The following is a 57,671-nucleotide window of genomic DNA, read 5'->3' on the forward strand; positions in this document are numbered from 1 at the left end:
ATGCCTGTAACTGTTGCCTTGATCTCCAGCTTCTCTGTAAGCCAGAGGCGTAATTGACTTATTCGCACCTTCCCTAAGCTTGCCCGCCTGCCTCATCGGCTAAGCTGGGGGCTTGTTCGAGCAAGCTATCGGTCAGAATTGAGAGCTTTTCTTGCACTAAGTCATAGGTCTTATCGATATTGCTAGCGATATCACCATCGAGTACTTGTAAGCCATCGAGAATATCACGAGCTTCACTAAAGCCTTGATCAATCCCCCCACCAATTACATCAACAAAGTGGGTCACCTGATCTTGATAATTCATCTCTGGGTGCTGTGCTTGATAGCTACTGAAAAAACCAGCGCTGAGGGACACAATGCGTTCAGCCGTGGCATCAGGAGAGACATCTAAGCCCGAGTCATAGGCCTTTTGGATTGATGATTCGCCGAGATCGGTTTCGAGCACTTTGTTGAGTTCAGTGACTGCCGAGCGGTACAGCAGGGTCAGGGAGTCATTACCTGACGAGATACTGACCTCTAATGCGGCTTGTAATATCGCCTGATTGTGGGCGGTTTTATTCTCTTGAGCCTGAGTCGCTGCTGTCGTGCCAGAAAAAGTATCAGTGCCTGTTGTTTTACTCTGCTCTGTTGCCGCTTGAGGGCTGATAGACGTGATCTCCATCTCATCTCCTATAGCTGAGTTAGGTGAGTTGCAGGGAAGCTGTGGTAGCGATTCCCAGTATTGCGTAGGTTATCGGCAGGCAGGGGCTTTTCTGTTATGAAAGTTTTTCATAAATCAGCGCTTTTGTTGAGCGTGTTAGCTATCCGGTGGTGTCGATTAGTTAACCGTATCAAATTGAGTTTAGCGCATCAGTATAAAAAATGCCGCGTTCGGCGGCATTTTACCCGTTTGTGGGGTTAGCGTTGAGCTCTTGTGGAGTCGATCTATTTTAAGAGGCTTTCTTAAACCCAAGCACTGAGGCTATGGTGAAAGCAGGGCACCAACCGGTGAAGGCGGACTGCACTAAGCTAACCCCAGCAACGGCGGTTATATATAACAACCATGGTGGTGCTGCAAAAAGAAGATAAGCCCCCACGGTGGCCAGAACCAGAGATCCTGCAATAATATGAACACCTTGGTGTATGCTCATTCCTGTGCTACAGGTTTGTTCTTTTAACTTGAGTAGTCGAAACAGTGTCATCGCGGGGCACCAGCCTGTAAAGGCTGATTGGAGTAAATTAAGGCCGACAAAGCCGGTGAGGTAATACCAAACGGGATTGATATAAGTACCGAGTGCGAGACTGATAAGAATAACCGATCCCGCTAATAGGCGAAGCGCAGCGTTAAGCGTCATAAGAGTTAACCTCGTGGTGAGTGAAGGTATGAATGCCGATGCCCGAAGGCTTAGCGATCATTCTATATTAGAATGATCTAATATTGAAATTAATTTCTGCTCGCTGGATTTCTAAGCTTAGGGAGGGTGCGAATCAGTCCGTTATGTTCTCCCTTCGGGGCTTTCAGAGAAGCAGGATCTCCGCGTTAACATTTTTCGACATACAACCAGTATGCCTGTAACTGTTGCCTTGAACTCCCGGTTCTCTGTAAGCCAGAGGCGTAATTGACTTATTCACACCTTCCTTAGCTATGCTTAAGGTTGTTTTGTTTGTGTTATGTCAATGATTAGAGTTGGCAAACTAAGCGGTCTGACGCATGCTAGAAATATAACCACTCAGGAGATTTTACCGTGGATATCAGCAAAATTTTGGTGAACATTGAGCAGGGCGCTGATGCTGAACTGTTATTGGAAAAAGCCCTTCGTCTGGCGGAGGGTAGTGGTGCCAAGGTCGAGTTATTTTGTTGCTGTTATAACGCTGCATTGCGGCAAAGTTATCTGTTTGATCAAGCCTCGCTCAGTAAAGCAGAACAGGCCTATCAACGTCATGTGGAAGCTGAGTTAGAGCCGTTAACCTTGCCATTTAAGCAACTCAATATCGATATCGATATGGATGTTTGTTGGCAACGTCATCCGGCCGAAGCGGTGGTGCGCAAAGCGCTACGTTTTGCTCCTGATATTGTATTGCATCAGATTAAACAGCATAGCCGCTTGGGTCACTATCTATTCGATCAATCGGATTGGCAGTTGATTCGGGAGTGCCCCGTACCGTTGTTATTAGTCAAACAGAAGGTATGGTCCGATGGTGGGCATGTCGCGGCGGCGGTGGATCCCTTGCATGAGTGTGACCGTGCGGCGGCGTTAGATCACCGAATATTGGCATGGGCGCGGCGGATGGTGCATGCCTTAGAGGGCGATCTGAAAGTGATGCATAGCTACAGCGTCTTGCCGCATTCGGTTATTTTTGATGAGCACCTAGTACTCGATTTCGAGCAGATGCAGCATACCGTTAGAACGATGCATATCGAAGCGTTATCGAAACTACTCAAACCTTATGGTTTAACCACGGATAATCCCGCCGTCACGGTGAAAGAAAAAGAAGCCCATCGGGCAATACTTGAATATGTCGATGAGGCACATATTGATATTCTCGTTGTCGGCGGGGTGACCCGTGGACTGATTGATAGAATCTTGGTGGGCAGCACTATTGAGCGGATTTTAGATGAACTGCAGGCCGATTTAATGGTGGTTAAACCGCCAGGTTTCGTCAGTAGTATCGAGGAAAACTAAAATAGCCTGCTACATGATACGGTTAATTATGCGTGATGCGAGAGTAACACTCATTGAGCGAATCGATAGCAGGCGCCAGAGGCTCCTGCTGGGTATTGATGGCATAAAAACCGTCGATATCGTGCTTTCCAAGCAACATCTACCGATAGCATGGTTTTAATTAGCGATTAGCGTAGATAGTTTTGACTAAACTCTCTAAATTGATCGGTGCCTGATGTTTGAATCCATTCGAAGCCAACCATCTCTTTAGTGACGATGTGGATACCACAGTGGCGCATCCGTTCCAGTGCCATCGCTTTATCGGCAGGATTACGCGATGATACAGCATCGGCAACCACATACACCTCTCGTGCTTGCTGTTTAATTTGAATGGCGGTTTGCAAAACACAGACGTGCGCTTCCATCCCTACAATAATCACCTGATTAGGTTTTAGGCCGTTAATCTTCTCGTTACAGTTTGGCTCTGCCATACAAGAGAAATGCATTTTCTCCATAAAACCTTCCTGCGGCAACACATCACGGAGTTGTTCAACCGTGGGGCCTAGTCCTTTTGGATATTGCTCGGTGGTGAGTATTGGCACACTGGCTAGTTTGGCGACTTCAGCAAGCCAGCGAACATTGGCGATTACAGCCTCTCCTTCATCGATCGCTGGGGCGAGTTTTTCTTGAATATCAACGACTAGCAAACAGGATGAATTGGGGTAGATCAACATAGAGATACTCCGCATAACAGAGGCCGTAAGCCTCACTTAAACGCCGGGTATAAGTGCTTTATTTTCAGCTGAAAGCAACGCCGGCAACAAGGTAAACGCTGATAAGGATATACCCTAGTATGTGGTTTGGCTATGGTCACTATCGCTAAGTTGCTGCTTGAGTGTTGCCGCATGAAGCGCAGGTGAATCCTGATATTAAATCCGACTTTCGCCTGAACGAATGCGCGGGGTATAAATAGCACGGGACTAGCAAAGCCGTAGAGAAAAACTGACAGGGGTATCTGTCCTGGGTGCCGTTTTGGTGTTTATCAATCAGCACCGGCTAGGGTATTGGTTTGATGTCGCTTGCGGTCTAATAGTCGTCACGCAGTGACATGTTAATGAGATCACTTAAATAATTAGCATAAGGGTATTCCTGTATTTTTGAATGCGTTAGAATAGCCTTTATACCGATATTCAATTAGAAAATGGATCTTATATTATGAAAGTCTATTCTATCGATGGAATTACGCCGGTGATCGATCCGACTGCGTTTGTACATCCAACAGCGGTACTGATTGGCGATGTGATTGTTGGCCCCGGTTGCTATGTTGGCCCAGGCGCTTGCTTGCGAGGTGATTTTGGTCGGTTGGAATTAAAGCAGGGAGCCAATTTGCAGGATACCTGCGTTATGCACGGCTTTCCGGGCACCGATACTGTGGTTGAAGAGGATGGTCATATTGGTCACGGGGCCGTCTTACATGGTTGTGTGATCGGTAAAAATGCATTGGTGGGTATGAACTCTGTGATTATGGATGGAGCGACCATCGGAGAGTCGTCAATTGTCGCGGCGATGTCATTTGTGAAAGCGAAAATGGAGGTGCCCGCTCGGACGTTAGTGGCGGGTTCGCCTGCGCGTATTATTAAAGAATTAACCGATAAAGAGATTGATTGGAAGTCCGCGGGCACCCGTCAATATCAGGATTTGACACTGCGTTGTATGAATACCATGCAGGAAACAGAGGCATTGACGGCCGTTGAGGCCGACCGCCCTCGGTTAGAGGTGGGTATTGAAGGGGCGATACCCAAATATAAAAGTTGAGTTTGTGGTTGCAGGCGCTGACTCGTCTGCAGCCTAACTCGTATGCTGTTTGGGGTTTGGGAAGGTAAGAAGTAGAGGTCTTCCTGAATCGCTGTTTTATCGCGGGTGTTGTGGACGATGTTCGTACAGCCTGTCAGTTCAACCTATCAGTTTAGCGCATCATCAGTCTGTCAGTTCAACCTATCAGTTCAGCGTATCAATTCAGTCTATCAGTTCAGTCTGTCAGTTCAGCACATCAATTCAGTCTATCAGTTCAGCACATCAATTCAGTCTATCTATTCAGCTCTGCAATACAGCCCACTCATTCAGTCTATCAATTTCACTGCTGAGTTAGTTTGATTACTGTTTCATCCGCCGGTTTAAGGTAAGGAAGGTGCGAATAAGTCGTTATGTTCTCTGCGAACATTAGAATGGCCAGATACGCGAAAGCCAGAGGCGTAATTGACTTATTCGCACCTTCCCTAAGTCAGTTCATTGAGGTTTATTGATGCTTGACAGAGTAGAGTGTTCATTCTACTCTATAGGTAGATTAAACATTCTACCTGTGAGGATTTATGCTTAAAGAACAGATTGCAGCGAGTCTCGAACAGGCATTCAGTCAGTATGGATTTGCTGAACCTAGCGTGGCGCAGTTAAAAACGGCGTGTCATGTCAGCCTGCGAACGTTGTATAAACATTATCCCTCTAAAGAAGCCATGGTGGTTGCAGCGCTGGAGCATCGTCATCAGCGCTATCTGTCTTTTCTACTGCAAGATGCGCCAGGCAAAGGGATTGAATCAGTAGTTCATATTTTTGATCGGCTGGAAGAGTGGATGTCGGCATATGCGCCACATGGCTGTTTATCGGTGAATGCGATGGCGGCTTTTCCTGATAACGCAGCGATAAGCTGTATTGTGCAGCAACATAAAGCGGCTGTGCGTGTGTTCTTGGGCGAACAGAGTTTGCGAGACGATCTAGCGACCCCCATCTTTATCTTACACGAAGGTATCGCGAGTGCTTGGCCAATGTTGGGGCGAGAAGCCATTACCGCCGCTCAACAAATACTACTAACACTGCAAAAAGGATAGCCCTCATGAAGACTACATTAACCAACGAAACGATTCCTGAAACTATGCGCGCAGTGCAATTAATCGGTCATGGTGGACCTGAAATGTTGCAATACAGTGAGACACTAGCGGTGCCAACACCATCGGCTAATGACGTGTTGATTCGTGTTGCTGCCGCAGGGGTTAACAATACCGATATCAATACTCGCATCGGTTGGTACTCAAAACAAAGCAGTGCGGAAGACGATGATAAAAGTGCCGATGCCAGCTGGACAGGTAATGCTTTACGTTTGCCTTTGATTCAGGGCGCAGATGTTTGTGGCTATATTGTGGCGGTGGGCGAAAATGTGTCATCAGCACGTCTTGGTGAGCGTGTGTTGATTGAGCCTTGTTTACGCGAGATCGACGGTCAGCTATTAAGTACACCTGGGTATTATGGTTCTGAATGCGATGGCGGCTTTGCCGACTATACGGTGGTTGCTGCTCGACATGCTCATGCTGTGAATAGCCCGCTAACCGATATTGAATTAGCGTCGTTTCCGTGTTCATACTCCACCGCTGAAAATATGCTCAGTCGAACGCACGTTGGCCCACAGGATCGAGTGTTGATCTCCGGTGCATCTGGTGGAGTAGGATCGGCCGCGGTGCAGTTGGCAAAGGCCCGCGGGGCCTATGTCATTGCAATAACCAGCCCGAGTAAATATCAGTCGTTGCTAGCATTGGGTGCCGATCAGGTGATTCCTCGGGATGCGGATCTACTTGAGGTGTTGTCGGACAACAGTGTTGATGTCGTGATTGATCTCGTGGCAGGGCCGCAGTGGTCCCAATTTCTACAGGTATTAAAACCCGGTAGCCGATATGCGGTATCGGGAGCGATTGGGGGGCCGATAGTCGAGCTGGATATCAGAACTTTGTATCTCAAAGATCTTAGCTTTTTTGGTTGTACCGTATTAGGCACCGAGGTTTTTCAGAATTTAATTCGCTGTATTGAGCAAGAAAAAGTTCAGCCGATGGTGGCGCAGACGTTTCCATTAGCGGATATCGCGGCGGCACAAGCACAATTTTTGGCAAAGGAACATGTGGGTAAAATTGTATTGACGTTAGCGGCATGAGGTTTTGTTTTTCGTAAAGAGGGTGTAAGCATACATGCTATTGCCTTGATGGACTATCGATCTCGCCGAAGCGTTGTTTTGGACGGCTGAATCAGTTGTTCTGTTGCACGCTTCTTCGCCGCACACTTAAGTGTCAGGGGTTTGATGGCGCTGCTATCGATGTCGACTACTTCTCTTCGGTGAAGCGATGCTTCAATGGCGTTGAATATCGTTGAACGCTATGCAGTCGTTGCAACAGACGATCAATCGGGTAAAATCGGCGCACATATCGCGAATCAGTGGGTATCATTCGATTCGTATTTACCAATATTGAGGAGTCGCTTGTGGAACTCGCATGTCTTGACCTAGAAGGTGTATTGATCCCTGAGATTTGGATCGCTTTTGCCGAAGAAACCGGAATAGAAGAACTTAAAGCGACAACCCGTGATATTCCCGATTATGATGTGCTGATGAAGCAACGACTGCGTATCCTCGACGAGCATGGCTTAACCTTGCCACAGATTCAAGCCACTATCGATCGTCTGTCTCCTTTGGAAGGTGCGCGGGAATTTATCGATTGGTTGCGTGAACGTTTTCAAGTGGTGATTCTGTCGGATACCTTTTACGAATTTGCCGCACCATTGATGAAGCAGCTCGGTTATCCAACCTTGCTGTGTCACAAGTTGGAAGTGGATGAAACGGGGCGGATTACCGATTATACCTTGCGGCAAAAAGACCCTAAGCGTCAGTCAGTGCGGGCATTTCAGTTGTTAAACTATCGGGTTATTGCCGCCGGTGATTCCTACAACGACACGACCATGCTTAGTCAAGCGGAAGCGGGTGTGCTTTTTCATGCGCCTGCGAATGTGATCGATGAGTTCCCTCAGTTTCCCGCGGTACACACCTTTGATGACCTGAAAAAAGAGTTTATCAAGGCCAGTCAGCGTGATTTGACGCTGTAATCTTATAGATCTGTATCGCCGAGATCGCGGTTATTAATTTCCACTAAAGAGTGCTGCGGCGCTCTTTTTTTGTTTATGATGACCCATACAAAACAGGTCAGTCAGCATTGATGTTATGCGTTTAGATAAATTTATCTGTAAAAGCAGCGATTATGCTTTAGCTGATGTGGTTGCCTTGATTAAAGCGCAACGAGTCAAGGTTAATGGTCAACTGGCTTCATGTGCGACGCAACAAGTGCATATCAATAATAGCGTGACGCTCGATGGTGGCGTCTTAACGCCCAGACCTTTTCGCTATTATCTATTAAATAAGCCGGCTGAGATGATCTGTTCGAATATTGATGAACACTATCCCTCTGCACTTAACCTCTTAGGGGTGGAGCGTATCGAAGAACTGCACATCGCTGGGCGTTTGGATGCTGATACTACCGGACTGGTGTTAGTAACCGATGATGGACATTGGTCTTATCGGCTCACTTCCCCTAACTACCGCTGTGAGAAAGTGTATGAAGTGGTGCTATCTCGGCCAATTAAGCCGGAAGCGGTACAACGCTTTCAGGCTGGCATACGACTGCAAGGCGAAACACAATTAACACGCCCCGCGGCTTTAGTGATTATCGATCCTTATCATGTGCGTTTAACCCTGACGGAGGGACGCTTTCATCAGGTCAAGCGTATGTTTGCCGCGATGGGTAATCGGGTTAAGGCCTTACATCGTCAGCAAATTGGTTGCTTATGTTTAGATGTCGATCTCGGTGACTGGCGTTGCTTAACGGCCGCAGAAGTTAACGCTCTGTCAGGCAATGATGAGCGATATCAAGCGCTTGATATTGAAGCCGTTAATCCCCTTAAAAGACCTTATTCGTAGAGTGATAAACCGATACCATGACAAGAAAAACATTAAGTTTAAAGGTTAAAAGAGATAAGCCTGCGAATCAGTTAAGCGATAGTCCGCTTGAAACTGATCCACAAAAGCGTTTTTTAAATGGGGTGGCTATTCATCCGAGCCCCTGTATTCGACTCGAAGCGGGATCTTCTCAGCTATCCATGCGAGCGATGGATTTAATTAGCCCGATTGGTATGGGGCAGAGAGGCTTGGTGGTGGCACCGCCGGGGTCGGGTAAATCAACCTTGCTAAAGCATGTTTGTCAGTCGGTCGCTAGCGCTTATCCCGCGATCAAACTGTATGCGTTACTGATTGATGAACGGCCGGAAGAGGTGACCGACTTTAAGCGCAGTGTGACCGCCGAAGTGCATGCCTCATCGTCGGATGAAAGTTATGCTCAGCATGTGCGCGTGGCGAATGAGTTGCTGAATAAGGCGCGTCGGGAAGCCGGTGAGGGTCATGACGTGATGATCGTCATTGACTCACTCACCCGGCTGTCTCGGGTTCATAATGCCGAGCAAAAAAGTAGTGGTCGCACGATGTCGGGCGGCGTCGATGCGCGCGCATTAGAAATACCGCGTAAGCTATTCGGTGCCGCGAGAAAAATCGAAAACGGTGGTTCACTGACGATTTTGGCAACCATCCTCGTGGATACCGGTAGTCGTATGGATCAGGTGATCTACGAGGAGTTCAAAGGTACCGGTAATATGGAAGTTGTGCTATCACGAGAGACGGCCAGTCGGCGTATTTTCCCCGCCTTGGATATCGCTAAAAGTAGCACTCGGCGGGAAGAGCTATTATTAGATGCTAAAGATATCGCTAACATTCGCACGTTACGCCGCTCATTGACCAACCTCAAACCGATAGAAGGAGCCCGTCGTTTGGTTGAATTATTAGAGACATATCCCAGCAACGGGGAGCTGTTGAAGGCGATGGCGAATGAGTAAGCGCGTGGGCGACATTCGCTGATAGAAAAGCCCAAAGCCATTTCCCTTTTTGTTGTTTGCGTGAATGGCTGAATCATTATTTGCTCGAGGCCGAAAACGAGGCTCATCGCCTGGATGTAAAATGAAAAAAGTCCGCTTTCGACACAAAGCGGACATTAACGCCTCAGTTAAAGACCTGAAAAGATGCAGTTTTTAAGGCCTCAGTTAGGGAAGGTGCGAATAAGTCCGTTATGTTCTCTGCGGACATTAGAATGGCCAGATACGCGAAAGCCAGTGCAGCGAAAGTATTTGAACTTGTTATACCCAGCGTATTGATTATTTACTAATTAAATAAGTTAAGACCAAGTGCACGCTTAACGTTATTTAACACTTGATTTGATTCCTCTTGCGACTTTTGGCTACCCATTCGAAGAATATCTATTAATTGAGCTTTATCTGACATAAAAACATCTCTACGTTCTCTAATTGGTTTTAATGTATTTTGTAAGCACTCTTCAAGAATTTTTTTGGTTGTACCATCGCCTAAACCACCGTTTTGATACCTCACCTTTAACTCATCAATAAACGTTGAATCTGGGTGGAATGCATCTAAATATGTGAAAACAACATTACCACTAACTTGTCCGGGATCTTCAATTTTTAGATGATTAGGATCTGTATACATAGACTTTACAGCCTTTGAAATGTCTTTGTCAGTCGCGCTCAAGAGAATACAGTTGCCCATAGATTTTGACATTTTACATTTACCATCGGTACTTGGTAGGCGAGGCATTTTACTTAGCAATGGTCGACACTCCACGAGAATATCATCCTGTGCAATATGATTGAGTTTTCTTACGATCTCATTGGTTTGCTCAATCATAGGTAATTGATCATCACCAACAGGAATTAAAGTTGCTCTAAATGCAGTAATATCTGCGGCTTGGCTAATTGGGTATGTTAAAAAGCCCGTTGGAATTGAACGACCAAATGATTTAGCTGAAATTTCATTTTTTACAGTTGGATTTCTCTGTAACCTAGCAACAGAGACTAGATTTGAGTAATACATTGTTAATTCAGCTAGAGCGGGAATAGCTGACTGCAAACAAATAGTTGTTTTTAGCGGATCAATACCCACAGCCAAATAATCAGCGACTACATTCAAAATATTTGACGATACTTTATGAGGGTTATGACCGTTATCAGTTAAGCCTTGTAAATCAGCAACTAAAACTGTTTGTTCATACTCATGTTGTAATTTTACTCGTTGCTGAAGCGAACCAACAAAATGTCCTAGGTGTAGCTGTCCTGTTGCTCTATCCCCGGTTAATATTTTTTCTTGTGTGATGATTTTTTTTTGATTGTGCATAATATGGCTCCTAAATTGTACCGTCGGAGACATAAATAATGTTATTCATAAGCGTCTTCCGACGGCTTTGAATAAATATGATTCAGCGCCGCTCTATAAAATAGAACGCCACCATGAGACTGAGATTAAATAATAACTATGATTTGTTTGCATGGATTAAGGCTACCATTCATCAAAAAGTGATTCAATTAAATTTAGCTTAGTGGGTATCGCTTGGCTTTGCGGCGTGCCGAAACGCAGCGTAGGTACGTCCGCCAACAGCCGCTGGATATGTGATGGTGGCTCAATCTGGCAGCCCCTCGAACTCTGGCACTTCCCCTAACTCCCCATTCCAATCTGCTTTGCTGGATGAAAAAATCTGCGCTGTTGGCAACATAGAGATTTCAGTGTCCAGACACCCTGCGGGTACGATGAGTAAGCCTGCGACCTGAGTACTTGGCAGTGCTGAACCACAGAGCTTACAAAAACTTTTATTGTGACGAGTATCAGGAAGCGTAAAGGAAGTCACTGCATCAGAGCCCGACTGCCAGACCAATTTGGCGGACTGTGAGAATAGGTTTGCCGAATGAGCCGACCCAGTATCCTTTTGGCAGTGATGACAGTGGCAGAAATAAAAACTGTCAAACTCTCCTTTTATCGTAAAGCTCACGGTTCCACACAGACAAGAACCTAAATGAACAGTCATCGAACTCCCTCCATTGCCTGTGGTTTAAAGACATATAGCGCCTAACTCACCAGAAAAATTATTCTTTCCGGTGAAGCTACTTGTGTACGCCCAGCATGGGCATGAACTAATGAGGTGAAAGTCCTCTGTAGGAAGGTCACCATCCATAGCGATTTAAGTCGTTATTAAATGTTAACGACTAGCGAATGGCAAGGGCTTCGCAGTAAAGGAGTCAAAGCCTGTGGTATCCCCACGAATTTAAGACGCTATACTCGATGGCCTGAGTAGCTGCTCTGCAAAGTCCTGAATACCTTCTCGTCATTGTCGATGCTTTGTCAGGGGAGGGTAAGAAAACGTTAATGATTGACCTCAATCTAATTCTCCTGAAAAGTTGGAGGGTCGATCATGACGAAATGCGCAAATTGAAAAGAGTGATGCCTTAAACATCAGTCTTTTTTCTTCATGCAGCTAAGAGCCGTTTATGCTCTTTGGCTTTTGTAACTGTTTGTCGATTCTAGGGAAGGTGCGAATAAGTCCGCTATGTTCTCTGCGGACATTAGAATGGCCAGATACGCGAAAGCCAGAGGCGTAATTGATTTATTCGCACCTTCCTTACTTAACCCCAGATATGTTTGTTGGGTCTGTTTTCGTCTTTATCGCTAGATGATTTTTTATTGGGTGCTTTAGCCCGAGTCCTCGAAGGTTTATTCGATGGCGTTTTAGGCATGGGTGGCTTGCTTGTGCGAACAAAATTTAAGACAGAAATAGGTACCGTTTTTCTCACGGGAAAACCGTCAATCTGTTTTCGTTCGATCAGATGATCTAAGCGGCTTTCGATGGCGCAAAGGTTTTTAAAATCACCGAAGGCGACAAAAGAGATCGCTTCGCCCGTGGCGCCCGCACGGCCGGTTCGGCCGATACGATGAATATAATCTTCCGGTTTAAACGGTAGATCGTAATTCACCACGCGACTCAACTCGCCAATATCTAAGCCGCGTGCCGCAACCCCAGTGGCGACTAAGTATTTAAGTTTTCCTGATTTGAAATCCGCTAAAATCTTTTCCCGCATCGCTTGGCTGCGATCGCCATGAATCGCTTCTGCCACAATGCCGCGTTTAGCAAGCTGAACAACCAGTTTAGCTGCCGCGTGCTTTTTTTCGATGAAGATGAGCGCCTGATCCCATTGCTCAGTCTTGATTAGATGACTCAACAAGGCCGACTTGGTGTCCTTATCGACGCTGATTAACCACTGTTGGATGGTCGTAGCGGCTTGCGTTTTGGGCGACACCGATATCTCAACCGCGGGAGTGGCTACTTGGCTATCAGCAAAATTCTCAGCAAGCTCGCGAACCTTATCGCTCATGGTGGCTGAAAATAGCAGGTTTTGTCGCACGCTGGGTAAACGCTCAATGATCTTATTGATATCATCAACAAACCCCATATCCACCATCCGATCTGCTTCATCTAACACCAATACTTCTAGCGCATCAAAATGTAGCGCACGCTGATGGGCCAGATCGAGGAGTCGTCCCGGTGTCGCCACTAAAATATCAATGCCTTCGATGAGGCGTTGTTTTTGTGGCTCAGCATCAACGCCGCCATAAACCGCCATTGATGTAATATTTAGATGTTGACTATAAGCGGCAACGTTATCCGCCACTTGTATGGCGAGCTCCCGTGTCGGGGTGAGCACCAATGCTCGGATGCGTTTGCCGCGTAAGTTACCTGCTTGATTGAAGCGTTCGAGGATCGGCAGGATAAATGCCCCAGTCTTACCGGTGCCGGTTTGCGCGGTAGCAATGAGATCTTTACCCGACAAAATAAGAGGCATTGCTTGTTGCTGAATAGGCGTAGGGGCGGTATACCCCAATGTTTGCAGCGCTTGGCAGATTGGATCGGATAATCCAAGGTTTGAAAATGGCATAGGGGCTCGGGCCGCTCGTCAAAGGAGAGAAGGGCGCAGTATAGCTTAAAAGCCGTGCTGAGTGGTTAGCTGTGAATGCGTGTCAGACTCGAATATGGCTATCTTGGTGATAGGCTCTCCACTTTTATACTGAGTGAGAGCTGGTTTCGCTAGGCTCATTGGTCGTGCTAAGCCTATTCATCCAACGTCGACAGTGAATGAATCGACTATGGACAAGGGGACGAGCATCATCTAGGCCGTCTGCAATCACACTTTGAGTTCGGTGAGTTGTTTCAGTAATAGGGTGAGCTGTGCCATTTTTTCTTCGCCATAGCGCTTGGTAAATGCTTGATACTGTTCTTCAATATGCGGGCTTAATCGTTCAAACAGGTTGAGTGCTTTATCAGTAAGGCTCAGGAGTGTACGACGTTGATCTTCATCAGACTTCTTTCGCTTGATATAGCCTTGCTGTTCCAAGCGCTTGATGATGCCGGTGAGGCTTGGACTTAGAATGCAGCAGTGTTCGGCGAGTTGTTTGGATTCTAACTCGTGATACGCCTTGAGTGCCCTGAGTACACGCCATTGCTGCTCGGTGACATTGTTTTCCTGCAGTAACGGACGAAAAAGAGCCATGGTGGTTTCACGGGCTTTCAATAGCTGTAGAGGTAAAGAGTCTTCAAATTCACGCATATATTTTAATTCTTAATATCTAAACTAGTATTGGGTTCATTCTTACTATTCAGGACGTTTGATGCAAATGTTTTTTTTAGCGTATGGCTATCGATACATTAGCGAAGGTGCGAATAAGTCCGTTATGTTCTCCCTTCGGGGCTTTCAGAGAAGCAAGATCTCAGCGTTAACATTTTTCGACATACAACCAGAATGCCTGTAACTGTTGCCTTGATCTCCAGCTTCTCTGTCAGCCAGAGGCGTAATTGACTTATTCGCACCTTCCTTAGCGTCGCCACTGAAGATAGCCGTGAATGAGTAGCGTGGTAATGACTAATCCGCCGCCTTCTAAGGCGGCGCGGCTGGGAACTTCGTTCAAAAACAACCAGACGAGCAGCGGTCCACAAGCGGTTTCGAGTAGCATGAGCATACCGACTTCCGCGGCGGATATCCGCGTTGGTCCTATAGTGATGAGTACGAAGGCAATGGGAACGATAACGATACACAGCAGTAACATCCAACCCCAATCGGAGCCAGAAAGTGCCAACGGCGAGGCATTAAACAGACTGATCAGACTGACTAACAACCCCGATGTAATGAGGGCTGGGGTCATATCCCGATGTTTGACGGAGCGATCATTGACAAATTTAGCCGCCAGCATGATGCCGCATAAAAGCGCCATCAGATCGCCTTGTAAGTTTGGGCTCGACCATGAATCTTTCATCACCCAGCCAATACCTAACATCGAAATAGCGATTGCCAGCCAGGTGATAGGCGCCGAACGTTCGCCAATAAACAGGCGAGCGATAATCGCGGCAAACAGGGGTTGCGCACTGATAATGACGAGTACGTTGGCTACCGTGGTATGGTGAATCGCGGTGACAAATAGGATCGAGCTGATACTGAAAAAGAGCATTGAGCGTAGGCTCGCCCAATCACGATAAAAGAGTGGCTTGCCGGGATAGCGGTAGCGGCACCATAGTGCCACCATAACGCTCATTAGTAGCCCACGCCAGAATAACAGGCTGAATGATTCTACTTCAATTAATCGAATCAGTAGAGCATCAAAACTCAGGATCAACACGCCTAGGGAGGTCAGTAAAAATCCTTTTAGATAATCCGTATTCATTTGATCTCTTTAGCCGCGTTGTTAGTTATTGTCTTGGCAGGGTGCCTGACGGTCTTGAGCCGTCACTGTGAGCGCATTGTATCGATATTATGCCTAAACTGCAGCGCTATCATGAGGTAAAACGGTACTGAAGTATCATACAGCGCTGGGGTCAGGCTTCTAAACTGAACAATAAAGAGAGGAGTCTGTGATGCACAAGTTATTTTTCTGTTTAATCGTGTCAGCGATGTTGTTTTATCCAGCGGCCTCGGGGTGGGCCTCAAGCTTGAGTCAGGGGGAAAAAGGGATTTATTTACAACAGATTGATGGCACCGAAAAACGTATCGGGGGTGTTGTTTTTCACGCGCTTGACGATGATCAGTTTGCTTATCAAATAACCTTAGATGAGCATCTGTTTAAAGATTACTTTCTTTCCATGAAAGAGATGAAGTGTCTCGAAGGACCCGAATTATGGTGCTTTATTCCCTATCCTTATGCTCAGCCTAGAATCATCAGCGACAATGATTTTCGTTGGTTAGAACATGATCTCCTGTTTATGTTTAAACGACCTGAAGCGTTTGGCGCCAATTTTTGGCATGGTATCTACTATAAACTGCAACTAACCGATAATCGCCTAAGCGGTATTGCTCAGGCGCTCGACCTGAATTTGTTGGCTGCTCCGCCGGCAGATCTCAGTGTGCCGCCTATCGGTGAATTTGATATTGAGACGGCCGATCTGAGCAAACGCTGGTTGCCTTATCTGGAGATTCGTTAAAAGCGGGCTATTGGCTTGATTTAGGCCACCTCATCTTGCTTCACTTAGGATACAATGCTCTGTTTTCACCGCAGGGTTCTTTTTATGATGGTTAAATCACCGCGTCATGGGCAGCAGCGGCCCGCCGCTCAGCTACATCCTCGCAATCCGCATCAGGGGCGCTATGACTTTGACGCCCTCTGTCAGCTGTGTGCTGAATTAAAACCCTGTGTGGTGGTTAGCCGTCGAGGCGATCAGACCATCGATTTTCATGATCCCGTAGCGGTTAAAGCATTGAATAAAGCCCTGTTAATGCAGCACTATGGGATACAGTTTTGGGATATCCCCGCCGGTTATCTGTGTCCGCCAATTCCAGGGCGAGCTGACTATATTCATTATTTAGCGGATGAACTGGCGGCGGATAACGGCGGTGTCGTTCCTGAAGGCCGAATGATTCAAGGCTTGGATATCGGTGTTGGAGCCAACTGTATCTATCCGCTGATTGGTAATCGTACTTATGGTTGGCAATTTGTCGGTACCGATATTGATCCGGTATCGGTGAACACCGCAAACCTGATTGCCGAGGCCAATACTGCACTCAAAGGGCAGCTCACTTGCCGTTTACAGGCGGATGCTAAACTTATTTTCAAGGGTGTGATTAAACCATCAGATCGATTTGATTTTACCCTGTGCAATCCGCCTTTTCATGGCTCGGCGCAAGAGACTGAAGCGGCTAACCGTCGTAAATTACGTCATCTGGGGCAGCCCGCCGATAGCGTTAAACTCAATTTTGGCGGTCAGAGTAATGAACTTTGGTGTCCCGGTGGGGAGTTAGCCTTTATTAAGAGAATCATAACGCAGAGCAAAGATGTCGCCGCTCAGTGTTATCTATTTAGCTGTCTGGTGTCGAAAGAAACGCATATCCCTCAATTAAAAGGGGCTTTAAAAAATGCAGGCGCTAGACGCGTTAAGGTAGTAGCGATGACGCAAGGACAAAAGCAGAGTCGCCTGTTACTGTGGACCTTTCAGTCTGATAACGCACGCCTGCAGTGGCGTGAGACTTACTGGGGCGATAAATCATTATCGCCGCAGTAGTTTGAGATTGGCATGAGCGAGGGTTTGTGCCTTCATGACGATAACCTAACGCGGCTTTTAAGCGATGCCTAGGTTAATGTCGTTGTTGTAGCAATTTGGCTGTGTTCTCGAGTTCTTCCATGTAATTGAGTAAATCGTCAGTCATTATATCTGGGTGAGCATTAAGCAGGTTTTTGAGTGTTTCTAAGGGGGCTGGCGAACCCTGTTGCATGTTGCTGGTTATGGCGAGTAGCAGTGAGGTCAGTACCTCGAGGCTTTTGACGCGTGATTCCAGATTATATCCATCCACATTTAAATCCCCTTTGATTGTCGTGATAAACACACAGTCTGTTGCTTAACAGACTGTCTTTTTGACATATCAATGAGTGTAGTCAAAAAAACATCTCTGTGGGGTAAATATCATGAGATGTTTTCATGTGGGGCTTGCCTTATAAGGCGCTGATACTTCCCTGAGGCAAGCTCCGTAGCGCTGAGTAATAGCGCATCCGATAGCATCTTTTTACACAGTTGGCCTAAGGTTGTAATTGCTTTTTCCATGGCAGGATGAACACGGCAGCCGAAATCTACCATCACGCATTCATAATCGAGTATCCGACAGTGGGCATTTCGACTAAGTTCTGACACGCAACCGTGTTAACGGCTTTAGCGTTGCTACTTGAGTGTCTGGCAGTGCGAATCTGAGCTTGGTGGCTGCCTGATTACCATACTCGTTGATCATGTACTGCAGCTTCTGCCATTGTGCAACCACCAGCGGTTGAGAGGCTGGATTACTTGTCGTAGGTCATTCGGGCGGTGCCTGCCGTAGTCGCACGTAATAGCCCGATTTAGGCCGTGATTCGATAGTGCCATTACCAATCAATAAGGGAAGGTGCGAATAAGTCTGTTATGTTCTCTGCGGACATTAGAATGGTCATCTACTTTGTCAGCCAGAGGCGTAATTGACTTATTCGCACCTTCCTTAAAACAATACCGGCAAACCTATATCAGCAGGCGCTGATTAAGTCAGCGGAATACGCTGGCGCCGAAAGATATCGGCTCGACGCGTAGCGAAGCGCTTAAAGAGGCAAGCGGGCCGTTCTGGGATAACCCTGCAGGCTTGAATGTGTCAGCTGATTATCGACTCTCGTTGCTTGCTATGGCGGTTTTGGTGCTGATGTCGAGTCGGACTGTTAATGATTAAAGGATTAAAAAACTGGCAGTTAAGTGACAAACCGCACTATGCTGTAGGCATATTATAAAAATAAAACTGGAGATGCCTGTGTTTGAAGAATTCTATCCGTTACGTTTGCAGGACAATTGTGACATCCAGCATTTACTCACCCCTGAACATAAACAAAAGACATTCAGCGTGAATAATCCAGCCATTGAGGTGATCACTGACTTTAGTCAAGTGATGCCGGTGATGGTGACCGAAGGTGTGTCGGTCGATCATGCTTTAGAGCGCATGAAGAGCGAACATGTGCGAATGCTCTTTGTTACGACCCCAGCAGGTAAATTTGTCGGTGTGATTAGTGCGCAAGATATTGCCGGTCATAAAGTTGTTGTCTATATGCAAAACCATGGTGTGACGCGGGATGAGGTATTAGTCAGCCATATTATGTTGCATAAAGAATATTTGCGTTCGCTGACATTTGATCAGATTAGTCATTCACGGGTTGGGGATATTATGTTGACCTTGAAAAACATCGGCGATCAGCATTTGTTGGTGGTGGATGAGTCTGAGTTAGGGGTTAAACGTATTCGAGGCATTATCTCTGCGAGTGATGTTTCACGTAAGTTGAAGGTTGGATTTGATGTCATGGCCGAGGCGAAATCCTTTGCTGAGATCGAAAAAATTATAACGCAGGGTCGCGATCTGATCATTTGATTCTAAGGCAGAAATTAATTTGATTTGACGCTTAAAATTAGCTTTACAGCGTGTTGGTTTAAACTATACTCCGCGTTTTCTCATGGAGTTAGATGGCTCCACTTTTTTGCCGGAAAAACCGGCAGGAGTATAGGTAAAAATAGTGATGAAATTGCCGGATCATATCTCTGCTGAAAAATGGGCTCGCTTGAAAAAAGTGGCCGATCAGCATCAGACGCCATTTCAGTTAATTGATTTGCAAACCATTGCAGAAAAATATCATGAATTGAAAAATGGATTTGATTTTGCCTCTATCTATTACGCGGTGAAGGCGAATCCGCACCCACAAATAGTGGGATTGTTGGCTGAACTAGGCTCAAGCTTTGATATCGCTTCTATTTATGAACTCGATCAAGTGCTATCACACAACGTAACGCCTGACCGCATCAGCTATGGCAACACGATTAAGAAACGTGAAGATATTCGTTACTTTTATGAGAAGGGTGTGCGTTTGTTCGCCACCGATTCTGAAGAAGACCTGAAAAATATTGCTGAGTATGCCCCAGGCTCTCGGGTGTATATTCGTATTCAAACAGAGGGCGCCGAAGGTGCGGACTGGCCATTATCACGTAAGTTCGGCTGTAACCCGGATATGGCGATTGATCTGGCTGTATTGGCTAAGAAACTAAAGCTTGAGCCTTACGGTATTTCTTTTCATGTTGGCTCGCAGCAGCGGCTAATTGATGTTTGGGATGCGGCTATTGCGAAAGTTAAAGTTATCTTCGAGCGGCTGCGCAGTGAATATGCCATTCAGCTACGCTTGATCAATATGGGTGGCGGTTTTCCAGCTCAATACCTGACCAAAGCCAACGATTTTTCTGTTTATTGTGAAGAGATTACTCGTTACCTGAAGGAAGACTTTGGCGATAATCCGCCGCAGATTATTCTTGAACCGGGGCGCTCTTTGGTGGGTGATAGCGGCTTGCTGGTGAGTGAGGTCGTGCTGATTTCGCGTAAGTCTCATACTGCGTTAAATCGTTGGGTTTATACTGATGTCGGGCTGTTTAATGGACTGATCGAAACCTTGGGTGAGGCGATTAAGTTCCCCTTGGAAACCGAGCGTGAGGGCGAGGGCGAAGAGGTTGTCTTGGCCGGCCCTACCTGTGACAGTATGGATATTATGTACGAAAACTTTAAGTATGAGATGCCGTTATCGTTGCAAATTGGTGATCGGCTTTACTGGTTTTCAACCGGCGCGTATACCACAAGTTATAGCTCTGTTGAGTTTAATGGCTTTCCTCCATTGAAATGCTACTGTATCTGATCATCAATGGCTGATGATTGATTTCTGCATTTGAAAAACCCGCTTCGGCGGGTTTTTTGCTTATTGAATATTGATTTATATAGCAATAATAGGCCGCTTCCCTTTAGATCAAATGCTTGACTATGCTATAAGTTAACCTTTACACAGTTTGTCAGTGGAGTTGTGCATGAATAGAAATCAAATTCTTCAAGCCCGCATTGATGCATTGCTCAATGTATTGTCTGAAGATGTGCTGATTTTGAGCCAGCAAGGAAAAATCATTTTCTCTTCGCATACGGGTTCCGTGTTATCGAGAGGCGGGAGTGAGGCCTTGATCGATAAAAGCTTGAGCGATATTTTTCCGCAGTCCTTGGCATCGTTATTACAAGGAATGATTGAGCAGTCTCTCAGTTTGAATCAGTTGGTTGTTAAAGAAGTCTTATTTGACCCAAAAGAGATTAGCTATCTACAACAACAGGGCATGGTAAATAGCTGTTGGGTTGAAGTTCGCATGGCTCCTTCCGCCGGTGATGAGCCGAGTGTGGTGTGTCGAATAGAAGATATTAGCCGCCGTAAAGAGGTGCAGCGAGTTAACCCACAGGTTCAGCGAGACTTACTGACGGGTATGTATAATCGTCGAGCGCTTATGCCGGTGTTGGCGCAATCGATAGCGCAAGCGGTGCGTTATGATTGGACCTGTAGTTTGATGCTGGTCAAGATTGATCAACTGCAGCGCATTAATAAAGAGCAGGGCTGGGACGCCGGTGATCAGTTGCTGCAACGGCTAGCGGAGACGCTCAACAGTCTCAAGCGCACGGCGGATTTTTTGGCGCGGGTGGGGGAAGACTGCTTCGCTATCTTGTTACCCGAAACCAATGCGGAACAAGGTATATTAACGGCTGAGCGGGTGCGTAACCGTGTGACAGATCTGTCAGAACAGCATTTAGGTAGTGATGTGAACTTTACGGTGAGTATCGGCGTGGCCACGTTGATAGGCGAAGAGGATAGCGCTGAAGCGATGTTCGAACGAACGGAGAGCAATTTACAACGAGCGATTCAGAAAGGGGGCAGTAATATTGCAGGTAGTGAGACTGAGTAACACGCGCCTAAGTCATCGCTTGCACGCCTGATAAGTGAATACAGGGAACATTAACGACGGGCTTGAGCAACAATGGCGAAAAAAGCAGCCATAGTTAGCTGCTTTTTTCTGCATTTGAAACCCTGAAAATTAGATATTAGGGTGTTGCTTGAGCGTTTCTATCAGGCTGTTCATCTCAGCAAATGTGCCGATAGTGATGCGTAAGAAGTTATCGATGCCGGGCTTACTGAAGTGCCTCACTAGCAGATTGTTATGCCGCAAGTACTGCATCAGTTCTGCGCCACTGAGTGAGCGGTGGCGGGTAAACACGAAGTTTGTTTTTGATGGAATGACTTCAAATCCAAGCTGCTCAAGTGCATGACTACTCCATTCGCGGCACTCGATTATTTTTTGCGTGGTTTTTTCGAAGTATTCGATATCTTCCAAGGCAGCCACCGCGCCAGCAATGGCAATACTGTCTAATGGGTATGAATTAAATGAGTTTTTGACCCGTTCAAGTCCCGCGATTAAATCTTCATGACCGAGAGCAAAGCCAATTCTCAAGCCGGCTAGGCTGCGAGATTTTGAGAAGGTCTGAATAATCAGTACATTGTCATATCGACGTGTTAATTCGACCGCAGATGTGCCGCCAAAATCGATATAGGCTTCATCGACAATAACCAGTGATTCGGTATTTTTCTGCAGTAATGCCTCGATGGTCTCTAACGGGGTTAATCGACCGGTAGGAGCATTCGGGTTGGCAAAGATGATACCGCCGTTGGCTTGTTCATAGGCGGAGAAATCAATTTCAAACTGCTCGGTCAGTGGAATTTGACGGTAGTCGATGTCGTATAGGTTGCAATAGACATCGTAAAAACTATAGGTCGTTTCTGGCAGCAGTAGAGGTTTGTCTTGACGGAAAAACGCCATAAAAGCTAAAGCGAGTACTTCATCAGAGCCATTACCAACAAAAATATTCTGGTAGTTTAACTGGAAATGATCGGCTAGGGACTGTTTCAGTGCCGTGGCATCGGGATCGCAGTATAAGCGGAGGCGATCTTTGGGGTAGTTATTGATCGCCTCGGCCACCTTCGGTGATGGTGGATAAGGGTTTTCATTGGTATTTAGCTTTATCAGGTTATCAACTTTTGGCTGCTCTCCCGGAACATAGGGGGTCAGTTGATTGATAGCCGGGCTCCAGTATTTGCTCATGATTAAGGATAGATCGCTATATAGGGTGTTGGCATGAAGTGAACGGCGGGACGAGCGTTTCAAACAGCTCTATGCCGCGCGGTGATGCTTAGCATAGCAAATAGAGGATCATTGTTGCTATACCGTTACGCGATCTCTGCTTAGATTCTCTGTTGAGACAAGGAAAAGCGGCGATAAAAAAAACTGCCCGGTGGGAAGGGGGTCCACCGGGCAGTTCGGGTGCTGCATATTATGTTGATGTAACGATATAGAGAGCAATGTTCAGATAAAGTTCAGCCTAAAGTCATTTATTTTAGCGCTGCGGGGAAAAGTTTATCGGTCATCTGTAGCGATCACTTACAGCCCAAAAAAAACTGCTCGGCGGGAAGGGGTTCCGTCGAGCAGTTCGGGTGTAACCAATCATGTTGATGTATTAATTTAGAGACGCTTCCGCGAGTAAAGTTCATAAAAAAATAATTTTTTCTGAAAGTTTTTCTAAAAAATATCTATCTACTTGAATTTTAATGGTTTTATTGCTGCTTCTCACAGGTCTGAGTCTCAAGTTTTAGTTAACGAGCGCTTGTATTGATAGCCGGCTCCACGCGATCAGTGCCGATAGTTGTCTTGCTTAGGCGACATTTTAGCCTGTAGAGGGTGGATGTCAGTTCATCAGTATCGCGGTGATGTTGAAGAAATGACTTAACAGCGTTGAGCCCAAAGCTAAGATCCAGAGTAAAGCTTAGCGTTAAATCGAGTTATCTATAACGCGGTTGTTAGATCTTTTTTGTGCTAGCTATGTTGGCGTCAGTCAGTTGATTATCGGGCCTGAATGGTGGCGAGATGATGGCTAACTGATTAAGCCGTATGGGACTATTGTCGCTTAGTTAGATGTGCTGCATTGCGATAGGATAGCCCACAATTAATGCAACATCACTTTTAAGCTAGTAATCAAAGGAATCGTCATGGGCAATATGTCTAACTCCACACATGACCAACGATCAGTGCCACCCAATAATGAAAATGAACTGAATTATGAGCAGCAGCATCGGCCGAGTTCAGCGTTCAATACACGAGAAGAGTATTTAGAGCACGAATTGCAGATCATGGCGCCGAAGCGCTGGCGGCCTAATCTGCCTTTTAAAGATTATCGGTTTGAGTTAGAAGACAGTATCCCCGCAATGGCGGGTACCATTGGTAAAGTGGTGATGGTGGGTGCTATTGCCGCCACCTTTGCCGCACCACTTGGGTTGGATGAAAGTTTTATATTAGAAAACGTGCGCTATGAATTACTCATCGCGGCGTTCTTTATTATTATTTTTTCGGGCTTTCTCCTGCCCACGGCTAACTTAGCGGGTACGCATGGCCCGTTGATTCCTTTGATTCCTATCGTGGTGGCGGCAGGCGGTCACCCGATGGCATTTGGACTGCTCATCGGGGCATTTGGTTTGATGCTGGCCATCAGTAAAGGCGGGAGCATGCTGGCAAACCTAACGAGTAAAGGGGTTTGCGGTGGATTATTACTCTATCTTGGGTTCGTCGGCACCATGTCGCAGATTAAAAAGCTGCTTGCTTGGGGTGACGATATTGGCATGACGCACATTCCTTTCGTCGTCATTCTATGTACGATTCTATTGTATGCGTTGCTAGAGCATTGGCGAAAGCGTTGGTTAGCCGTACCGCTGAGTTGTTTACTGGGTGGTACCTTAGCTTTTGCGATGGGGGCGCCTTTTGAGTTTAAAACCGGTCCAGGCTTACCTAATCTAAATCCTATGTATTGGTGGGGTGAAAATTCAGGTTGGATGCTGGGTCTGCCAACCGTAGAAAGTTTTGTCGTCGTGCTGCCTTTCGCTATTTTAGCGGTGGCAATGTGGTCTCCGGATTTCTTAGGGCATCAAGTCTTTCAAAAAATTAGTTATCCGGAGCGCACGGAAAAGGTACAAATGAATATTGACGATACCATGACCAGTGCGTCGATTCGTCAAACCTTTGGTTCTTTGCTGGGTGGCGCTAACTTTGCTTCGTCATGGGGGACTTATATCGTACCGGCGGCGATCGCTAAGCGTCCGATTCCGGCCGGTGCTTTATTAACCGCACTGTTTTGTATCGTGGCGGGTCTATGGGGCTACCCAATGGACTTGGCGATCTGGCAACCCGTGCTGTGCGTTGCGTTAGTCGTAGGGGTGTTTATTCCGTTACTCGAAGCGGGTATGGAGATGACCCGTGAAGGTAAAACAACACAATCAGCCGCCATCGTCGTATTCGCATCGGCACTGGTTAACCCTGCTTTTGGTTGGTCGCTGACGATGCTGATTGATAACCTTGGTTTAGTTGGCTGTAAAGAGCGTAGTGCTGATCTCACCAAGATGACGCGCTGGATTATACCGGGCTGTATGTTTATTCTGCTAACAACCGTTATGGCGGCAGTCGGTATGTTACCGGGTATACCTGCGTTAATTCCTAGCTTTCAACATTAAACTCCAGAGGCTAAGCCTTATCGGCTTAGCCTAGCTTTATCACACGGCTTATTTTCTCAACTAGCTGACGCGGCTCATCAGTGATGTCTGTTGGTACGGGCAACTGTCGACATAGGCTATCTGCGACAGAGATAGTGCGATGCCGGCAACGCTGTGCTGGTGGGTCTCTGCAGTCAGCGTGATTATAATGGTGATCAATAGGGCTCTATGTCAATAAGCGTTCTATGTTGATAGGTCTGTGTTAATAAGGCTCTGTGTTAATAGGGCCTATGATGACGCAATAGCGCTGTGTGGCTAAAATCGTGGATGGCTATCCAATGCGCGCTAATGCTACCGCTCGTGAATGACTCAGAGGGTGTTAAGGGGCTTACTGATCGATGCTGATAAGGTAAAGCCGGCGGTTTGACCGGCTTTATGCTGCCGATCAGTTAATTAGTGAGAGAAACTCGCTACGGGTGGGTTGATTCTGACGAAATGAGCCAAGCATCATCGAGGTCTTCATACTGCTATTCTGCTTTTCGACGCCGCGCATCATCATGCACATATGTCGTGCTTCAACGACTACGCCAACACCCTCGGCGCCGGTGGCTTGCATGATGGCATCGGCGATCTGTTTGGTCATGTTTTCTTGAATTTGCAGACGGCGAGCAAACATATCGACGATACGGGCAATTTTAGAGAGACCGATAACTTGTCCCTTTGGGATGTAGCCGACATGGCATTTGCCGATGAACGGCAGCATATGGTGTTCACACATGGAATACAGCTCGATATCTTTAACGATAACCATTTCGCTGTTTTCAGTCGGGAAGAGTGCGCCATTAATCACTTCATCGAGGCTTTGCTCATAGCCTTGGGTGAGAAATTTCATCGCTTTAGCGGCGCGTTTAGGAGTATCGATCAAACCTTCTCGAGTGATATCTTCACCCAGTTGCTCGATAATGCTGGCAAATTCTTTTTCCATTACAGTGTGTAATCCTGTTTTGGGCTGTCTGATCTCTGTCAAACACCTAATCACACCATCGCTGGAGCGGTCATTATGACAGGGCCGTTAAAAAGTGTGCTAACTTACGTGAATAGTGCTCAGAGGTAAAGACTCTCGCCACTATTTACATGTAATTATGGCTTATTTGGCGCGTTTGAGTAACACATAAAGCGCACCGGTACCGCCATCTTTCGGCTGAGCGGATGTAAACGCGATGACCGGATGCATCTGTCGCAGCCAGTCGTTAACATAGGATTTCATCAAGGCGTGCTGACCCTCAACGCTGTTTGATTTACCGTGAATGACTTTGACACAGCGAAGTTGACGAATACTGCATTCACGAATAAAGCTGCCGAGCTCTGTGCGAGCGTCATCCAAGGTAAAGCCATGTAGGTCGAGTCCTGCGTCCCAAGGAATATGTCCCTGCTTGAGTCGTTTCATCAGTTTGAGTTGTACGCCGGGGGAGGCAAAAATCAGCTCATCATCGGTTTCAACGAGTTGCGTGACTTCTGAATTCAGGCCATCGACCACGAGTTCTTCATCGCGCACCGCCATCTGCCGTTTATAGCGACTGGTTTCATCATCCGCGAGTTTTAGCTTTTTTGGTGAGCCGCGTAGATCGGCGCGATCACTTTTTATCCGAGCGACCCCCTGCATCACGGCGGAGAAATCAATTTCATCGCTACCCTCAGTCGTCTGGGTGGCTGTATTTTGGTGCCGTTGGTTAGGCAGATCGTTTTCAGACATAGCGTTCGCAAACATTATTCATTAACATACACGGCCTGTAATAAAGCAGGCCTCAATCTGACGAATTATCCATCTAGATATGACCATCAATCAAGCACAGACCCTGAAAGAACTGCATACCATACGTGATTTTGTCCGTTTTAGCATGAGTCGTTTCTATGAACACGACCTCTATTATGGTCATGGTACCGATAATCCCTGGGATGAAGCGGTGCAATTAGTGCTTGGCGCGTTGCATCTGCCCTGGAATAGCAATCCAGAACTCCTAGATGCGCGGCTTACCGGCGATGAGAAACGACGGGTATTAGATTTTCTCGAGCAACGCGTGATTCAGCGTCGCCCTTTACCGTATATCATCGGTGAGGCTTGGTATGCCGGTATGCCGTTCTATGTTGATGAGCGGGTATTGATTCCCCGCTCACCGATTCAAGAGTTGATTGAACAACAATTTAGCCCTTGGCTTCGGGAAGGCCCGGTCGAGCGGATTTTGGATCTGTGCACCGGTAGCGGCTGCATCGGTATTGTCTGCGCCTATGCCTTTGAAGAGGCTGAGGTGGATTTGGCGGATATCTCCGCGGATGCACTTGACGTTGCACGGCGAAACATCAAACGGCATGAGCTGGATGAGCGGGTCACGGCGATCGAAAGCGATCTATTCAGCGCCTTAACCGGGCGCACTTATGATCTGATTGTCAGTAATCCACCGTATGTCGATAGGGATGATCTGGCCAGTATGCCGGATGAATATCAGCACGAGCCGGATCTGGCATTAGGCTCGGGACCGGATGGTTTAGATATCACTAAGCAGATCTTGCGTCAGGCGGCGCAATTTTTGACCGAGGACGGCTTGTTAGTGATTGAAGTGGGTAATAGCGAGGTACATCTGCAGCAGCAGTATCCACACATACCTTTTACTTGGCTAGAGCTAGCGCAAGGCGGTAATGGGGTGTTTCTGTTGACCGCAGTAGAGGTGCGACAGTATTGCAGCACAGTCTGAATGACTAGGGTATAATGCGCTAAATTTTTTGCTTTAAAATCGGGAACAGACGATGTCAGGAAACACCTACGGTAAGCTTTTTACGGTCACTACTTTCGGCGAAAGCCATGGCCCCGCGCTGGGCTGTATTATCGATGGTTGTCCTCCGGGGATTGCGTTGACAGAAGCCGATCTACAGCGTGATCTTGATCGCCGTAAACCGGGCACCTCACGACACACAACTCAACGTCGTGAAGCCGATGAGGTGAAAATACTGTCGGGTGTGTTTGAGGGTAAAACGACCGGTACACCGATCGGTTTGTTGATTGAAAATACCGATCAACGTTCAAAAGATTACGCCAACATCGAAGAGACCTTTCGTCCCGCGCATGCCGATTATGTTTATACCCATAAATATGGCTTTCGTGATTATCGCGGTGGGGGGCGTTCATCGGCCCGTGAAACGGCGATGCGAGTAGCGGCAGGCGCCGTCGCGAAGCAATTTTTAGCCCAGAAAGGGGTAACGGTCAAAGGTTATCTATCACAGTTAGGGCCGATTAAGATCGATGCCTTTGATTGGGATCAGGTCGAGCAAAATGCATTTTTCTGTCCCGATATCGATAAAGTCGCCGAGATGGAAGCGTATATGGATGCCCTGCGTAAAGAGGGTAACTCAGTGGGCGCTAAGATTTCAGTCTCAGCGACCGGCGTGCCGGTGGGATTAGGCGAACCTATTTTTGATCGTCTCGATGCGGAATTGGCCCATGCGCTGATGAGCATCAATGCGGTCAAAGGCGTTGAGATCGGTGATGGCTTTGCCTGTGTCGAACAGAAGGGCACGGAACACCGTGATGAGATGACCCCAGAAGGCTTCCTCTCTAACCATGCCGGTGGCATTCTCGGAGGTATTTCTACCGGACAGGAGATCACCGCACATATCGCGTTGAAGCCAACCTCCAGCCTGCGTCTCGCTGGGCAGAGTATTAATAGCCGAGGAGAATCTATTGAGGTGGTGACACAAGGTCGACATGATCCTTGTGTTGGTATTCGTGCGACACCGATAGCCGAGGCGATGATGGCGATTGTGCTGATGGATCATCTGCTACGGCATCGGGCACAAAATGCCGATGTGGTCTGTGAAACGCCGGTGTTAAAAGGTTAAAATCCCGCATTCGAATGTTTCTTAAGCCGCGGGGGGTGTGATCCGTTACGGGGCTTGAGTGAGTAAGTATTTTTAATGATGACGACAGAGTCGTCTTTAGTGGTGGATTCACGATGACAGTCTATAAAGAGACGCTTTATGATGGTTACGGACAGGCGTTTGATGTGCAAGAAGTGCTGTTTGAACAACAAACAGATTCTTGGCATCTGATTATTTTCCGCAACCCTCAATTCGGTACGGTAATGGCATTAGATGGCATTATTCAAACCACAGAGAAAGATGAGTTTATCTACCACGAGATGCTTACGCACGTGCCATTGATGGCCCATGGCAATGCTAAAAAGGTGTTGATCATCGGCGGTGGCGATGGCGGTATGCTGCGCGAAGTGTTGAAGCATCAATCGGTTGAGAGTGTGACTCAGGTTGAGATTGATCAAGCGGTGATCGATATGTGTGTTGAGCATCTGCCGAATCATTCTCAAGGAGCATTCGATAATCCACGGGCCAACATTGTTATTGCTGATGGCATTGACTATGTCTGTCAGACCGATGAAAAATATGATGTCATTATCTCGGATTGTACCGATCCGGTTGGACCCGGTGAGGTGCTGTTTAGCAGTCGCTTCTATGAAGGCTGTAAGCGCTGCTTGAACAATGGTGGTATCTTCGTTGCGCAGAACGGTGTGGTCTATATGCAGCCGGAAGAAGTGGTCACGACGCGTCAACGTTTGAGTCCCTATTTTAAAGATCAAACTTTCTACACGGCGGCCGTGCCAACCTATATTGGCGGTGCAATGACCTTTGCTTGGGGTTGTGATGATGCCGCTACACGGCAACTCGATGTTGAACAAATTGCCGAGCGCTTTAAAATGAGTGGCGTTAAAACGCGTTACTACAATCCGCAAATCCATGTCGGAAGCTTTGCTCTGCCGCAGTATATTCTTGAGAAGTTAGGCGACGCCTAATCTGCAAGGCTTTGAGCTGTCGACGAGTAGCGCCGGTCAATCCGGCCATCTCGATGCGAAAATCCATCGGTTGCATAAGTCGGTGGATTTTTGTTTCTACTGTCTGCCATCGCTATCGCGTTTACGCTGGACGGTTATTGTCAAGCAGGAGGCGTATTGACGCGGTAATGCAATGAATACCTACAGTCGCTTATCAGGCTTTTACTTTTTCTACTTTTCGTTACTCGGGGCGCTGGTGCCATATTGGAGCCTCTATCTGCAGTCGTTTGATTTTGATGCGCAAACGATTGGTGGATTGATGGCGATTTTAATGGCCTCACGCATTGTGGCGCCGAATCTCTGGGGTTGGTTAGCGGATCATAGTGGTCAACGCTTACGTATTGTGCGCTATGGTGCATTCTTTACCTGCCTGATGTTTATGTTGATTTTCTGGCAGGAAAGCGCGCTGGGTATCGCGATGGTGATGGCGGGCTTTAGCTTTTTTTGGAACGCCGTTTTGCCTCAGTTTGAAGTCTTAACGTTAACGCATCTGAAGGGGCGTGAAGAGCTATATAGCCGTATTCGCTTATGGGGCTCGGTTGGCTTTATTGTCGCGGTCATGGGTATCGGTGGCTTGCTGGATTGGCTGAGTATTCGGATGCTGCCGTGGATAATGTTGGGATTGATGGTGATGATCTGGTTATCGTCCCTCTGTGTCTCTGGCGAAAAGCAGCCGCATCAAGTAGGGGAGAGTGGCTTTTTACAGCAGTTGTTACGCCCTCAGGTGTTGGTGTTTTTTGTTATCTGTTTGTTAGTTCAATTTAGTCATGGGCCTTACTATACCTTCTACTCTGTGTTGCTGGATAGTCTTGGCTATAGTCGTACCGAGATCGGTATGCTTTGGTCGGTCGGTGTTATTGCTGAAGTCATTATCTTTATTGTCATGCCCAAGCTGATTGGTGGGTTGGGGTTGCGAACATTGATGATAATCAGCCTGCTGTTAAGTGGATTGCGCTGGCTGCTGATCGGCCTGATTCCAGAAAATCTGCCCTTAATGCTGTTTGCGCAAACGTTACATGCCGTTAGCTTTGGTGCGTTGCATGTGGTCGGTATTGCGCTGGTACATCATTACTTCTCTCCCTCGAATCACGGTCAGGGACAGGCGATGTTTAGTAGCTTAGGCTTTGGTGCAGGGGGCGCATTAGGGGCGTTATGCAGTGGTTTTATGTGGCAAACACTGGGGGCTGCGGCAACATTTGGCGTGGCTGCGGTGGCTATTTTGGTGGCGTTGTTTTTCGCAGTGGTATGGATAAAACCGGAAAATTGTGCAGTTACGAATCGGTAAATTTGTTTTGTGTCGTTGTTGGTATAGTATTAGGTTAGTAGCTAAGTAATTGAATCGTTGTTGCTCCGTTTTAGGCCGGTGCCATTCCGGTTGAGGTAGGTGGCTGATGAATTTTAAAATAGATGTCGATATGACGCCGGAAGAACTACGTAAAGTATTGGGATTACCGGATGTCGAGTCATTTCAGAAAGAGATGATGAATAAAATTCAGGAGCGCATGGATGCGGGTGTTGAGGGTTATGATCCTTTGACATTGTTTAAGCCTTACATGAACAGTGGGCTAGATTCGATGGATGCAATGCAAAAGATGCTGTTAAATTTGATGACCAGCTATACCAGCGGTCATAAAGGTTCAGATAAAAAATAAATAGCAGGGACGCCTTAAACCGCGCACCGTGTTGTTTGCTCGAATAACGGAACAGGTAGAGAGACACTATTTTGAGAATTCTCAGAAAATACACCAACCGCCGTCTTTACGATACATCGCGCAGTTGTTACATCACCTTAGAGGATGTTAAACAATTGGTGCTCAATCAGGAGAGTTTTCAGGTACAGGACTCTAAAACCGGTGCAGATCTCACCCGCAACATTCTTTTGCAAATCATTAGCGAGCAGGAAGCGCTGGGCCATGGCACGCTGTTGACTAATCAGGTATTGCAGCAATTAATCCGCTTTTATGGCGATAGTATGCAGGGGATGATGAGTCAATATCTCGAGCAGAGTATCGCCACCTTTATCGATCAGCAGGAGCGTATTCGTGAGCAGATGCAGAATATGATCGGCGCGGCTAATCCGCTTAATATGATGAATAAAATTGCCGATCAAAATATGGCGATGTGGAATATCTTTACTCCGCCAGAAGGTGAGGATCACACCGAAAAGAAGGCTAGCAACGATGCCGAAAACGCTAAAGACGATAAATAAAGTCGCTTCAGGCGGTTAAAATTAATCATGATGTTCAACAAAAACCCGCTCTAGATTCCCGAAAATCTTAGCGGGTTTTTTCTTGTTTGTGGCGGGATGACGGAGATTGTTTATTCTGTCGATACCGGTGAGTACGCAAACCGCATCAATATTGGGGCATGAGTCCTGGCGGATCACCGGCGCACCATGATGCGGTTCATACTTCACCGCTACCTTACGCAGCGGCGATTATTGCAAGGGTGTGGTGAGTGTGACTAGCCGTAGTCATTTGCACGTCGGCTTATAGATTTAAGTGTTGCTTTACTGCCATCAGGCCTTCTGCACCTGTCAGGGTTTTAACGCCTACTAGCCAGTCGTTTAGAATGGCAGGATTTTGTTTGATATACTTTTGCGCCGCAGCAGCGGGAGACAGGCCGTCAATCATAATGAAGCCCATCATCTCATTTTCCATCGCTAGGTTGAATTTCAAGTTATCTAGAAACTTACCGACATTGGCGCACTCTGCTTGGTAGCCTTTACGAGTGAGGGTCTGAATGCTAGCGCCTCCAAAGTCAGGGCCGAAGTACTTGTCACCGCCGGTCAGGTAGACAATATCAAAATTGGCGTTCATCGGGTGAGGTTCCCATCCAAGAAAAGCGATGAACTGATGACGCTTGATCTCACGTTTTACCTGACTCATGACGCCTTGCTCACCTGATTCAATCAATCGCCACTCAGTTAAGCCAAAATCGCCATTATCAATCATCTTCTGTAGTAACTGATTAGCTGGGGCACCGGCTTCGATACCGTAGATACGTTGTTTAAACTGATGCTTGAACTTAACCAGATCTGCAAAATCTTTGACGCCCGCTTCATAGGCATAACGTGGAACTGCCAGTGTGAATTTAGCACCGGTTAGGTTGTCGCCGACAACATCGATATCGCCGGGGGAGGCGTACTTATCGATAAATTTTTGTTGCGCTGGCATCCAGTTGCCTAAAAAGATATCAATCTCTTTATTTTTGAGGCCTTCAAAACCGATAGGCACGGCGAGCGTGCTAATTTCTGTTGTATACCCAAGGCCTTCTAGTACCGTGCTGGCTAGGGCGTTAGTTGAGCTGATATCTGACCAACCGGGATCGGTAAAACGCACGTTGTTGCATTGCTCTGGTTCAGCGGCTGCAGCATTCATAGCCAACAAACAGGCGGATAGACTAAGGGTCGTGATAAGTGTGTTTTTAAGAGTGTTAAGCATAGAACGTTCCTTTCGATGGCTAATCGGGAGAGTGCACAACATGCTGCTGTGATGGGCGGGCATTTTGTTGTGCATCTTTTCTAGGGTTGTTGATTCTTGTATTAGTCGCTCACTTGGGGGAAGCGCGCGCGTTTTTCCAGGTCATCGAGATCAATGTTGTTACGCATATACATAGTGCTAGCATCAAAAATGGGTTGATGATCCCATTTGGGCTCTTTGCCTTGTTTATGAGCGGCGGCAATCATTCGACGGCGCTTTTGGCTGATAATCACATCGCGAGTGATCGCATCAGAGTTCCAGCGTTCATTGGCTTCTGTTCGGAATGCATTAAGAAGCTCTGTGTGCTCAGCTCCTTCTGCTAAGTTGATGCGTTCTTGTGGGTCATCTTTCAGGTTGAACAGCTGATCGGGATCGGGCTGACTGCAGATATATTTGTAATCGCCTCGACGAATCATAAACATCGGTGCGATAACACCTTCGCCCATATACTCCCCGATCACTTCATCATGTCCCTCAGTACCGGTGAGGTGTGGCATCAAGCTACGACCATCAATAGGCATCGCGTAGTCGGGAGCGGTGCCGTGATTGGCGAGTTCTGCGAAGGTAGGCAATAGATCCATGGTAGAGATAGACGCATCGACACGTTTAGCATCGAAATGTTTGGGAGCACAAACCAGCATAGGTACCCGTGCGGACCACTCAAAATAGCTCATTTTGTACCACAAGCCACGTTCACCGAGCATGTCTCCATGGTCTCCGGAGAAGACGATAATGGTATTATCGCTTAAGCCTGTCTCTTCAAGGGTTTTGATCAACTTACCTATCTGATCATCTACATAGCTAATAGCTCCATAGTAAGCGCGTCGAGCATTACGAATCTGTTGATCAGAGATATTCTCTCGATCCATCTGATAGACGTGGAGTAAACGCTTAGAGTGAGGGTCCTGTTCTTCTGGTAGCAATTCGAACGAAGGTAGTTCAATTTCTTCATCGGTATACCGGTCCCAGTATTCTTGAGGGATGGCATAGGGATCGTGCGGGTGTGTCATCGATACAGTCAAGCAGAAAGGGCGATCATCAGAACCGCGGGCATGATCGAATAGGTATCGTTCTGCGTGAAAGACAACCTCATCATCGAAGTCCAGCTGATTGGTACGTAGGGTTGGGCCGGCTTGAGTCACCGAAGACATGTTGTGATACCAGGTTGGACGGCTTTCGAAGTCCTCCCAGTCAGGAAACCAGCCATAGTCAGCGGGATAAATATCGGTAGTCAGACGGTCTTCAAAGCCATGAAGTTGATCTGGGCCGCAGAAGTGCATCTTACCGGATAGCGCAGTGCGGTAGCCAGAGGAACGGAGGTAGTGTGCAAAGGTAGGAATATCGGCTGGAAATTCGGCAGCGTTATCGTAAGCGCCGATTTTACTGGGGAGTTGTCCAGTCATCAGTACATATCGACTCGGAGCACATAAAGGGCTGTTGCAATAGGCTGAATTAAACACGACCCCCTTTTCTGCTAATGCATCTAAGTGTGGTGTTTTAGCTGTTTTACCGCCGTACATTGACAATACTGGCGCTGCTAGCTGATCCGCCATGATGAATAAAATATTGGGTTGCTTTTGACTCATGTTATTTAAACCTTCCATATCTCGGTAAGTATCTGTTACCGTTTTTGTTATTGCATGAGCTAGATTTTTAACAGAATTGATATCGGTGTAAACAGGGTGAAAATTAATGACTAATATAAGTTGGTCTTATGATACTTTCTGAAAGATTACCTTCACTTCAGAGTTTGCTTTTCTTTGAAGCTGCAGCCAGACATAAAAGCTTTACCGGTGCAGCTCAAGAACTGAAGTCCACACAGTCTGCGGTAAGCCAGCAAATTAAAGGGCTAGAGCATAGTTTAGAGTTAACACTCTTTCGTCGTATCTATAGAGGCGTAGAGCTAACAGAGGAGGGTGTATACCTTTATGGTGCCGTGCAGCAGGGCTTTCAAGAAATTGTGAGCTGTCTGGAAAAGTTGCAAAAAAGTCGTTCTCATCAGGTTATAAATGTCGCGACTGATTTCGCTTTTGCCGCTTATTGGCTATTACCGCGCTTACCTAGGTTTCGTAAGTTGCATCCAGATATTGATGTGCGGATCATTACTTCTCAGGGGCAATATGACTTTTCAGGACAAAATGTCGATATAGCGATCGTATTTGATGGGCCGCAGCCGCCCCGAGACGTCGTATTTAAACTGTTTAATGAAACTGTTTTTCCCATCTGTAGTCCTGCCTTTCTCGAACAGTATGGAGCTGTCGTCAGCCACAAAAAACTGGCTACCCTACCGCTATTAAAGCTGGGGGCCGATGCCGGTCAGGGTTGGTTTGATTGGGCAAGTTACTTTCAAGGGCGGCGCAGTCAGATACAGCCGGGAGAGCCGGTGTTAACCTTTAATAATTATATGTTACTGATTCAGGCGGCTATTGCAGGACAGGGTATCGGGTTAGGCTGGGCAACGCTGGTGGACGATCTCATCAGCAGGGGGCTACTTGTCGGTCTCAATGAATTCAGCTTAAGCTCTGACAGTGGATACTATGTCATAGAGCCCAACCCTAATGAGGCGTTAAATGCAAAACAGAGTTTTATTAAATGGTTATCTGATGAGCGGGAAAAATAGGCAGCTTTGGTCGCGTTTATCAATCAAAAACGACCTAGAGTAGATCGCTTATTTGGCAAGATTTAACGTGATCAGAAATCGAAGTTCATGGCAATTTTGAATGCATTAGGGTCAGTATGTGCCATGCAGCGTATCATCCCATGCTATCCATTCAGCCCAGGCGAATACATTCTCATGTCGGTTGCGTTGGTAAGGGAGAATGAATGCCGTGAAATCGTTGTGACTGTGTCATCGGAAAAATCAGATACATCGAGAGTATAAAGGTTGTTTCCCGATGGAATGCCGACAAGGGGTGTTGGGCTAGCGGTAATAGTGGTTAACACTCAGCTGGAAAGAAGCTTCTTTATTATTATCAGCTCTAAGGTTCGTTATGGGGGCGATGTTTCATCCTTAGAGCATGTTCCGTCGTCGACCAGTATAGCCGGGCCGCTAAATAACAGAAAGTCTTCCAGCTTTCTGTAAACGTCGCTTAAGCTAATTAAAGAAATAAGCTAAGCTAATGTTAGCCTGATGATGCTAGGCTATCAAAGAGCGACGCGTGTCAATTGCTAAAGAGCGGAAAGAATGGGGTGTCATGATTCGTATAGGGAGGATCGCTTTTGTGTTGCAGCTTGATGGATAGTCTAACTGGTGAGCAAGTTCTGTTTTTGGGGTCATTAGCCGTATAGCGCTCTGACGGGGTGATCAAGGGATTATCACAGGACTATCCATGAAGCATTTACTTACTTTTAGTGACCGAGAAATACCAACGCAAACGCTGATAGACGCGCAAAGAGGTGATTTGAGGGTGGATTAAAATTCTTGTTCTCTGAGCGCGTACGATGTTAATTATCGAGTTGTATGCTCCGTGTTTAGCCTTTCTGTGATGTCGGGTCGGGTTTAATAACGCGCTTAATGGTGTTTCTGAACTTCACTGGCGAGGATTGAATCCGCATCTAGCGTGCGGATTGGAATATTCGTATTAGATGGAATCTGTCCGGCGAGTTGAAGCGCCAGGTAGCGCATACAGCAGACGCGTAAAAACGAGGTAAAGTTGCCTAGGTCATGTTCGGCATCAATCGACTCATGATAGAGACGGGTGAGCATCTGCGGAATATTAAGTTGATCGCGCCGTGCAATCGCTTCGAGGGTACTCCAGAAATAATTTTCCAAGCGCACGCTGGTCACCATGCCATCGATCCGTAGCGAGCGAGTGCTGCTTTTCCATAGTGTCGAGTCCGCTTTAATAAATAGTTTGCACATGGGTTAATTCCTATTTTTTATTATTGTATTGTTGCGGCTGTTCTCTGCGATGTTGTGTCGCCTAAGGAAGGTGCGAATAAGTCCGTTATGTTCTCTGCGGACATTAGAATGGTCAGATACGCGAAAGCCAGTGCAGCGAAATGTCTAGACCTTTTCAAGCTGGCTGACAAAGTAGATGACCATTCTAATATCCGCCCTTCGGGGCTTTCAGAGAAACGGGATCTCAGCGTTAACATTTTTCGACGTACAACCAGTATGCCTGTAACTGTTGCCTTGATCTCCAGCTTCTCTGTAAGCCAGAGGCGTAATTGACTTATTCGCACCTTCCCTAAGTGTTACGTCAGTATGCCGTAAAACGGCGGTCTTTGCAGATCGCCATTTAGCGTTCAGCGTGGGATTGGGCTATTTCAGTAGGGCTATAAACTGAGATAGCCAAGCTGGATGGGCCGGCCAAGCAGGGGCGGTGACCAGGTTGCCATCGGTGATCGCAGCATCAATGGCAATCTCGGCGAAGATGCCACCGGATTGATTGATTTCAGGCATGCAGGCTGGGTAGGCAGAGCATTTTTTATTCTGCAATACACCTGCGGCGGCCAGCAGTTGCGCGCCGTGACAGACGGCGGCAACGGGTTTGTTGGTAGTGAAAAAGTGGCGCACCATCGCTAATACATCGGTGTTCAGGCGCAGGTACTCCGGTGCACGACCACCGGGAATAATCAGCGCATCATAATCGGTAGGGTTGATGTCGGCAAAGGTCGCATTCAGTGTAAAGTTATGTCCCCGTTTCTCGGTATAGGTCTGATCGCCTTCGAAATCGTGTATGGCGGTGGCAACGGTGTCGCCGCTAATCTTATCGGGGCAAACCGCATCGACAGTGTGGCCGACGGCTAACAGCGTTTGGAAAGGCACCATGGTTTCATAGTCTTCGGTAAAATCACCGGTAATCATTAGTATCTTTTTATGGCTCATAACAAACTCCTAGGTCGTGCTGATTATTGTTGTTTGTCACAAGGTAGCAGTTCGAAAGGAGAGGCGGGTATTAGCTGAATACTACAGTCGTATTGACTCGTTTATTGCAGTGCAATGGGTATGTTACTCGATAATCGTTTACCGGCATGAACGAAGAGCTCAAAACAAACATCGGTATTAAGGCGTAGCGTTATCAATGCTCATTCAAACCGTTATGAGGCGAGTGTTAGGTTTGTTGGGGTAAAATCGTAGGATTAAGCATTGGCAATGCTGAATCAGCCTACGGGGTTTGTTTAATTGCGAGCGCAGGGATGTTGGTAGGGGGTAAGCGCAAGAGTCATGACTATTACGCTAATCAGTTGTTAGCTGTCTGTTAACTTGGCCCTCTGAGCAGCCCCCTGAGCAGGGGGCGTTTGAGCAATGACCTTTTCTAACTTACTTGCGGCTCATATCGGGCATATTGCGACCGTAGAAAATCTCTGACATCTCTTTGTAGAGACGTTCGGTAATCTCTTCAATCTCTTGATCGGTCAGGTCGGCAGTGGTGGTACCAAACAGGTAAGTGTTGAGATCGACATCATTGAGCATCATCTTGGTGTGAAAGATGTTCTCTTGGTAGACGTTCACATCAACCAATTGATACTGATCGCGAATATCTTGGCTGATAAAGTTTTGAATCGAGTTAATATCGTGATCGATATAATGCTTAACGCCGTTAACGTCGCGGGTGAAGCCGCGGATGCGGTAGTCAACGGTAACGATATCGGAGTCTAACTGATGAATCAGATAGTTGAGTGCTTTGAGTGGCGAAATAATGCCACAGGTAGAGACCTCAATATCGGCACGGAAAGTACAGATGCCATCGTCGGGGTGTGCTTCTGGGTAGGTGTGTACACAGATATGGCTTTTATCGAGGTGAGCGACCACCGATTCAGGCAGTGGTCCCGGTTTTTCGGTGGTATCGACGTTGTCAGAATCTTTAATTGGCTCTTCTGCCACCAGAATGGTCACGCTAGCACCCTGAGGCTCGTAGTCTTGACGAGCAACATTCAAGACGGTTGCACCAATAATCTCGCAAGCTTCTGTCAGAATCTCGGTCAGACGGTCGGCATTATACTGTTCATCGATATATTCGATGTACTCAGCTTTTTGCTTTGGCGTCTGCGCATAACAGATATCATAAAGGCAGAAACTTAGACTCTTGGTGAGGTTGTTAAACCCCTGCAGTTTGATTTTCCCATTAGATGGCAACTTCGTAAACTCCGGCTAAAACCATGCGGTTTTTTGTTAACGACAAAAGAAAGCCGGATTTTAGATGAGAAACCCAGTGGAAAAAAGCGAATTTTTTATTATTAACGGTTAGTGATCGCGTTATTCGTGTTGCTTGAGCCAGTTTGCCAGCTTAGGGGCGACCTCCGATTGTGATTTTTCCGATACGAAGACGCCAATATGTCCCGATGCGACTTCATATTCATGATAGTCCTCGCTCCGAGTCAGTCCCTTTAAGGCCCGCGATGCGGAAGGCGGCACGAGGTGATCGCTGCTGCCAAACACATTGAGTAACGGTTGCGTGATCTGTTGTAGGTCAACGCAGCGATCACCGACGACGGTGGTGTTGTTGATAAAGCTGTTTTGTTTAAAAAAGCTAGTGAGAAACTGACGAAACATTTCGCCGGCTTGATCAGGACTATCGTTGATCCACTTTTCCATTCTTAAATAGTTAAGTGCGGAGGCGGTGTTTTGTAGCTTACGCGGGGTGTTAAGGTTTTTTTGTAGCCCTAGGCGCATCGGCATCAGCGCATTGTAGGCATCGTTGAGCATCGCGCCGGGGATATTGCCGTAGGTGTTGACGGCTAAATCGATATCAATCTGTTGGGCTAGATGGCTGAGCATGTTATCGGGCGTTTTAAAGTCGACCGGCGTGACCATGGTGATGAGGTTTTTGACTTTATCGGGATTCAGGGCGGTATAGCATAAACTCAGGGTGCCGCCCTGACAGATTCCGAGGAGATTGAGCTGATCCTGTCCCGAATCTTTTAGCACCTGATCGACACAGTTGGCAAGATAGCCATTGATGTAATCGTCCATGTCCAAGTAGCGATCGGCGGCATCTGGATAGCCCCAGTCAATCAGGTAGATATCTAAGCCTAACGCGAGCAGTCGTTTTATAAATGAGCGTCGTCGATCGAGGTCAACCATGTACGGCCGGTTAACCAGCGCATAGCAGATCAATAGGGGTTTGCCGAGTTGCGTCTGATGGGTTTCATCACGTTGATAATGAAATAACTGCAGCTTGTCCTCGCGATAGATGATCTCTTTAGGTGTCTGTCCCACCTGTATCTCATCCAGTTGCTGCAAGGTATGGACGCTTTGCAATAACTGCTCACTAAACTGACTCAGTTCGGTGAGTACCTTCTCCGGCTTAAATTTAAAACCACCCATCACGTTTTGCCTTGTGATATAGCGTTTGGTTTCGCGTGCTCAGACTTGAGGCTGAGGACGAGGGCACGCAGTTCTTCTATCTCTTGTTGCTGTCGGCGAAGCTGTTTACGTAGTTTATGTTGTTGACGGATGGTGCTATCGAGCTCTTCGCGCGTCACCAGGCCTAGCTCTTTAAGTTTGTTGTCGCGGCAGTTAAAGGCGAGTTGACGCATGCGCATCAGGCTGTTGCTGATACGTCCGTGACAGGTTTGATATTGATCGGTGAAGACCGTATCGCGATAGGCTTTCTCATAACACTCTATCCACAGATTCTGTAATACATTGACACTATCAATATCGGTGTTGGGTTGATCTAGAAGCTGCTTTAGATCGGCAGCTGTTTGTTTAAATATGTGTTCATACTGCTGCAGGTAATCGTGCAGTGCATCTTGAAAATCAATCGCCGCTTGTGCCAATAATCTCACTTGAGAGGGGCTGTAGGGGCCATTGTCAATCTCAGGAGCTTTGGCTAGCTGTTCGAGTAATTCACGCAACGGGGCATGTGCCAGTGCCTCGGAGTTGAGAAATGCATCCTTCGTTAAGCTGGTAAAGGGTTCTGGCAGGTTCCATTGGCGGCTGAGTAAATCGTTATACTGCTGTTGCATATAATCCTGCAGTTGATCGACGAGTTGATCGTGGTTAGTGCTCGGATTATTGAGTAGTGATGCTGCAAACTGACTGAACTGTTCAGATTGGTGGGTCATGAGATTCAATAGACTTGCCTGCTGATCCGCGAAGTCGGTGCTGGAGCCGGTTTGAAAACTGTCGAGAAACGCTTGCCACTGTTCGGGTTGCAAGGGCAGCTGTTGCGCTATTTCCTGCCACTGTTGTAGTTGTTCCTGTAGCCAGTTATCCCTGCCTGCACTATCGGTCATTCTCGATTCCTAGACGATGTCGTTATCGATATAGTAATCAAGCCGGTGATGATTATGAACTCTTTTCTGCGGCTTGCTCTAAAAGTTGTAGAAAATGACGCGCGGCGTTACTCAGCGTGCGTTCTTTGTGAGTAATATAACCTAAGTCGCGGGTGACGGGCGGCGCATCAACGGGGAGCACGCGGAGACTCTTTTCAGTCATGGTTTCCGGCAATAGAGACCAGCCCAGTCCGATCTCTACCATCATGCGAATGGTATCTAAATAGTTGGTCGACATAGCGATATCGGGTTGCAGAGACAGTTGTGAAAATTGTTGCTCTGTCAATTGTCGAGTAAAAGTGGCGCTGCCTGACAGAATAGCGGGATAGCAGGCGAGTTGTTTCAGTGTGACACGCTGCAGTGTTGCCAGTGGATGATCCGTGGCGACCACATAGTTGAGCTTGTCGTGCCAGATGGTGCGAGAGTGAATGTTGGCATCCGGTTGTGGTGCCAAGGTTATTAAAGCGATCTCTAGGTTACCCTTGAGGACATTGTCATAGGCGATCTCGGATTCATCGAAGCGTAGATCGAGTTTAACCTTGGGAAATTTGGCGCTGTACTGACGCAAGATTGGGGGTAGACGGTGCAGGCTGATATGATGACTGGCAGCGACAGATAAGGTGCCGCTGACATCGCCGCTTAAGTTACTCAGCGAACGACGAGCATCGTCCAGTTCGAGTAAAATTCGATGCGCCCGAGGCAGTAATGCCTGTCCGGCTTCGGTGAGGTTAACGGTACGGCCAATACGATCAAATAACCGATTATTGAGTTGCTGTTCGAGCATGAGAATGCGTTTACTCATGGCCGATTGCGACACAAAAAGTTGTTCGGCGGCACGAGAGAAGGAGCCGGTTTCGGCAACCGCCACAAAGGCTTGCAATGAGTGGGTGTCCATGGCTGTTGGCTCATAGCTGTTTGCTGATAGTCTATCTATTCCTTTTTGGAATGCAAACTATAAAAATAATGAATTTGTTTTCTGCTATCGCGTGCATTAGGATGGCTGCCTATAAAAACTGGCAACCAATACGCCGGTTAACAAGACGTAGTGAGGTGAGCTTCAATGGCTGGAAAAACGTTATACGATAAACTGTTTGATTCGCATTTAGTGCGGACTAATGATGATGGTAGTGCGCTGATCTATATCGATCGTCAAGTACTGCATGAAGTGACGTCACCTCAGGCGTTTGAAGGGCTGCGGTTGGCGGGTCGTCAGCCATGGCGTATCGATGCCAATATTGCGACACCGGATCATAACGTACCCACGACCGAGCGTTCGGGTGGTGTGGATCTGATCGTTGATCCGGTCTCCAAGATTCAGGTTAAAACCCTCGATGCTAACTGTGATGAGTTCGGTATTCTTGAGTTCAAGATGAATGATCATCGACAAGGTATTGTGCATGTGATGGCGCCTGAGCAAGGGGCCATCCTGCCGGGCACGACCGCCGTCTGTGGTGATTCGCACACGGCTACACTGGGTGCTTTAGGCGCATTGGCGCACGGTATCGGTACCTCGGAAGTTGAGCACGTATTAGCGACTCAGTGTCTGATTACCAAAAAGATGCAGAATATGTTGGTGCGTGTTGATGGCGAACTCGGCTTAGGCGTGACACCCAAAGATGTGGTGCTGCATGTGATCGGCGTGATCGGTACCGCAGGTGGTACGGGTTATGCGATTGAGTTTGGTGGTGATGTTTTCCGTGCGATGTCGATGGAAGGACGGATGACCGTCTGTAATATGGCGATCGAAGCGGGTGCACGAGTGGGCTTAGTGGCGGTGGATCAGATTACTGTCGATTACTTTGAGGGTCGACCCTTTGCGCCGAAAGGTGATCAGTGGGATCAGGCGGTGACTGAATGGCGCGATTTGGTGTCTGATAGCGATGCTGAGTTTGATGCGGTGGTTGAGATCAATGCGGCCGATATTGAACCTCAGGTGACTTGGGGCACCTCTCCAGAAATGGTGGTGGGTATCTCCGGTCAGGTGCCAAACCCTGATGCCGAGAAAGATGCGGTTAAAATCGATGGTATCAATCGTGCGCTGAAATATATGGGGCTAACGGCGGATCAGAAAATTACGGATATTCAGTTAGATCGAGTGTTTATCGGCTCCTGTACTAACTCACGTATCGAAGATCTGCGTGATGCGGCCAAGGTAGTTAAAGGTCGTAAAGTGGCAGATAACATTATTCAAGCGTTGGTCGTGCCGGGTTCCGGGTTAGTGAAAACGCAGGCGGAGCAGGAAGGGCTGGATAAAATCTTTATCGAGGCCGGCCTTGAATGGCGCGAACCGGGTTGCTCAATGTGTCTGGCAATGAATCCCGATAAGTTGGGTAATGGTGAGCATTGTGCGTCTACTTCGAATCGTAACTTTGAAGGTCGACAAGGATTTGGTGGTCGAACCCATCTGGTAAGCCCTGCGATGGCGGCCGCCGCAGCGGTGACAGGTCATTTCATCGATGTACGTGAGTTGATTTAATAAGGTATCGGGAGAGCGAGATGAATAAGTTTACACTGCACACAGGTATCGCTGCACCGTTGGATCGGGCTAATGTCGATACCGATATGATTATCCCAAAACAGTTTTTGAAGTCGATTAAACGTTCGGGCTTCGGTAAAAACTTGTTTGATGAATTGCGTTATCTGGATGAAGGTCAGCCTGATCAGTCCTGTGAAGGGCGACCATTGAATACTGAGTTTGTGCTTAATCAGCCTCGCTATCAAGGAGCGAGTGTTTTATTGGCACGGGAAAACTTCGGTTGTGGCTCGAGCCGTGAACATGCGCCTTGGGCGCTGGATGATTTCGGTTTTCGCTGTGTTATCGCCCCGAGTTTTGCTGAGATTTTTTACAATAACTGCTTTAAAAACGGTTTGTTGCCGATTGTATTGCGCGATGAGCAGCTCGATCAGCTATTTAAAGAAACGGCTGAAACCGATGGCTATCAATTGAGTATCGATCTAGAGCGGCAGCTAGTGATCACGCCTTCCGGTGAAGAGATGACTTTCAGTATCGATGGTTTCCGCAAGCATTGTTTGCTCAATGGCTTGGATGATATTGGTATCACCTTGCAGAGCGCGGCGGATATTCGCGCTTACGAAGCGAAGCGTCGACAGCAAGCGCCGTGGTTATTTGACGCGATTAAATAAGTCGGCTGCAGTGGATTGAATGTCTGGCGGCTAACGCTGTTTAGCTGCCTCGATGAAAGGAAAGAGAAGAATGTCTAAAAATGTATTGATTCTGCCGGGTGATGGTATTGGTCCTGAGATTGTTGCTCAGGCTCGGCGTGTATTAGAACTGGTTAATCAGCAAGATAAGCTGGAGATTGAATTAACAGAAGCGCGGGTTGGTGGGGCGGCTATCGATGCCGATGGCGTTCCCTTGCCTGAGGCCACTCTTGAGGCGGCGCATGCGGCGGATGCCATTCTGCTCGGAGCCGTCGGTGGACCGAAATGGGATGCCAATCCAGATTTTCAGATTCGTCCAGAGAAAGGCCTGTTGGGTATTCGTTCTAACTTAGGCTTGTTTGGTAACTTGCGCCCAGCGATTCTCTATCCGCAACTGGCACACGCGTCAACGTTGAAGCCTGAGGTCGTGTCCGGTTTAGATATTCTGATTGTGCGTGAGCTAACCGGCGGTATTTACTTTGGTCAGCCCCGTGGTGTGCGAGTCAAAGAGGGTGGCATTCGCGAAGGTTATAACACCTACGTCTATGATGAAGATGAGATTCGCCGGATCGGTCGAGTGGCTTTTGAGGCTGCCCGTGCCCGTGATAAGCGTCTTTGCTCGGTTGATAAGGCGAATGTACTCGAAGTGACGGTGCTGTGGCGTGAGATTATGGAAGAGTTGGCTAAGGAATACCCTGATGTCGAGTTAAGCCATATGTATGTCGATAATGCGGCCATGCAGTTGGTCCGCGCGCCGAAGCAGTTTGATGTGATGGTTACCGGTAATATGTTCGGTGATATTCTTTCCGATGCGGCGGCTATGTTAACCGGTTCTATCGGGATGCTGCCATCGGCCTCTTTAGATGTGAATGGTAAAGGGATGTATGAGCCTTGTCACGGTTCGGCACCGGATATCGCTGGCCAAAATATGGCTAACCCATTGGCGACTATTTTGTCTGTCGCCATGATGTTGCGATACTCGCTGGCGTCAGGTGCAACGGCTGATCGTATTGAAGCGGCGGTCAGTCAGGTACTGGATCAGAATCTACGTACTGGCGATATTTGGTCTGAAGGTATGCAGAAAGTATCGACTTCTGAAATGGGTGATGCGGTGATCGCCGCATTACAGGCATAACGTCGTTTTATCACCTTGATTGGTTATAAAATGCTCAGATTCAGATAGTCTATGTAACTAAAGTGTTGCATAATTAATGGGCTCGAATATTAAGAGTCATAACAGGCTGCCATCCCGTCGATGGCAGTTTTGTTGTTTTTATTCTCAGAAGCCTGATAACAGGCTCGCAAAGTTTTTGGTGGAGTAGATGAAGCGTGTAGGTTTTGTAGGTTGGCGCGGAATGGTAGGTTCTGTGCTAATGCAGCGCATGATGGAAGAGGGTGATTTCGCACATATCGAAGAGCCGGTCTTCTTTACAACGTCCCAAGCAGGTCAGCCCGGACCCGATATTGGTAAAGAGATTCCGGCACTGAAAGATGCAACATCCATTGAAGAATTAAAGCAAATGGATGCAATTATCTCTTGTCAGGGCGGCGACTACACGAAGCAGGTTTATGGTGCGTTGCGCAGTGCTGGTTGGAATGGCTACTGGATCGATGCAGCGTCCTCCTTGCGCATGGATGATGATGCGATCATCGTGCTTGATCCGGTTAATATGAATGTCATTAAAGATGGCTTGGCAAACGGCGTTAAAACCTATGTTGGCGGAAACTGTACGGTTTCACTGATGCTGATGGGGTTAGGTGGATTGTTCAGCGCCGGTTTGATCGAGTGGATGACGTCAATGACATATCAAGCGGCATCCGGTGGCGGTGCTCGTCATATGCGCGAGTTGATTTCGCAAATGGGGGTCATCAAAGATTCGGTGGCTACCGATCTGGCTAATCCTGCGAGCGCCATTCTGGATATCGATCGTCAGGTGGCAGCGACCATTCGTTCTGAGGCAATGCCGACGGATAACTTCGGTGTGCCGCTGGCAGGTTCTCTGATTCCTTGGATCGATACGCGACTGGATAACGGTCAGAGTCGAGAAGAGTGGAAAGCCTATGCTGAAACCAACAAGATTTTGGGACTGAGTGATAATCCAGTACCAATCGATGGCACCTGTGTACGGATCGGTGCGATGCGCTGTCATAGTCAGGCGTTTACCATCAAGCTGAAGCAAAATGTACCGATGGATGAGATTGAATCCATGATTGCTGAAGCTAATGATTGGGTGAGTGTGGTGCCGAATGAGCGTGATCTGACGGCGCGCGACCTGACGCCAGCAAAAGTGACCGGTACGCTCGGTGTGCCCGTTGGTCGTTTGCGTAAGCTGAATATGGGTGATGAGTATCTCAACGCGTTCAGTGTGGGTGATCAATTGCTGTGGGGCGCAGCTGAGCCATTGCGACGCATGCTGCGTATCTTGTTGCAAGATTAAGCATCATTAAGACAAAGATAACCGGCTGATATGGCCGGTTTTTTTTGTCATTCGGTTACTGATTTAGATCAATTTAATTTGAATCTGGATGGTCGACTGACGCGATGATTGATTAGATGGCAACGAGTAATATTGAAATTGAGCGCAATGATATTCTTTTGTTTAACTTATTTTTTGTTTAAAACGTGATGATAAGTTATTGTAATAAAATAGATTGTTAAATTATTTGCTGAGTTGTTGATGTCGTTTTGTGACATTTAGCGACTAAAATTTGCTTAACTTGCTGTTGTTTAGTCATTCATGGCCGCTCTGGGTTGTTGATTAAACATAGGTTTTAATGAATACTTTGGTCATTACTAGTGGATATGTAACTTTCTGAATATTGACGATTTTATGTCATCATCAGAACCCGGGGAATTTAAGGAAGCGAAAATATGCTGCGCAAATTAGCCCTCAGCTTGGCAATTGCAGGTGCAATAGGGAGTTCAACTGCACATGCGCTTGGTCTCGGCGAAATCAGAATAACATCAGCGTTAAACGAACCCCTCAAAGCAGAGATTCAACTGTTGCAAATGCGATCGGTCGATCCGCGACAGGTTCAGCCAAAAATGGCTAACGTAGATGACTTTGCCTTAGCGGGTATAGAAAGGTTGCGGTTTCTCTCTGATGTTAAATTTGAGGTGAAACCTGGTGCGTCAGGTCAGGGGATGATCATTCTCACCTCATCTACGCCGGTTAAAGAACCTTTTCTAAACTTTCTCTTGGAAGTGAATTGGCCTAGTGGTCGTCTTGTGCGTGAGTATACGGTGCTGTTAGATCCGCCTGTGTATGATCCAACACCGCCTCCGGTTGTCGTTCAGCCGGCAACGACTGCACCACGAACGGCGCCGCGCCCTGCGACGACCACCGTAGCGCCACAACAGCCGGTGAATAATATTCGCACGCGCATGAGTGACAATCAGGTGTATGTTGATGTTAACGATACCCTCTGGGATATATCCAAACTGCATAAGCCAACAGCTTCGGTAACCGAAGCACAGATGATGTTGGCACTGTTGCGCAAAAACCCTGAGGCATTTCGCAACAATAATGTTAATCAGCTGAGGGCGGGTGTGGTTATGGACCTGCCTTCGTTGGATGAGGTTCGCGCACTCAGTCGTCAGCAGGCCAATGAAGAGTTTTGGCGGCAGACTCAGCAATGGAAGCAGGGCATTACATCGCCGCTGAATGCTGAGCCCTTAGATACATCTGTGAATACCAATCAAGATAAGGCGGTATCAGAAAAAAAGACCAATGAGGTTGCTTCGAGTTCGGCCCAAGGGCAGCTGAAAATAGTTTCTCCTGATCAGGTATCTGATGTTAATCGTGTTTCAGATCAGGCGGCCGATGTGGATATGAGTCAGGCTGATGCAAGCCTTTTAGAAAAAAATCAGCACCTGGAAGCTGAATTAGCAACGGCGCTCGAAACCGTCGATCAGATTCAGCGAGAGAACGAAGAGCTGAGTGGCCGGGTTGATGCATTGGCGCAGCAAATGGAGAGTTTGCAGCGCTTATTAGAGCTTAAAGATGAACAGCTCGCAGAGCTTCAGGCAGAGCTAGAGTCGGCTAAAAATCAGCCGGCTATGTTGCCTATCGATTCAGCTCAGGCTGAGTCTGAGCCGGTTGCGCCAGCCCAAAAGACGCTCATTGAGCGGTTTGGTCTCTATATTGGTGCGGCGGGTGGTGCTCTGTTAGCCTTCCTGCTGGCTTTGTTGTTGTTCCGGCGCAGTAACAAAGAGACGACCGATAGCGCTGTTGTTCCCGAAGCGGCTATCGCGACAACGGCCGCTGCTGCTGCAACCGCAGCTGTGGTCGAGCAGGCTAACGATGATGAGATCGCAGAGGCCGTTGTAACGCCGTCATCTGAAGCTGAGTCCGCGGAGGTTATTACAGACGATCTCGATCTTGATGACCTTGATCTGGATATGGCTTTAGATCAGGTTGAAACGGACAGCAGTGATACGCTCAATGAAGATGAGTTTGATCTTGGCTTTGATGATGGTTTTGCTGGCTCGGCGGTTAATAAGCCGGTCGATGATAGCGAAGATATTGATGATGCGCTGGATTCCATTTTAGAAGAAAATGCGGATACCTTTGATCTCGATGATTTAGACGTGCCTCAGGTTGAAAGTTTGGGGGATGTGCCAATCGATGAGCCTGCGGAAGAGCCTGAAGCCGATAATATTGAGGCGCTTTTAGCCGCTGGGGCTGAGTCGAAGGTAAGCGAGCCGGTCGATGATGATACCGATCTTGAATTTGATATTGATTCGATGTTAGACAGTGAGCCGGTGACGACTAGCGCGGTGGATGAACATGTCGTTGATGATGATTTAGATCTCGATTTTGATCTCGCTACGGAAGATATCGCGCAAGAACTGGATGACACTGATCTAGAATCGACTGCATTGTCAGATGATCTCGCGTTTGATAGTGCTGAGATGGCTTTGGATACTGAGGGCGATGATCAAGCTGGCGAACTCGATGAATTGCTATCGACATCTGAGGCAGCAGATATTGATGAGCTCGAGCTGGACGACGACTTGCAAACACTGCTCGACGGTAATGATGATGTGGTGCTGGATGAAGAAGCATTTACACCATCACAAGCCGAAGACGCGCTGAATGATGATCTCGATACTGAACTGGATACTGAGTTAGAGATGTTGTTAAGCGATGCGGGTAGCGATGAGCTGAGTCTCGATGTGACCGATGATGATGCGGAAGACTATGATCTTAATAACCTGAATCTTTTAGATGATGCTGATGAAGTTGAAACTAAGCTTGATTTGGCGCGCGCCTACATCGATATGGAAGATGCCGATGGTGCCAAGGATATTCTTAACGAAATTCTGAAAGAGGGCAGTGATGCTCAGAAGTCGGAAGCCGGTAGTCTATTGAGTTCGCTCGATTAAGTGAGGGGGCAGCTTTGCCCTGTTTGATAAACAATTGAAATAAGATGTTATATGCAGCGGGATAAAACCCAGATTCAAGATCAGCAAGGGGCGACTTCGGTCGCCCTTTCTAGTGGTGTAATAGATGATTTGTCAGTCGCACCGATTGGTGACGATGGCGCACCGTTAGGCACATGTCGCCGTTATGCGCTCTGTGTTGAATATGCGGGGGGTAACTATCGAGGTTGGCAGACCCAGAAAGAGAAAGATGTAGCATCCATACAGGAAACGGTGGAACAGGCGCTGACCAAAATTGCCAATGCACCCGTTGCGGTTGTCTGTGCCGGTCGGACGGATGCCTGCGTGAGTGGTACCTATCAAATCATCCACTTTGATACCTACGCTGATCGGCCAGATAGGGCGTGGGTGATGGGCACCAATACACAGTTGCCCGATGATATCGCTATTCGTTGGGCTAAGCGGGTGGATGATAGCTTCCATGCGCGTTTTTCTGCGTTAGAGCGCCGTTATCGCTATATTATTTATTCGTCATCGGTCAAACCTGCGTTGTTGAGTAAGGGGGTCACCTGGACGCATAAGCAGCTGGATCTGTCGCGGATGCAAGCGGCGGCGGACTTTTTGGTCGGTAAGCATGATTTTACGTCTTATCGGGCGGTTGCTTGTCAGGCGAAGAGTCCGGTGCGTGAAGTGAAGCAGATGGACGTCTATCAAGCGGGTGAGCTTATTGTGATCGATGTTAGAGCCAATGCGTTTTTGCATCATATGATCCGTAATTTTGCCGGCGTACTCATGACCATTGGTAGTGGTGAGGCTGAACCACGTTGGGCCAAACAGGTGTTGGATGCGCGTGATCGGAGAAAAGGGGGTGTCACTGCGCCACCCTATGGTCTCTATTTCGTCGATGTTAAATACCCTGATGAATATGGTTTACCGAAATCTACCTTAGGGCCTTATTTCCTAACGCAAAACGGTTAACCTAGGACCCTGCTATCTGTTATTATTGAGTTCTTTCTAACGAGTCTGATCTAAGTGATGCGAACGCGCGTAAAAATCTGTGGAATTACCCGATTAGAAGATGCGCTAGCGGCAGTCGAAGCTGGCGCAGATGCATTGGGGTTTGTGTTTTACTCGCCGAGTCCTCGTTATGTCGAGCCCGCAGTGGCAAAACAGATTATTCAACAGCTGCCGCCGTTTGTGACGACGGTGGCATTATTTGTTGATGAAAGCTCAGCGAGAGTGAAGCAGGTCTTAGATCAAACAGGGATTGATCTGTTACAGTTTCATGGTGATGAATCACCTGAATATTGTCATCAATTCGATCGACCTTACTTCAAGGCTGTGCGAATGTCGCCGGTTATCGATGTCGAGACTGAAACACAGCGCTTTGCTTCCGCTCGGGGTATTTTACTGGATGCTTATCGTCCAGGTGTGCCGGGCGGTACAGGTGAAGCATTTGACTGGGCGCGCATCCCAGCTGATTTAACATTGCCGCTAATCCTTGCCGGTGGTCTTGATCAGAACAATGTAGCGCAGGCGATCAGCCAAGTGAACCCTTATGCTGTTGATGTCAGCGGTGGGGTTGAAATGGCGAAAGGCCTGAAAGATTGTGTAAAAATAACATCCTTTATGAATGAGGTAGCTTGTGCCAACTAAAGAAGATCTCGCGATCGCAAAGCAAATGCCCGACGCTGGTGGCCATTTTGGTCAGTTTGGGGGTCGTTATGTGTCTGAAACCTTGATGGCTGCTCTACAGCAGCTCGAACAGACCTACGAAAAGCTTTGGCGAGATCCACAGTTTCAGGCCGAATTTGATCGTGATCTGGCGCACTATGTCGGTCGTCCATCACCCCTGTATCACGCCGAGCGACTTTCTCGTGAGTTAGGCGGGGCGCAGATTTACCTGAAGCGTGAAGATCTCAACCATACCGGTGCTCATAAGGTGAACAATACCATTGGTCAGGCATTGTTGGCCAAGTTCACGGGTAAACCTCGGGTGAGTGCCGAAACCGGTGCCGGTCAGCACGGCGTTGCTTCGGCAACCGTCGCCGCGCGATTGGGGCTTGAATGTACGGTTTACATGGGCGAAGAAGATATCCGCCGTCAAGCGCTGAACGTTTATCGCATGAAACTACTCGGTGCTGAGGTTGTCTCTGTTAAGTCAGGTACGCGCACACTGAAAGATGCGATGAACGAAGCAATGCGTGATTGGGTCACCAATGTCGATAATACCTTTTATATTATCGGCACGGCTGCTGGCCCTCATCCATACCCTAAGTTAGTTCGTGACTTCCAGTCTATTATTGGTCGCGAAGCGCGTCAGCAGTGTTTGACGCAGACCGGTAAGCTTCCGGATGTATTGATCGCCTGTGTCGGCGGTGGATCAAATGCGATTGGTTTGTTTCATCCGTTTATTGAAGATGCGGATGTTCGCATGGTCGGTGTTGAAGCCGGGGGTTATGGCATTGAGACCGGTCAGCATGCTGCGCCGTTGAGTGCCGGCAGCCGTCCCGGTGTCTTACACGGCAACCGTACCTCGCTAATGTCAGATGAGGGCGGGCAGGTTATCGGTACGCACTCTGTTTCAGCGGGCCTCGATTACCCTGGTGTTGGGCCAGAACACGCTTATTTGAAAGAGATCGGTAGGGCGGAATATACGGCGATCAACGATGATGAAGCGTTGCATGCTTTCCGTCATCTGACGCTGACCGAAGGTATTATGCCGGCATTGGAGTCCAGTCATGCGGTGGCGGAAGCGATGAAGATGGCGCCTACCATGGATAAAGATCAGATCATTGTGGTTAACCTGTCGGGACGTGGTGACAAGGATATCCATACGGTTGCAGAAATTGACGGTATTAACTTTTAAGCCCTGACTGAGTGAAGATTAAGATGAGTCGTATTACTGAGAGTTTTAATAATCTGAAAAGCCAGGGCCGTAAAGCGCTGATCCCTTACGTGACAGCCGGAGACCCTGAACCTAAAGTAACTGTGCCGTTAATGCATGCACTGGTAGAGTCCGGTGCCGATATTATTGAGTTGGGGGTACCCTTCTCTGACCCCATGGCGGATGGTCCGGTGATTCAATTAGCGTGTGAGCGTGCTTTGCTGCACGGCACTCGGCTGATTGATGTGTTGGATATGGTTGCTGAATTCCGTCAAACCAATCAGACCACACCCGTGGTCTTGATGGGGTATCTCAACCCGATTGAGGTGATGGGCTATGCCGCCTTTGCAGATAAAGCCAAGGCGGTTGGTCTTGATGGTGTTCTAACTGTTGATCTGCCGCCGGAAGAAGCGCATGAGTTTAATCGCTTGATGAAGGCTTCTGATATCGATGTGATCTATCTGTTAGCACCAACCACCGAGCCTGCTCGGGTTGAGAAGATTTGTGCGGCAGGCAGTGGTTATGTCTATTATGTGTCGGTTAAGGGTGTTACCGGTTCAGCATCACTCGATGTGGCTGAAGTTGCAGAGAAATTAAACATTATCCGTCAACATACGGATATGCCGGTCGGCGTTGGTTTTGGTATCCGTGATGATGCTTCTGCGCGAGCGATATCGGAAGTGGCTGATGGTGTAATCGTCGGTAGTGTACTGGTTAATAAGGTTGCTGAATTAGCGGGCAATCAAGCATTAATCCCTGAGGCGGTAGCCGCCATAACGGCAAGCATGCGTCAGGCAATGGATAAATAAAGTCTGCCGTTGGCAGACGCTGGAGTAATAATGAGTAGTTGGCTGGATAAAATTGTTCCTTCTCTGGTGCGCTCTGAGAAGAAGCGAAACAACATCCCAGAAGGGTTGTGGGAAAAGTGTCCAAAGTGTGAATCGGTGCTGTATCGTCCAGAGTTGGAAAAAAACCTGAATGTTTGCCCTAAGTGCGATCATCACATGCGTTTGACGGCCCGAGTACGCTTGAATGCGTTCTTGGATGAAGGCACGTTACGTGAAATCGGTGCCGAAATTGAGCCGGTCGATCATCTTAAGTTTCGTGACACCAAAAAGTACAAAGATCGCTTGGTGGCCGCACAGAAGGCGACCGGTGAGAAAGATGCGTTGATAGCGATGCGCGGTGAAGTTCAAGGTCTACCGGTGGTGGCTGTGGCATATGAATTTCGCTTTATGGGTGGCTCGATGGGCGCGGTTGTCGGTGAGCGCTTTGTGCGCGCCGCCAATATTGCGCTGGAAGAGGGAATTCCTTTGATCTGTTTTTCCGCCAGTGGCGGTGCGCGGATGCAGGAAGCCTTGTTCTCACTGATGCAGATGGCCAAAACCAGTGCTGCGTTAGAGCGTTTGAAAAACGCCGGCGTTCCCTATATTTCGGTATTGACCGATCCGGTTTATGGTGGCGTATCGGCATCGTTGGCCATGTTGGGTGATCTGAATATTGGTGAGCCTGGTGCGCTGGTTGGTTTTGCTGGGCCTCGCGTGATTGAACAAACCGTGCGTGAGAAATTGCCAGAAGGCTTTCAGCGTAGTGAGTTTCTATTGGAACACGGTCAAGTCGATATGATCATCTCTCGTGGTGATCTGCGTGATCGAATCTCGTCGGTTTTACGCATGATGCAGGGGTTGCCCGCCGCCTGATTATTGATATAAACGAAGGCCGCTGTCAGTTTCAGCGGCTTTTTTTATTGCTCTCAACTGTTTTCTGACTAAAAGCTGACATCATCATGGCTGAAGTATCCTTTACTACCCTGCAGCAATGGCTCGAGTGGATCGAGCACAACCATCCCGTTGATCAAATTGAGCTGGGGCTTGACCGATTACGGCAGGTCTATGAGCGTATGGCGCTGGATTTAAGCGCGAGTCATAAAGTGATTGTCGGAGGTACCAATGGCAAGGGGTCGACGATTGCCATGCTTGATCAGGTGCTGCGGGATCAAGGTAAAACGGTCGGCTGCTTTACCTCACCTCATTTTTTGCGCTATAACGAGCGCATTAAATTGGCGGGTCAGCCGGTGAGTGATGAACTGATCGTGCAGGCGTTTACCGCTATCGAGCAGGTGCGGGGTGATATTCGGCTCACCTATTTTGAATATAATACACTGGCGGCGTTACACGTATTTGCCAATGAAAAGCCCGATGTGATGTTGCTTGAGGTGGGCTTAGGGGGGCGCCTCGATGCTATCAACATTATCGATGCGGATATTTCGGTGGTGACCACGGTATCCGTCGATCATGTTGATTGGTTGGGTGATGATCGCAATCAAATTGGTTATGAAAAAGCAGGTATTTATCGTGCCGGTCGTCCGGCTGTTTGTGGTGACCCAGTTCCGCCGCAGAAGTTAACTGCTTATGCCAATGATATCGGTGCCTTGTTGTTTCAGCGTGGACGTGATTTTAATCTGTCTGATATGGAGCATGAGGGATGGGTGTGGCAAGGTGAGCAGTTAAATGGCAATGTTCTGACGATTTCTGGCTTGCCCGAGATCGCATTACCAAAAGCGAATGCGGCGACGGTGCTGCAGGTGTTGAGTCTTCTCGATATGATGCCCGCGCCTGAAGCGCTGCGACAGAGTTTATCCAACGCCTCGCTGACGGGGCGCATGCAAACGCTTAAGGTAGGGCAGGCTGACTATATTCTCGATGTGGCACATAATCCTGAAGCTGCCGCCTATCTTGCCGCTCAGTTACAAGATAAGCCCGTCAAAGGGCGCACTCTCATGGTGCTGGGGATGTTGGCTGATAAAGATATCGATCAGGTATTAGCTTGTTTGCAGCCGGCGATTGATCACTGGTATCTGGCAACATTGGATAAGCCACGTGGACAAACGGCTGCCGCGTTGGTTGAAAAGCTTACACGGCTTGGTATTGCTGACAGTCAGCAAGCGGCTTATACAACGGTAGCTGAGGCACTAACGGCCGTTGCCGACGAGATTGAGGAGGGTGATCGAGTGATTATTGCCGGCTCTTTTTTTACCGTTAGTGAAGCGCTACTGGTTTTGAATATGGATGGTAAATCAGCGTGAATGATGGCTTTAAGCAGCGCCTTGCGGGTGCGGCGATTCTGTTTGTGGCGGCGGGGATTCTGCTACCTATTTTTTTCGATGGTGCAGGCTATCGCGAACGTCATATGGAGAGCGCGATTCCGCCACCACCTGTTGAGCCGCAGCTGCTGACGGTTGAACCGCACAACACGTCCTTGCCTGATACCACAACGATAGCGCCACCGAGTGAGCCGGTGACCGTGGCGGTGATGCCAAAACAGGTGGCGGCTGAAGTGGCTAAGCAGAAACCGGTTATCAGTCAACGTAGCGATCCACCGGCGTTAGATCAAGAAAATATACCGGTTGCTTGGAGTCTGCAATTAGCCAGCTTCAAAGATGAAGATAATGCTAAGGGCTTAAGTCGCCGGTTGATTAAAGCAGGGCATAAGGTTTACATTCGCAAGACCGGTGATTTGATTCGTGTCTTTGTCGGTCCGGATATTCAAAAGTCTAAATTGGTTGCATTACAAGCGGCTATTCAGAAAGAATTTGGTCTTGACGGTATAATCGTGCGCTTTACCACGCGATAAACATTGGGTTAAACCGATAGCTCTGGTAGAATTCGCAGCTTAATTTTGTTGATCCTGAAGTAGATTCTAAACATGGTACTAAGCTGGGCTGATTGGGTCATTATAGGCATCATCGCATTATCTGGGTTATACAGCCTGCGCGGTGGTTTTATGAAAGAAGCCCTGTCGTTAGCAACATGGGTGGCGGCCTTTGTGGTTGCCCGTTTGTTTGCTCCTTCATTGAGTACGCTGCTCGATCATCTGCTGGATACGCCTTCGCTGCGTATCGGTGCTGCCTTTATTCTCCTTTTTATTGCCACCCTGATGGTGGGCGCCGTTATCAATAGTCTCATCAATATGCTCGTTCATGCCACTGGGTTGAGCAGTACCGACCGTATACTGGGGGTTGGTTTTGGTGTCGTCAGGGGCGGCTTGATCGTGGTTGTTATCACGGCGCTGCTGGTCCGTTCGCCGGTGACGCAAGATCATTGGTGGACTGAATCGCAATTGATTCCTCATTTTTTATTGATGGAATCATGGACGCGAGAAACGGCGGCTGATATCGGACAAATGATCTGGGATATCAGTGGTAACAATCGCTGAACTTTTTAATTTATACTTGCTGTAACTAACTTAATACCTGAGGTAGCCTTAATGTGCGGTATAGTTGGCATCGTAGCCAAATCTAATGTAAATCAGACAATTTTTGATGCATTAACAGTGCTACAGCACCGAGGCCAGGATGCCGCCGGGATGGTGACCTGTGAATCAGACCGTTTCTTTATGCGTAAAGATAATGGATTGGTCAACGAAGTGTTTCGTACTCGCCATATGAAACGTCTGATGGGCAATATCGGTATAGGTCATGTGCGTTATCCTACCGCCGGCAGTTCTAGCTCGGCGGAAGCTCAGCCATTTTATGTCAATGCACCTTACGGTATTGCCTTGGCGCATAATGGTAATCTCACCAATACCGCTGATCTACGTGAGTGTATGCGTAGAGATAACTTACGTCATATCAATACGACATCCGATTCAGAAGTGTTGCTTAATATCATGGCTCATGAGTTGCAGCAGATCGGCAAGTTGGTGCCAACGGCAGATGATATTTTTGCCGCCATCAAGGCACTGCATAAGCGAGTGAGTGGTGGTTATGCGGTTGTCTCGGTGATTACCGGCTATGGTATCGTTGCTTTTCGTGATCCTCATGGTATTCGTCC

Annotated in this window: 54 protein-coding genes (1 of these 54 running past the window's edge); 34 read left to right on the forward strand and 20 right to left on the reverse strand. The window is 47.7% G+C overall.

Features of this window, described 5'->3' with window-relative positions; genetic code table 11:
* Window positions 1-73: 73 nt before the first annotated feature.
* The gene (locus Q4488_RS12270) at window positions 74-661 is read right to left on the reverse strand and encodes a DUF5610 domain-containing protein (protein ID WP_303580767.1); all 588 of its coding nucleotides are present in this window, start codon (window positions 659-661) and stop codon (window positions 74-76) included.
* Window positions 662-929: 268 nt separating this feature from the next.
* Complete coding sequence (locus Q4488_RS12275) at window positions 930-1,334, reverse strand: DUF2892 domain-containing protein (protein WP_303580768.1); 405 nt, start codon at window positions 1,332-1,334, stop codon at window positions 930-932.
* Window positions 1,335-1,724: 390 nt separating this feature from the next.
* Here Q4488_RS12275 and Q4488_RS12280 point away from each other — a divergent pair, with 390 nt between their 5' ends.
* Window positions 1,725-2,663 carry a universal stress protein gene (locus Q4488_RS12280; protein ID WP_303580769.1) on the forward strand — a complete coding sequence of 313 codons (939 nt, stop codon included), beginning with the start codon at window positions 1,725-1,727 and terminating at the stop codon, window positions 2,661-2,663.
* A 167-nt stretch (window positions 2,664-2,830) separates the two neighbouring features.
* Here Q4488_RS12280 and Q4488_RS12285 read toward each other — a convergent pair whose 3' ends face one another.
* Window positions 2,831-3,376 carry a hydrolase gene (locus Q4488_RS12285; protein ID WP_303580770.1) on the reverse strand — a complete coding sequence of 182 codons (546 nt, stop codon included), beginning with the start codon at window positions 3,374-3,376 and terminating at the stop codon, window positions 2,831-2,833.
* Between the two features lie 481 nt (window positions 3,377-3,857).
* On the opposite strand from Q4488_RS12285, the gene paaY reads away from it, so the two are divergent.
* From paaY to rho, 6 genes are all read left to right on the forward strand, one after another.
* A complete protein-coding gene (gene paaY, locus Q4488_RS12290) occupies window positions 3,858-4,457 on the forward strand; it encodes a phenylacetic acid degradation protein PaaY (RefSeq protein WP_303580771.1) in 600 nt (199 codons plus the stop codon).
* A 554-nt stretch (window positions 4,458-5,011) separates the two neighbouring features.
* Complete coding sequence (locus Q4488_RS12295) at window positions 5,012-5,524, forward strand: TetR/AcrR family transcriptional regulator (RefSeq protein ID WP_303580772.1); 513 nt, start codon at window positions 5,012-5,014, stop codon at window positions 5,522-5,524.
* Window positions 5,525-5,529: 5 nt separating this feature from the next.
* Window positions 5,530-6,615: an alcohol dehydrogenase family protein gene (locus Q4488_RS12300; RefSeq protein ID WP_303580773.1), complete on the forward strand. Its 1,086-nt coding sequence runs from the start codon at window positions 5,530-5,532 to the stop codon at window positions 6,613-6,615.
* A 323-nt stretch (window positions 6,616-6,938) separates the two neighbouring features.
* Window positions 6,939-7,556, forward strand: coding sequence for a bifunctional phosphoserine phosphatase/homoserine phosphotransferase ThrH (gene thrH, locus Q4488_RS12305; protein ID WP_303580774.1), 618 nt, complete (start codon window positions 6,939-6,941; stop codon window positions 7,554-7,556).
* 115 nt (window positions 7,557-7,671) lie between these two features.
* The gene (locus Q4488_RS12310) at window positions 7,672-8,424 is read left to right on the forward strand and encodes a pseudouridine synthase (RefSeq protein WP_303580775.1); all 753 of its coding nucleotides are present in this window, start codon (window positions 7,672-7,674) and stop codon (window positions 8,422-8,424) included.
* 17 nt (window positions 8,425-8,441) lie between these two features.
* Window positions 8,442-9,389, forward strand: a complete 948-nt coding sequence (gene rho / locus Q4488_RS12315; protein WP_303580776.1) for a transcription termination factor Rho — start codon at window positions 8,442-8,444, stop codon at window positions 9,387-9,389.
* Window positions 9,390-9,711: 322 nt separating this feature from the next.
* Here the strand turns inward: rho and trpS are convergent, their stop codons facing one another.
* The 5 genes from trpS to Q4488_RS12340 all read right to left on the reverse strand — a co-directional run bounded on the left by trpS (window position 9,712) and on the right by Q4488_RS12340 (window position 15,102).
* Window positions 9,712-10,737: a tryptophan--tRNA ligase gene (gene trpS / locus Q4488_RS12320; protein WP_303580777.1), complete on the reverse strand. Its 1,026-nt coding sequence runs from the start codon at window positions 10,735-10,737 to the stop codon at window positions 9,712-9,714.
* 283 nt (window positions 10,738-11,020) lie between these two features.
* Window positions 11,021-11,422, reverse strand: coding sequence for a GFA family protein (locus tag Q4488_RS12325; RefSeq protein WP_303580778.1), 402 nt, complete (start codon window positions 11,420-11,422; stop codon window positions 11,021-11,023).
* 595 nt (window positions 11,423-12,017) lie between these two features.
* On the reverse strand, window positions 12,018-13,325 hold the full coding sequence (locus Q4488_RS12330) for a DEAD/DEAH box helicase (RefSeq protein ID WP_303580779.1): 1,308 nt from the start codon (window positions 13,323-13,325) through the stop codon (window positions 12,018-12,020).
* A gap of 246 nt (window positions 13,326-13,571) precedes the next feature.
* Window positions 13,572-13,994, reverse strand: a complete 423-nt coding sequence (gene hpaR / locus Q4488_RS12335; RefSeq protein WP_303580780.1) for a homoprotocatechuate degradation operon regulator HpaR — start codon at window positions 13,992-13,994, stop codon at window positions 13,572-13,574.
* A 265-nt stretch (window positions 13,995-14,259) separates the two neighbouring features.
* Window positions 14,260-15,102, reverse strand: coding sequence for a DMT family transporter (locus Q4488_RS12340; RefSeq protein WP_303580781.1), 843 nt, complete (start codon window positions 15,100-15,102; stop codon window positions 14,260-14,262).
* Window positions 15,103-15,292: 190 nt separating this feature from the next.
* On the opposite strand from Q4488_RS12340, the gene Q4488_RS12345 reads away from it, so the two are divergent.
* On the forward strand, window positions 15,293-15,856 hold the full coding sequence (locus Q4488_RS12345) for a hypothetical protein (protein WP_303580782.1): 564 nt from the start codon (window positions 15,293-15,295) through the stop codon (window positions 15,854-15,856).
* 87 nt (window positions 15,857-15,943) lie between these two features.
* Complete coding sequence (gene rlmF, locus Q4488_RS12350; RefSeq protein WP_368411576.1) at window positions 15,944-16,930, forward strand: 23S rRNA (adenine(1618)-N(6))-methyltransferase RlmF; 987 nt, start codon at window positions 15,944-15,946, stop codon at window positions 16,928-16,930.
* A gap of 73 nt (window positions 16,931-17,003) precedes the next feature.
* Here rlmF and Q4488_RS12355 read toward each other — a convergent pair whose 3' ends face one another.
* A complete protein-coding gene (locus Q4488_RS12355) occupies window positions 17,004-17,219 on the reverse strand; it encodes a hypothetical protein (RefSeq protein WP_303580784.1) in 216 nt (71 codons plus the stop codon).
* A 963-nt stretch (window positions 17,220-18,182) separates the two neighbouring features.
* Here Q4488_RS12355 and Q4488_RS12360 point away from each other — a divergent pair.
* The 3 genes from Q4488_RS12360 (at window position 18,183) to Q4488_RS12370 (ending at window position 21,178) form a co-directional block, all read left to right on the forward strand.
* Window positions 18,183-18,797 (forward strand): CBS domain-containing protein, encoded by a 615-nt coding sequence (locus Q4488_RS12360; RefSeq protein ID WP_303580785.1) that lies wholly within the window; start codon window positions 18,183-18,185, stop codon window positions 18,795-18,797.
* 145 nt (window positions 18,798-18,942) lie between these two features.
* Window positions 18,943-20,100: a type III PLP-dependent enzyme gene (locus tag Q4488_RS12365; RefSeq protein WP_368411575.1), complete on the forward strand. Its 1,158-nt coding sequence runs from the start codon at window positions 18,943-18,945 to the stop codon at window positions 20,098-20,100.
* A gap of 166 nt (window positions 20,101-20,266) precedes the next feature.
* Window positions 20,267-21,178, forward strand: a complete 912-nt coding sequence (locus tag Q4488_RS12370; protein WP_303580786.1) for a GGDEF domain-containing protein — start codon at window positions 20,267-20,269, stop codon at window positions 21,176-21,178.
* 129 nt (window positions 21,179-21,307) lie between these two features.
* On the opposite strand, the gene hisC is transcribed toward Q4488_RS12370, so the two are convergent.
* Window positions 21,308-22,369, reverse strand: a complete 1,062-nt coding sequence (gene hisC, locus Q4488_RS12375) for a histidinol-phosphate transaminase (RefSeq protein ID WP_303580832.1) — start codon at window positions 22,367-22,369, stop codon at window positions 21,308-21,310.
* A gap of 950 nt (window positions 22,370-23,319) precedes the next feature.
* On the opposite strand from hisC, the gene Q4488_RS12380 reads away from it, so the two are divergent.
* Complete coding sequence (locus Q4488_RS12380) at window positions 23,320-24,822, forward strand: DUF3360 family protein (protein ID WP_303580787.1); 1,503 nt, start codon at window positions 23,320-23,322, stop codon at window positions 24,820-24,822.
* Window positions 24,823-25,246: 424 nt separating this feature from the next.
* Here Q4488_RS12380 and folE read toward each other — a convergent pair whose 3' ends face one another.
* The gene (gene folE / locus Q4488_RS12385) at window positions 25,247-25,786 is read right to left on the reverse strand and encodes a GTP cyclohydrolase I FolE (RefSeq protein ID WP_303580788.1); all 540 of its coding nucleotides are present in this window, start codon (window positions 25,784-25,786) and stop codon (window positions 25,247-25,249) included.
* A 162-nt stretch (window positions 25,787-25,948) separates the two neighbouring features.
* On the reverse strand, window positions 25,949-26,554 hold the full coding sequence (locus tag Q4488_RS12390; RefSeq protein ID WP_303580789.1) for a Smr/MutS family protein: 606 nt from the start codon (window positions 26,552-26,554) through the stop codon (window positions 25,949-25,951).
* A 79-nt stretch (window positions 26,555-26,633) separates the two neighbouring features.
* Here Q4488_RS12390 and prmB point away from each other — a divergent pair, with 79 nt between their 5' ends.
* The 6 genes from prmB to phaR all read left to right on the forward strand — a co-directional run bounded on the left by prmB (window position 26,634) and on the right by phaR (window position 31,905).
* On the forward strand, window positions 26,634-27,551 hold the full coding sequence (prmB, locus tag Q4488_RS12395; protein WP_303580790.1) for a 50S ribosomal protein L3 N(5)-glutamine methyltransferase: 918 nt from the start codon (window positions 26,634-26,636) through the stop codon (window positions 27,549-27,551).
* Window positions 27,552-27,603: 52 nt separating this feature from the next.
* Window positions 27,604-28,692, forward strand: coding sequence for a chorismate synthase (aroC, locus tag Q4488_RS12400; protein ID WP_303580791.1), 1,089 nt, complete (start codon window positions 27,604-27,606; stop codon window positions 28,690-28,692).
* 113 nt (window positions 28,693-28,805) lie between these two features.
* The gene (gene speE / locus Q4488_RS12405) at window positions 28,806-29,657 is read left to right on the forward strand and encodes a polyamine aminopropyltransferase (protein WP_303580792.1); all 852 of its coding nucleotides are present in this window, start codon (window positions 28,806-28,808) and stop codon (window positions 29,655-29,657) included.
* 172 nt (window positions 29,658-29,829) lie between these two features.
* Window positions 29,830-30,981 carry an MFS transporter gene (locus Q4488_RS12410; protein ID WP_303580793.1) on the forward strand — a complete coding sequence of 384 codons (1,152 nt, stop codon included), beginning with the start codon at window positions 29,830-29,832 and terminating at the stop codon, window positions 30,979-30,981.
* A gap of 106 nt (window positions 30,982-31,087) precedes the next feature.
* Window positions 31,088-31,348: a DUF6489 family protein gene (locus Q4488_RS12415; protein ID WP_303580794.1), complete on the forward strand. Its 261-nt coding sequence runs from the start codon at window positions 31,088-31,090 to the stop codon at window positions 31,346-31,348.
* Window positions 31,349-31,419: 71 nt separating this feature from the next.
* A complete protein-coding gene (gene phaR / locus Q4488_RS12420) occupies window positions 31,420-31,905 on the forward strand; it encodes a polyhydroxyalkanoate synthesis repressor PhaR (protein WP_303580795.1) in 486 nt (161 codons plus the stop codon).
* Window positions 31,906-32,185: 280 nt separating this feature from the next.
* On the opposite strand, the gene choX is transcribed toward phaR, so the two are convergent.
* Together choX and betC are read right to left on the reverse strand one after the other, a co-directional pair.
* Window positions 32,186-33,139, reverse strand: a complete 954-nt coding sequence (choX, locus tag Q4488_RS12425; RefSeq protein WP_303580796.1) for a choline ABC transporter substrate-binding protein — start codon at window positions 33,137-33,139, stop codon at window positions 32,186-32,188.
* A 101-nt stretch (window positions 33,140-33,240) separates the two neighbouring features.
* The gene (betC, locus tag Q4488_RS12430) at window positions 33,241-34,764 is read right to left on the reverse strand and encodes a choline-sulfatase (RefSeq protein WP_303580797.1); all 1,524 of its coding nucleotides are present in this window, start codon (window positions 34,762-34,764) and stop codon (window positions 33,241-33,243) included.
* 128 nt (window positions 34,765-34,892) lie between these two features.
* Between betC and Q4488_RS12435 the strand changes: the two genes are divergently transcribed.
* Window positions 34,893-35,798 carry a LysR substrate-binding domain-containing protein gene (locus Q4488_RS12435; protein WP_303580798.1) on the forward strand — a complete coding sequence of 302 codons (906 nt, stop codon included), beginning with the start codon at window positions 34,893-34,895 and terminating at the stop codon, window positions 35,796-35,798.
* A gap of 891 nt (window positions 35,799-36,689) precedes the next feature.
* Here the strand turns inward: Q4488_RS12435 and Q4488_RS12440 are convergent.
* The 6 genes from Q4488_RS12440 to Q4488_RS12465 form a co-directional block, all read right to left on the reverse strand.
* The gene (locus tag Q4488_RS12440) at window positions 36,690-37,040 is read right to left on the reverse strand and encodes a ribbon-helix-helix domain-containing protein (protein WP_303580799.1); all 351 of its coding nucleotides are present in this window, start codon (window positions 37,038-37,040) and stop codon (window positions 36,690-36,692) included.
* 402 nt (window positions 37,041-37,442) lie between these two features.
* Window positions 37,443-38,009, reverse strand: coding sequence for a DJ-1/PfpI family protein (locus tag Q4488_RS12445; protein WP_303580800.1), 567 nt, complete (start codon window positions 38,007-38,009; stop codon window positions 37,443-37,445).
* Window positions 38,010-38,444: 435 nt separating this feature from the next.
* A complete protein-coding gene (gene speD / locus Q4488_RS12450; protein WP_303580801.1) occupies window positions 38,445-39,260 on the reverse strand; it encodes an adenosylmethionine decarboxylase in 816 nt (271 codons plus the stop codon).
* A gap of 120 nt (window positions 39,261-39,380) precedes the next feature.
* A complete protein-coding gene (phaC, locus tag Q4488_RS12455; RefSeq protein ID WP_303580802.1) occupies window positions 39,381-40,451 on the reverse strand; it encodes a class III poly(R)-hydroxyalkanoic acid synthase subunit PhaC in 1,071 nt (356 codons plus the stop codon).
* Window positions 40,451-41,365, reverse strand: a complete 915-nt coding sequence (locus tag Q4488_RS12460; RefSeq protein ID WP_303580803.1) for a poly(R)-hydroxyalkanoic acid synthase subunit PhaE — start codon at window positions 41,363-41,365, stop codon at window positions 40,451-40,453. Before Q4488_RS12460 ends, phaC begins: the two co-directional genes overlap by 1 nt.
* A gap of 52 nt (window positions 41,366-41,417) precedes the next feature.
* Window positions 41,418-42,299 carry a LysR family transcriptional regulator gene (locus Q4488_RS12465; RefSeq protein WP_303580804.1) on the reverse strand — a complete coding sequence of 294 codons (882 nt, stop codon included), beginning with the start codon at window positions 42,297-42,299 and terminating at the stop codon, window positions 41,418-41,420.
* A gap of 165 nt (window positions 42,300-42,464) precedes the next feature.
* Between Q4488_RS12465 and leuC the strand changes: the two genes are divergently transcribed.
* From leuC to purF, 14 genes are all read left to right on the forward strand, one after another.
* Complete coding sequence (gene leuC / locus Q4488_RS12470) at window positions 42,465-43,880, forward strand: 3-isopropylmalate dehydratase large subunit (protein ID WP_303580805.1); 1,416 nt, start codon at window positions 42,465-42,467, stop codon at window positions 43,878-43,880.
* Between the two features lie 20 nt (window positions 43,881-43,900).
* Window positions 43,901-44,548 carry a 3-isopropylmalate dehydratase small subunit gene (leuD, locus tag Q4488_RS12475; RefSeq protein WP_303580806.1) on the forward strand — a complete coding sequence of 216 codons (648 nt, stop codon included), beginning with the start codon at window positions 43,901-43,903 and terminating at the stop codon, window positions 44,546-44,548.
* Between the two features lie 70 nt (window positions 44,549-44,618).
* Window positions 44,619-45,701, forward strand: a complete 1,083-nt coding sequence (gene leuB, locus Q4488_RS12480; RefSeq protein WP_303580807.1) for a 3-isopropylmalate dehydrogenase — start codon at window positions 44,619-44,621, stop codon at window positions 45,699-45,701.
* Window positions 45,702-45,888: 187 nt separating this feature from the next.
* Window positions 45,889-47,004 carry an aspartate-semialdehyde dehydrogenase gene (gene asd / locus Q4488_RS12485; protein ID WP_303580808.1) on the forward strand — a complete coding sequence of 372 codons (1,116 nt, stop codon included), beginning with the start codon at window positions 45,889-45,891 and terminating at the stop codon, window positions 47,002-47,004.
* Window positions 47,005-47,438: 434 nt separating this feature from the next.
* On the forward strand, window positions 47,439-49,955 hold the full coding sequence (locus Q4488_RS12490) for a FimV/HubP family polar landmark protein (protein WP_303580809.1): 2,517 nt from the start codon (window positions 47,439-47,441) through the stop codon (window positions 49,953-49,955).
* Between the two features lie 51 nt (window positions 49,956-50,006).
* The gene (gene truA, locus Q4488_RS12495; protein WP_303580810.1) at window positions 50,007-50,930 is read left to right on the forward strand and encodes a tRNA pseudouridine(38-40) synthase TruA; all 924 of its coding nucleotides are present in this window, start codon (window positions 50,007-50,009) and stop codon (window positions 50,928-50,930) included.
* Window positions 50,931-50,987: 57 nt separating this feature from the next.
* The gene (locus Q4488_RS12500; protein ID WP_303580833.1) at window positions 50,988-51,608 is read left to right on the forward strand and encodes a phosphoribosylanthranilate isomerase; all 621 of its coding nucleotides are present in this window, start codon (window positions 50,988-50,990) and stop codon (window positions 51,606-51,608) included.
* 25 nt (window positions 51,609-51,633) lie between these two features.
* Window positions 51,634-52,821 (forward strand): tryptophan synthase subunit beta, encoded by a 1,188-nt coding sequence (trpB, locus tag Q4488_RS12505; RefSeq protein ID WP_303580834.1) that lies wholly within the window; start codon window positions 51,634-51,636, stop codon window positions 52,819-52,821.
* Between the two features lie 23 nt (window positions 52,822-52,844).
* Window positions 52,845-53,648 carry a tryptophan synthase subunit alpha gene (gene trpA / locus Q4488_RS12510; RefSeq protein ID WP_303580811.1) on the forward strand — a complete coding sequence of 268 codons (804 nt, stop codon included), beginning with the start codon at window positions 52,845-52,847 and terminating at the stop codon, window positions 53,646-53,648.
* Window positions 53,649-53,678: 30 nt separating this feature from the next.
* Complete coding sequence (accD, locus tag Q4488_RS12515) at window positions 53,679-54,539, forward strand: acetyl-CoA carboxylase, carboxyltransferase subunit beta (protein ID WP_303580812.1); 861 nt, start codon at window positions 53,679-53,681, stop codon at window positions 54,537-54,539.
* Between the two features lie 86 nt (window positions 54,540-54,625).
* A complete protein-coding gene (folC, locus tag Q4488_RS12520) occupies window positions 54,626-55,924 on the forward strand; it encodes a bifunctional tetrahydrofolate synthase/dihydrofolate synthase (RefSeq protein ID WP_303580813.1) in 1,299 nt (432 codons plus the stop codon).
* Entirely contained in the window at window positions 55,921-56,472 is a 552-nt protein-coding gene (locus Q4488_RS12525; protein ID WP_303580814.1) for an SPOR domain-containing protein, read from the forward strand. The genes folC and Q4488_RS12525 overlap by 4 nt, the downstream gene beginning before the upstream one ends.
* A gap of 72 nt (window positions 56,473-56,544) precedes the next feature.
* Complete coding sequence (locus Q4488_RS12530) at window positions 56,545-57,054, forward strand: CvpA family protein (RefSeq protein WP_303580815.1); 510 nt, start codon at window positions 56,545-56,547, stop codon at window positions 57,052-57,054.
* Window positions 57,055-57,105: 51 nt separating this feature from the next.
* Window positions 57,106-57,671, forward strand: partial view of an amidophosphoribosyltransferase gene (gene purF, locus Q4488_RS12535; protein WP_303580816.1) — the 5' portion only. Its footprint extends 952 nt past the window's final position; 566 of the gene's 1,518 nt are visible here — the first part of the coding sequence; its start codon is at window positions 57,106-57,108; the stop codon falls past the right edge of the window.

Origin of the sequence: Amphritea sp. 1_MG-2023, assembly GCF_030547545.1 — a bacterium.
In the GTDB taxonomy this organism is placed as follows: Bacteria; Pseudomonadota; Gammaproteobacteria; order Pseudomonadales; family Balneatricaceae; genus Amphritea.

Coding starts and splice junctions, on each gene's coding strand:
- Q4488_RS12340 (WP_303580781.1), bottom strand. CDS start 15,102: ATGAATACGGATTATCTAAAAGGATTTTTACTGACCTCCCTAGGCGTG.
- Q4488_RS12390 (WP_303580789.1), bottom strand. CDS start 26,554: ATGTCTGAAAACGATCTGCCTAACCAACGGCACCAAAATACAGCCACC.
- leuC (WP_303580805.1), top strand. CDS start 42,465: ATGGCTGGAAAAACGTTATACGATAAACTGTTTGATTCGCATTTAGTG.
- leuB (WP_303580807.1), top strand. CDS start 44,619: ATGTCTAAAAATGTATTGATTCTGCCGGGTGATGGTATTGGTCCTGAG.
- Q4488_RS12285 (WP_303580770.1), bottom strand. CDS start 3,376: ATGTTGATCTACCCCAATTCATCCTGTTTGCTAGTCGTTGATATTCAA.
- Q4488_RS12435 (WP_303580798.1), top strand. CDS start 34,893: ATGATACTTTCTGAAAGATTACCTTCACTTCAGAGTTTGCTTTTCTTT.
- Q4488_RS12500 (WP_303580833.1), top strand. CDS start 50,988: ATGCGAACGCGCGTAAAAATCTGTGGAATTACCCGATTAGAAGATGCG.
- leuD (WP_303580806.1), top strand. CDS start 43,901: ATGAATAAGTTTACACTGCACACAGGTATCGCTGCACCGTTGGATCGG.
- aroC (WP_303580791.1), top strand. CDS start 27,604: ATGTCAGGAAACACCTACGGTAAGCTTTTTACGGTCACTACTTTCGGC.
- Q4488_RS12530 (WP_303580815.1), top strand. CDS start 56,545: ATGGTACTAAGCTGGGCTGATTGGGTCATTATAGGCATCATCGCATTA.
- betC (WP_303580797.1), bottom strand. CDS start 34,764: ATGAGTCAAAAGCAACCCAATATTTTATTCATCATGGCGGATCAGCTA.
- Q4488_RS12300 (WP_303580773.1), top strand. CDS start 5,530: ATGAAGACTACATTAACCAACGAAACGATTCCTGAAACTATGCGCGCA.
- rho (WP_303580776.1), top strand. CDS start 8,442: ATGACAAGAAAAACATTAAGTTTAAAGGTTAAAAGAGATAAGCCTGCG.
- Q4488_RS12370 (WP_303580786.1), top strand. CDS start 20,267: ATGAATAGAAATCAAATTCTTCAAGCCCGCATTGATGCATTGCTCAAT.
- hisC (WP_303580832.1), bottom strand. CDS start 22,369: ATGAGCAAATACTGGAGCCCGGCTATCAATCAACTGACCCCCTATGTT.
- folE (WP_303580788.1), bottom strand. CDS start 25,786: ATGGAAAAAGAATTTGCCAGCATTATCGAGCAACTGGGTGAAGATATC.
- folC (WP_303580813.1), top strand. CDS start 54,626: ATGGCTGAAGTATCCTTTACTACCCTGCAGCAATGGCTCGAGTGGATC.
- Q4488_RS12465 (WP_303580804.1), bottom strand. CDS start 42,299: ATGGACACCCACTCATTGCAAGCCTTTGTGGCGGTTGCCGAAACCGGC.
- speE (WP_303580792.1), top strand. CDS start 28,806: ATGACAGTCTATAAAGAGACGCTTTATGATGGTTACGGACAGGCGTTT.
- accD (WP_303580812.1), top strand. CDS start 53,679: ATGAGTAGTTGGCTGGATAAAATTGTTCCTTCTCTGGTGCGCTCTGAG.
- Q4488_RS12410 (WP_303580793.1), top strand. CDS start 29,830: ATGAATACCTACAGTCGCTTATCAGGCTTTTACTTTTTCTACTTTTCG.
- Q4488_RS12415 (WP_303580794.1), top strand. CDS start 31,088: ATGAATTTTAAAATAGATGTCGATATGACGCCGGAAGAACTACGTAAA.
- phaC (WP_303580802.1), bottom strand. CDS start 40,451: ATGGGTGGTTTTAAATTTAAGCCGGAGAAGGTACTCACCGAACTGAGT.
- Q4488_RS12460 (WP_303580803.1), bottom strand. CDS start 41,365: ATGACCGATAGTGCAGGCAGGGATAACTGGCTACAGGAACAACTACAA.
- truA (WP_303580810.1), top strand. CDS start 50,007: ATGCAGCGGGATAAAACCCAGATTCAAGATCAGCAAGGGGCGACTTCG.
- Q4488_RS12490 (WP_303580809.1), top strand. CDS start 47,439: ATGCTGCGCAAATTAGCCCTCAGCTTGGCAATTGCAGGTGCAATAGGG.
- Q4488_RS12360 (WP_303580785.1), top strand. CDS start 18,183: ATGCCTGTGTTTGAAGAATTCTATCCGTTACGTTTGCAGGACAATTGT.
- Q4488_RS12270 (WP_303580767.1), bottom strand. CDS start 661: ATGGAGATCACGTCTATCAGCCCTCAAGCGGCAACAGAGCAGAGTAAA.
- prmB (WP_303580790.1), top strand. CDS start 26,634: ATGACCATCAATCAAGCACAGACCCTGAAAGAACTGCATACCATACGT.
- choX (WP_303580796.1), bottom strand. CDS start 33,139: ATGCTTAACACTCTTAAAAACACACTTATCACGACCCTTAGTCTATCC.
- Q4488_RS12295 (WP_303580772.1), top strand. CDS start 5,012: ATGCTTAAAGAACAGATTGCAGCGAGTCTCGAACAGGCATTCAGTCAG.
- Q4488_RS12330 (WP_303580779.1), bottom strand. CDS start 13,325: ATGCCATTTTCAAACCTTGGATTATCCGATCCAATCTGCCAAGCGCTG.
- asd (WP_303580808.1), top strand. CDS start 45,889: ATGAAGCGTGTAGGTTTTGTAGGTTGGCGCGGAATGGTAGGTTCTGTG.
- paaY (WP_303580771.1), top strand. CDS start 3,858: ATGAAAGTCTATTCTATCGATGGAATTACGCCGGTGATCGATCCGACT.
- Q4488_RS12445 (WP_303580800.1), bottom strand. CDS start 38,009: ATGAGCCATAAAAAGATACTAATGATTACCGGTGATTTTACCGAAGAC.
- Q4488_RS12310 (WP_303580775.1), top strand. CDS start 7,672: ATGCGTTTAGATAAATTTATCTGTAAAAGCAGCGATTATGCTTTAGCT.
- trpS (WP_303580777.1), bottom strand. CDS start 10,737: ATGCACAATCAAAAAAAAATCATCACACAAGAAAAAATATTAACCGGG.
- Q4488_RS12325 (WP_303580778.1), bottom strand. CDS start 11,422: ATGACTGTTCATTTAGGTTCTTGTCTGTGTGGAACCGTGAGCTTTACG.
- trpB (WP_303580834.1), top strand. CDS start 51,634: ATGCCCGACGCTGGTGGCCATTTTGGTCAGTTTGGGGGTCGTTATGTG.
- rlmF (WP_368411576.1), top strand. CDS start 15,944: ATGGTTAAATCACCGCGTCATGGGCAGCAGCGGCCCGCCGCTCAGCTA.
- Q4488_RS12345 (WP_303580782.1), top strand. CDS start 15,293: ATGCACAAGTTATTTTTCTGTTTAATCGTGTCAGCGATGTTGTTTTAT.
- hpaR (WP_303580780.1), bottom strand. CDS start 13,994: ATGCGTGAATTTGAAGACTCTTTACCTCTACAGCTATTGAAAGCCCGT.
- Q4488_RS12380 (WP_303580787.1), top strand. CDS start 23,320: ATGTCTAACTCCACACATGACCAACGATCAGTGCCACCCAATAATGAA.
- Q4488_RS12440 (WP_303580799.1), bottom strand. CDS start 37,040: ATGTGCAAACTATTTATTAAAGCGGACTCGACACTATGGAAAAGCAGC.
- trpA (WP_303580811.1), top strand. CDS start 52,845: ATGAGTCGTATTACTGAGAGTTTTAATAATCTGAAAAGCCAGGGCCGT.
- Q4488_RS12365 (WP_368411575.1), top strand. CDS start 18,943: ATGAAATTGCCGGATCATATCTCTGCTGAAAAATGGGCTCGCTTGAAA.
- Q4488_RS12275 (WP_303580768.1), bottom strand. CDS start 1,334: ATGACGCTTAACGCTGCGCTTCGCCTATTAGCGGGATCGGTTATTCTT.